This is a genomic window from Marinicellulosiphila megalodicopiae, from assembly GCF_045862395.1.
Lineage (GTDB): Bacteria > Pseudomonadota > Gammaproteobacteria > Pseudomonadales > Natronospirillaceae > Marinicellulosiphila > Marinicellulosiphila megalodicopiae.
In genome coordinates, this window is record NZ_AP023087.1 from 3,460,288 (window position 1) to 3,517,958 (window position 57,671).

Annotated in this window: 43 protein-coding genes and 3 tRNA genes (2 of these 46 only partly in view); 19 read left to right on the top strand and 27 right to left on the bottom strand. The window is 35.4% G+C overall.

What is annotated here, in order from left to right:
• On the bottom strand, positions 1–208 hold the 5' portion of the coding sequence (gene thiI / locus TYM08_RS14760; RefSeq protein WP_422379916.1) for a tRNA uracil 4-sulfurtransferase ThiI. It extends 1,250 nt beyond the left edge of the window; 208 of the gene's 1,458 nt are visible here — the first part of the coding sequence; its start codon is at positions 206–208; its stop codon lies beyond the left edge, outside the window.
• Between the two features lie 167 nt (positions 209–375).
• Between thiI and TYM08_RS14765 the strand changes: the two genes are divergently transcribed.
• The 3 genes from TYM08_RS14765 (at position 376) to TYM08_RS14775 (ending at position 778) form a co-directional block, all read left to right on the top strand.
• Positions 376–452, top strand: a tRNA-Met gene (locus tag TYM08_RS14765).
• Positions 453–528: 76 nt separating this feature from the next.
• Positions 529–605, top strand: a tRNA-Met gene (locus TYM08_RS14770).
• A gap of 96 nt (positions 606–701) precedes the next feature.
• Positions 702–778, top strand: a tRNA-Met gene (locus TYM08_RS14775).
• Positions 779–1,132: 354 nt separating this feature from the next.
• Here TYM08_RS14775 and TYM08_RS14780 read toward each other — a convergent pair.
• The 4 genes from TYM08_RS14780 to TYM08_RS14795 form a co-directional block, all read right to left on the bottom strand.
• Positions 1,133–2,599 carry a sigma-54-dependent transcriptional regulator gene (locus TYM08_RS14780; RefSeq protein ID WP_422379917.1) on the bottom strand — a complete coding sequence of 489 codons (1,467 nt, stop codon included), beginning with the start codon at positions 2,597–2,599 and terminating at the stop codon, positions 1,133–1,135.
• Positions 2,596–3,816, bottom strand: coding sequence for a sensor histidine kinase (locus tag TYM08_RS14785; RefSeq protein ID WP_422379918.1), 1,221 nt, complete (start codon positions 3,814–3,816; stop codon positions 2,596–2,598). The genes TYM08_RS14780 and TYM08_RS14785 overlap by 4 nt, the downstream gene beginning before the upstream one ends.
• 115 nt (positions 3,817–3,931) lie before the next feature.
• Positions 3,932–5,758: an excinuclease ABC subunit UvrC gene (uvrC, locus tag TYM08_RS14790; RefSeq protein WP_422379919.1), complete on the bottom strand. Its 1,827-nt coding sequence runs from the start codon at positions 5,756–5,758 to the stop codon at positions 3,932–3,934.
• A 22-nt stretch (positions 5,759–5,780) separates the two neighbouring features.
• Positions 5,781–6,440 carry a response regulator gene (locus tag TYM08_RS14795; protein WP_422379920.1) on the bottom strand — a complete coding sequence of 220 codons (660 nt, stop codon included), beginning with the start codon at positions 6,438–6,440 and terminating at the stop codon, positions 5,781–5,783.
• A 133-nt stretch (positions 6,441–6,573) separates the two neighbouring features.
• On the opposite strand from TYM08_RS14795, the gene TYM08_RS14800 reads away from it, so the two are divergent.
• From TYM08_RS14800 to TYM08_RS14810, 3 genes are all read left to right on the top strand, one after another.
• Positions 6,574–6,726 (top strand): hypothetical protein, encoded by a 153-nt coding sequence (locus TYM08_RS14800; RefSeq protein WP_422379921.1) that lies wholly within the window; start codon positions 6,574–6,576, stop codon positions 6,724–6,726.
• 220 nt (positions 6,727–6,946) lie between these two features.
• Positions 6,947–8,176 (top strand): glucose-1-phosphate adenylyltransferase, encoded by a 1,230-nt coding sequence (glgC, locus tag TYM08_RS14805; RefSeq protein WP_422379922.1) that lies wholly within the window; start codon positions 6,947–6,949, stop codon positions 8,174–8,176.
• Positions 8,166–9,617: a glycogen synthase gene (locus TYM08_RS14810; RefSeq protein WP_422379923.1), complete on the top strand. Its 1,452-nt coding sequence runs from the start codon at positions 8,166–8,168 to the stop codon at positions 9,615–9,617. The genes glgC and TYM08_RS14810 overlap by 11 nt, the downstream gene beginning before the upstream one ends.
• A 164-nt stretch (positions 9,618–9,781) precedes the next feature.
• Here the strand turns inward: TYM08_RS14810 and TYM08_RS14815 are convergent, their stop codons facing one another.
• Both TYM08_RS14815 and TYM08_RS14820 read right to left on the bottom strand, forming a co-directional pair.
• The gene (locus tag TYM08_RS14815; RefSeq protein ID WP_422379924.1) at positions 9,782–11,878 is read right to left on the bottom strand and encodes a PPC domain-containing protein; all 2,097 of its coding nucleotides are present in this window, start codon (positions 11,876–11,878) and stop codon (positions 9,782–9,784) included.
• A gap of 220 nt (positions 11,879–12,098) precedes the next feature.
• Positions 12,099–12,959, bottom strand: a complete 861-nt coding sequence (locus TYM08_RS14820) for a 23S rRNA (adenine(2030)-N(6))-methyltransferase RlmJ (protein ID WP_422379925.1) — start codon at positions 12,957–12,959, stop codon at positions 12,099–12,101.
• A gap of 214 nt (positions 12,960–13,173) precedes the next feature.
• Between TYM08_RS14820 and typA the strand changes: the two genes are divergently transcribed.
• From typA to TYM08_RS14850, 6 genes are all read left to right on the top strand, one after another.
• On the top strand, positions 13,174–14,994 hold the full coding sequence (gene typA / locus TYM08_RS14825) for a translational GTPase TypA (protein WP_422379926.1): 1,821 nt from the start codon (positions 13,174–13,176) through the stop codon (positions 14,992–14,994).
• A 148-nt stretch (positions 14,995–15,142) separates the two neighbouring features.
• On the top strand, positions 15,143–16,348 hold the full coding sequence (gene cgtA / locus TYM08_RS14830; RefSeq protein WP_422379927.1) for an Obg family GTPase CgtA: 1,206 nt from the start codon (positions 15,143–15,145) through the stop codon (positions 16,346–16,348).
• A gap of 27 nt (positions 16,349–16,375) precedes the next feature.
• The gene (proB, locus tag TYM08_RS14835) at positions 16,376–17,473 is read left to right on the top strand and encodes a glutamate 5-kinase (RefSeq protein ID WP_422379928.1); all 1,098 of its coding nucleotides are present in this window, start codon (positions 16,376–16,378) and stop codon (positions 17,471–17,473) included.
• A 159-nt stretch (positions 17,474–17,632) separates the two neighbouring features.
• Entirely contained in the window at positions 17,633–18,226 is a 594-nt protein-coding gene (locus TYM08_RS14840) for an NUDIX domain-containing protein (protein WP_422379929.1), read from the top strand.
• A gap of 44 nt (positions 18,227–18,270) precedes the next feature.
• A complete protein-coding gene (locus TYM08_RS14845; protein ID WP_422379930.1) occupies positions 18,271–19,113 on the top strand; it encodes a hypothetical protein in 843 nt (280 codons plus the stop codon).
• Positions 19,110–20,234, top strand: a complete 1,125-nt coding sequence (locus TYM08_RS14850; RefSeq protein WP_422379931.1) for a hypothetical protein — start codon at positions 19,110–19,112, stop codon at positions 20,232–20,234. Before TYM08_RS14845 ends, TYM08_RS14850 begins: the two co-directional genes overlap by 4 nt.
• Positions 20,235–20,755: 521 nt before the next feature.
• On the opposite strand, the gene ilvC is transcribed toward TYM08_RS14850, so the two are convergent.
• From ilvC to TYM08_RS14865, 3 genes are all read right to left on the bottom strand, one after another.
• Positions 20,756–22,231 (bottom strand): ketol-acid reductoisomerase, encoded by a 1,476-nt coding sequence (gene ilvC, locus TYM08_RS14855; RefSeq protein WP_422379932.1) that lies wholly within the window; start codon positions 22,229–22,231, stop codon positions 20,756–20,758.
• A gap of 148 nt (positions 22,232–22,379) precedes the next feature.
• The gene (locus TYM08_RS14860) at positions 22,380–24,221 is read right to left on the bottom strand and encodes a response regulator (RefSeq protein ID WP_422379933.1); all 1,842 of its coding nucleotides are present in this window, start codon (positions 24,219–24,221) and stop codon (positions 22,380–22,382) included.
• A gap of 42 nt (positions 24,222–24,263) precedes the next feature.
• Positions 24,264–26,702 (bottom strand): aminotransferase class I/II-fold pyridoxal phosphate-dependent enzyme, encoded by a 2,439-nt coding sequence (locus tag TYM08_RS14865; RefSeq protein ID WP_422379934.1) that lies wholly within the window; start codon positions 26,700–26,702, stop codon positions 24,264–24,266.
• A 145-nt stretch (positions 26,703–26,847) separates the two neighbouring features.
• On the opposite strand from TYM08_RS14865, the gene TYM08_RS14870 reads away from it, so the two are divergent.
• From TYM08_RS14870 to ilvY, 3 genes are all read left to right on the top strand, one after another.
• Positions 26,848–27,804 carry an IS5 family transposase gene (locus TYM08_RS14870; RefSeq protein WP_422379935.1) on the top strand — a complete coding sequence of 319 codons (957 nt, stop codon included), beginning with the start codon at positions 26,848–26,850 and terminating at the stop codon, positions 27,802–27,804.
• A gap of 293 nt (positions 27,805–28,097) precedes the next feature.
• Entirely contained in the window at positions 28,098–29,147 is a 1,050-nt protein-coding gene (locus TYM08_RS14875) for a BamA/TamA family outer membrane protein (protein ID WP_422379936.1), read from the top strand.
• A gap of 8 nt (positions 29,148–29,155) precedes the next feature.
• Complete coding sequence (gene ilvY / locus TYM08_RS14880; protein WP_422379937.1) at positions 29,156–30,034, top strand: HTH-type transcriptional activator IlvY; 879 nt, start codon at positions 29,156–29,158, stop codon at positions 30,032–30,034.
• Between the two features lie 9 nt (positions 30,035–30,043).
• Here ilvY and TYM08_RS14885 read toward each other — a convergent pair whose 3' ends face one another.
• From TYM08_RS14885 to ccoS, 3 genes are read right to left on the bottom strand one after another with little or no spacing between them, the layout of a single operon-like run.
• Positions 30,044–31,288 (bottom strand): GGDEF domain-containing response regulator, encoded by a 1,245-nt coding sequence (locus tag TYM08_RS14885; RefSeq protein ID WP_422379938.1) that lies wholly within the window; start codon positions 31,286–31,288, stop codon positions 30,044–30,046.
• A 38-nt stretch (positions 31,289–31,326) separates the two neighbouring features.
• The gene (locus tag TYM08_RS14890; protein ID WP_422379939.1) at positions 31,327–31,983 is read right to left on the bottom strand and encodes a sulfite exporter TauE/SafE family protein; all 657 of its coding nucleotides are present in this window, start codon (positions 31,981–31,983) and stop codon (positions 31,327–31,329) included.
• Positions 31,973–32,191 (bottom strand): cbb3-type cytochrome oxidase assembly protein CcoS, encoded by a 219-nt coding sequence (ccoS, locus tag TYM08_RS14895; RefSeq protein WP_422379940.1) that lies wholly within the window; start codon positions 32,189–32,191, stop codon positions 31,973–31,975. Before ccoS ends, TYM08_RS14890 begins: the two co-directional genes overlap by 11 nt.
• Before the next feature lie 242 nt (positions 32,192–32,433).
• Between ccoS and TYM08_RS14900 the strand changes: the two genes are divergently transcribed.
• Entirely contained in the window at positions 32,434–32,937 is a 504-nt protein-coding gene (locus tag TYM08_RS14900) for a hypothetical protein (RefSeq protein WP_422379941.1), read from the top strand.
• 42 nt (positions 32,938–32,979) lie between these two features.
• Here the strand turns inward: TYM08_RS14900 and TYM08_RS14905 are convergent, their stop codons facing one another.
• Together TYM08_RS14905 and TYM08_RS14910 are read right to left on the bottom strand one after the other, a co-directional pair.
• Positions 32,980–34,794, bottom strand: a complete 1,815-nt coding sequence (locus tag TYM08_RS14905; protein WP_422379942.1) for a hypothetical protein — start codon at positions 34,792–34,794, stop codon at positions 32,980–32,982.
• A 275-nt stretch (positions 34,795–35,069) separates the two neighbouring features.
• The gene (locus TYM08_RS14910; protein ID WP_422379943.1) at positions 35,070–36,479 is read right to left on the bottom strand and encodes an adenylate/guanylate cyclase domain-containing protein; all 1,410 of its coding nucleotides are present in this window, start codon (positions 36,477–36,479) and stop codon (positions 35,070–35,072) included.
• Positions 36,480–36,563: 84 nt separating this feature from the next.
• Between TYM08_RS14910 and TYM08_RS14915 the strand changes: the two genes are divergently transcribed.
• The 3 genes from TYM08_RS14915 to TYM08_RS14925 all read left to right on the top strand — a co-directional run bounded on the left by TYM08_RS14915 (position 36,564) and on the right by TYM08_RS14925 (position 39,642).
• The gene (locus tag TYM08_RS14915) at positions 36,564–37,127 is read left to right on the top strand and encodes a nitroreductase family protein (protein WP_422379944.1); all 564 of its coding nucleotides are present in this window, start codon (positions 36,564–36,566) and stop codon (positions 37,125–37,127) included.
• 1 nt (position 37,128) lies between these two features.
• Complete coding sequence (locus tag TYM08_RS14920; protein WP_422379945.1) at positions 37,129–37,827, top strand: hypothetical protein; 699 nt, start codon at positions 37,129–37,131, stop codon at positions 37,825–37,827.
• Positions 37,828–38,178: 351 nt separating this feature from the next.
• The gene (locus TYM08_RS14925) at positions 38,179–39,642 is read left to right on the top strand and encodes a formylglycine-generating enzyme family protein (RefSeq protein ID WP_422379946.1); all 1,464 of its coding nucleotides are present in this window, start codon (positions 38,179–38,181) and stop codon (positions 39,640–39,642) included.
• Between the two features lie 457 nt (positions 39,643–40,099).
• On the opposite strand, the gene TYM08_RS14930 is transcribed toward TYM08_RS14925, so the two are convergent.
• From TYM08_RS14930 to TYM08_RS14985, 12 genes are all read right to left on the bottom strand, one after another.
• Positions 40,100–40,360, bottom strand: a complete 261-nt coding sequence (locus TYM08_RS14930) for a DUF3467 domain-containing protein (RefSeq protein ID WP_422379947.1) — start codon at positions 40,358–40,360, stop codon at positions 40,100–40,102.
• A 34-nt stretch (positions 40,361–40,394) separates the two neighbouring features.
• Positions 40,395–40,805: a DUF4150 domain-containing protein gene (locus TYM08_RS14935; protein WP_422379948.1), complete on the bottom strand. Its 411-nt coding sequence runs from the start codon at positions 40,803–40,805 to the stop codon at positions 40,395–40,397.
• A gap of 9 nt (positions 40,806–40,814) precedes the next feature.
• A complete protein-coding gene (locus TYM08_RS14940) occupies positions 40,815–41,468 on the bottom strand; it encodes a DUF3540 domain-containing protein (RefSeq protein WP_422379949.1) in 654 nt (217 codons plus the stop codon).
• 37 nt (positions 41,469–41,505) lie between these two features.
• Entirely contained in the window at positions 41,506–42,567 is a 1,062-nt protein-coding gene (locus TYM08_RS14945) for a pentapeptide repeat-containing protein (protein ID WP_422379950.1), read from the bottom strand.
• Complete coding sequence (locus TYM08_RS14950) at positions 42,564–45,383, bottom strand: DUF2169 domain-containing protein (RefSeq protein WP_422379951.1); 2,820 nt, start codon at positions 45,381–45,383, stop codon at positions 42,564–42,566. The genes TYM08_RS14945 and TYM08_RS14950 overlap by 4 nt, the downstream gene beginning before the upstream one ends.
• Positions 45,384–45,475: 92 nt before the next feature.
• Positions 45,476–48,562 (bottom strand): type VI secretion system Vgr family protein, encoded by a 3,087-nt coding sequence (locus tag TYM08_RS14955; protein ID WP_422379952.1) that lies wholly within the window; start codon positions 48,560–48,562, stop codon positions 45,476–45,478.
• 104 nt (positions 48,563–48,666) lie between these two features.
• Entirely contained in the window at positions 48,667–49,695 is a 1,029-nt protein-coding gene (tssG, locus tag TYM08_RS14960; RefSeq protein WP_422379953.1) for a type VI secretion system baseplate subunit TssG, read from the bottom strand.
• Positions 49,659–51,395, bottom strand: coding sequence for a type VI secretion system baseplate subunit TssF (gene tssF / locus TYM08_RS14965; protein ID WP_422379954.1), 1,737 nt, complete (start codon positions 51,393–51,395; stop codon positions 49,659–49,661). The genes tssG and tssF overlap by 37 nt, the downstream gene beginning before the upstream one ends.
• Positions 51,396–51,577: 182 nt before the next feature.
• On the bottom strand, positions 51,578–52,003 hold the full coding sequence (gene tssE, locus TYM08_RS14970; protein ID WP_422379955.1) for a type VI secretion system baseplate subunit TssE: 426 nt from the start codon (positions 52,001–52,003) through the stop codon (positions 51,578–51,580).
• A gap of 37 nt (positions 52,004–52,040) precedes the next feature.
• The gene (locus tag TYM08_RS14975) at positions 52,041–52,526 is read right to left on the bottom strand and encodes an Hcp family type VI secretion system effector (RefSeq protein ID WP_422379956.1); all 486 of its coding nucleotides are present in this window, start codon (positions 52,524–52,526) and stop codon (positions 52,041–52,043) included.
• Positions 52,527–52,608: 82 nt separating this feature from the next.
• On the bottom strand, positions 52,609–54,387 hold the full coding sequence (tssC, locus tag TYM08_RS14980) for a type VI secretion system contractile sheath large subunit (RefSeq protein WP_422379957.1): 1,779 nt from the start codon (positions 54,385–54,387) through the stop codon (positions 52,609–52,611).
• Between the two features lie 80 nt (positions 54,388–54,467).
• Positions 54,468–57,671 carry the 3' portion of a type VI secretion protein IcmF/TssM N-terminal domain-containing protein gene (locus tag TYM08_RS14985; RefSeq protein WP_422379958.1) on the bottom strand. 324 nt of this gene lie beyond the right edge of the window, so only the last 3,204 of its 3,528 coding nucleotides appear in the window; its start codon lies off the right edge, out of view; the stop codon is at positions 54,468–54,470.

A 57,671-nucleotide genomic window follows, 5' to 3' on the forward strand; every position in this document is an offset into this window, starting at 1 on the left:
ATGCATTTTTCATTATCTTTACATTAGATTCCGTTTCTTCCAGCGAACTTAAAATCTGTAAGTTATCCCAAGTGGTTTGAATTTGAATATTTTCATCCAATCGCGTTAGTATTTTTTTAACATTTTTAGCTAATTGCTTAACCATTTGTTTGCGTACGGGTTTACTTTTGATATTAATTTCAGGAAAAAAACGAACGATAAATTTCATAAGAAGAGTTTCAGTAAGGAAAAAAACGATAGGAATTATATCAGCATAAAAGCGATCAATGAAAAAAAATCTACATTTTTCAACAACTTAATTGACAAGCGTCAATAAAATCCCTATATTACGCCTCCTCTTGAGAGCACAGCCTCTTAAAGAGTGCATATCGATGATGCGGGGTGGAGCAGCCTGGTAGCTCGTCGGGCTCATAACCCGAAGGTCGTAAGTTCAAATCTTGCCCCCGCTACCAACTTTAAAATTAATCTTTTAAAGATGTAAAATGATTACTAACGTAATATTTTAACAAAATCGATATATTTAGATGATGCGGGGTGGAGCAGCCTGGTAGCTCGTCGGGCTCATAACCCGAAGGTCGTAAGTTCAAATCTTGCCCCCGCTACCAACTTCTAATTTCTTTAGAAGTTTCCAAGTTAGACAGTGAGTAAGTGATCGGTTGAGACATTTTTTATTTAAGATGATCAAGACAATATATAGATGATGCGGGGTGGAGCAGCCTGGTAGCTCGTCGGGCTCATAACCCGAAGGTCGTAAGTTCAAATCTTGCCCCCGCTACCAACTTCTAATTTCTTTAGGAGTTTTCCAGATACACATTCTTTTTGACAAAATACCAAAACACAAATCAAGACCATCATAATTTTTAACTGAATTAGTTTTTTTATCAGCTTAAATTAACAGTCGGGCTCGACTCTTTATTACCTTCTGAAGATCATAAGTTAAACGACAGGACGTCGCGAATGCAGAAAATGCAGGAGCAACTTTTCTGCCAAATCTTGCCCCCGCTACCAACTTCTAATTTCTTTAGAAGTTTCAGATACAAAATCTTTTTAATCTCAAAAAACCTATTCAAAAAACAAACGAAAAAAAAGCCCATCAATTAAAATCAATGAGCTTCAACGTTTTTATTATTTTTTAATGTAGGGCAGATATCCGTTCGTCAACCTTCATACCTAAATCTCGCATTTTTGCTAATTTATAACGTAATGTCCTTGATGAAATCCCCAATCGATCTGCCGCTTTTCCCTTACTGCCTCCCTCACTTTTTATTGCATCCAATATCAATTCGAATTCTTTATGCTTTAAATCCACACTTAAATTTTCTTCGCTATTAACCTGCTCTTGCACTGGTTCAAACGCCGCTGCTTCAAATTTATTTTCAAAATAAGGTTCATGGCTTGAATGAATTTCACCTCGAGCTGAGTGATCAACATTTTGCTGATCTTGAGCTTGGAATGCATTATAAGCTTGGTGCTGATTTAAACTTAACACCTCATCTTGCAATCCTAAATCATCAGCGGTAATTGATTGTCCACTTTGTAAAATCATCGCTCGTTGAATCGCATTATCTAACTCACGAATATTTCCAGGCCATTGATATGTGGTTAATAAACGTTGCGCACTATTATCAAAACTCACCATCGCTTTATGCATTTTTGCACAGATTTTTTTCAATATAAAATTCGCAATGGGAATGATATCTTCTTGGCGCTCACGCAATGGTGCCCACTTCAATGGAAACACATTTAAACGATAATATAAATCTTCACGAAACTTATGTTCCGCCACATATTCTTTTAAATCTCGGTTAGTAGTTGCCAACACTCTTACATCTAATTCAATGGTTTTTCTGCCACCAATTCTTTCTACTTCACGCTCTTGCAACACACGCAATAATTTTGCCTGCAATCCAATTTCCATTTCTGAAATTTCATCAAGTAAAATCGTGCCGCCATTTGCTTGTTCAAACTTGCCGGGCATGGATTGATGCGCTCCGGTAAATGCGCCTTTTTCATGACCAAACAAAGTCGCCTCCAACATATTTTCTGGAATGGCTGCACAGTTAATCGCAATAAACGGTTTATTTTTTCGATCAGAATACTGATGAATGTAACGCGCCAATACTTCTTTACCCGTACCCGACTCACCGCTAATTAAAATAGTAGAATCGGTTTTGGCTACTTTTTTAGCCATCATTAAACAACGCTGACTGCTTTGACTATAAGCAATGGGATCATCAAAATCCCCACTTGGCTGTCCTTGATATTTATTAATTAATGAAATCAGTTGATCAGATTTAAACGGTTTAATTAAATAATCTACCGCACCTTCATGCATCGCTTGCACCGCTTTACTGACATCACCAAATGCTGTGGCTAACACAACCGGAATATCAGGACGTTTTTGTCGAATAAATTGTAATAACTCATGCCCGTCAATGCCGGGCATATTGACATCCGTTACAACAAAGCTGGCTTGGTCTAATTTTACAATGGCTTCTTCACCACAAGACGCTTCTATACAATCAATGTTTGCAATGCTTAATGTATCCACTAATGCTTCGCGTAAATTATGATCGTCTTCCACTATTAATACTTTCATGCAGATTCTCCTACCATGGGTAATGTAATGATAAATTCACAACCAACTTCATGATTACAAACTTGAATATCGCCTTTATGAGCAGTGATAATTGCTTTTACCACTGCCAATCCTAATCCTGTTCCCTGTGACTTAGTTGTAAAAAACGGTTCAAATATTTTACTGATTTTTTCTTTTTTAATACCTTCGCCGTTATCTTTTACATGCACTTCTAATTCATTATTTTTTGCAATAAAATCCACATCAATAATACAGTCAGACATTTTTGCCTCACATGCATTATTAAGTAAATTGCTAATAGCGCTTACTAGCGATTCTTGATTGCATTGCAAATAACAATTATTCATATTATGCGTCACACGAATTTTACAATCGTGATTTAGTTTTATATCTCCTGCTGACTGCTCAATTAAATAACCTAAATATCCACTAGAAACTTCATCCACTAATTGAATTTCGCCACGCACAAAAATAAGCATGTCTTGAATTTGTTGTTCGATATGAGATAAACGATTTTGAATTTTTCCCGCGAATTTCTGGGTTAATTCTTTTGATAAGGATTCTTGACTTAAATTGCCTGCGTATAACATCGCAGCAGAAAGCGGGGTACGAATTTGATGCGCTAATGACGCCACCATTTGCCCCATTTCACTTAAGCGTTTATGATGATTAACTTTTTCTTGTAAGGCGCGAGTTTCTGTTTGATCCGTAATTAATATTAATTGTCCGTCTTCGCCTAATGAGCAGGTTGCCACTGAAACTAATTTGCCATCTCTTAAAGAAATTTCATGACCATCATTTTTTTGTGGTTGAAAGCATTGCAAGATTACTTTTGACCAGGGCAGATTAACTAATTGAGTTTGTGGTTCATCCAACAAACCTGCAATCAGTTTATCGGCAGCCAAATTACTTCGCATGATTCGACCCATTTTATCAATCACAACAACGGCGGCGGGTAAAATTTGCAACAAACTTTCAAGCTGTTCTGCCAGCATTTCTTTTTCTGACAACTCTTGCATTCGTTGCTCAGAAACCGTTGCCAGCTCACCTGAAAGTTCGATCACTTTAGATTCTAAAACTTGATAAGAATTAGAAAGCTGGGCACTCATTTTATTGAAGGTCTCAAATGCATCATGTAGCTGATCTACATTGTTATGAGATTTTGTTGTTTCTATCGCAAAAGCCGTTGCCATATTACCATCCAATTTGTTTGACAAAATTTTGAACCTTGTCGGTCTGGTTGAGGTAAAAGCAATGGCAGTGCCAAGTAAAATTGGAAGTTTGAATTACATTAATTTACAAAGAAGGGATTTCTAGACTAACCTGCCAAAACTAAGCACTGTGCAGGTGATCATAAATGGTTTGAGCGAGTTTTTTGGACACACCATCAACACTTGATAAATCATTTAAGCTGACGGTTTTCATATTTGGCACACTGCCAAAACGACGTAAAAGCGCTTTTTTTCTGGCAGCTCCGATTCCTGGAATATCATCAAGCGCAGAAGTGACTCTTTGTTTGTCCCGTTGTTTACGATGTTTTGTGATGGCAAATCGATGGGATTCATCACGAATATGCTGAATTAAATGCAAGGCTGGATTGTGAGTTTCGATCTGAATAATATGGTCGGTATCTTGCCAAAATAATGTTTCAAATCCGGGTTTTCGAGTGACTCCTTTTGCCACAGCCAAAATAGCCATTGTTGAAATACCCAAATCTTCGAGCACCTCATTGGCCATATTCATTTGCCCTTTACCACCATCCACCAACAAAATATCTGGCAACGGCTTGTCTTCTTTTAATAAACGCGTGTAACGTCTTGTGATGGCTTGTCGCATCGCGCCAACATCATCACCTTTAGTTACGCCTTCAATATTAAAACTTCTGTAATGTTTTTTAGCTGGACCTTGAGAATCAAAAACCACACAACTGGCAACGGTTGCCTCACCATGGGAATGAGAAATATCAAAACATTCCATATGTTGCGGCGCTTGATTTAAACCTAATGACACTCTTAAGGATTCAAATCGATCAAAGATGGTTTGTTTTTGACTGATCTTAAATGAAAGCTGTTCTTTTGCATTGGTGGTCGCTAAATCAATCCACTTTTGATTTAAGCCTCGCGCCTGACTTTGTATTTTGCATTTTGCTAAACGCTTTTCAGTAAGCGCTGCACTTAAACTTTGCGCATCATCGATTGGATGATTTAACAAAATTAAACCGGGCACTTCATGAGTGGTATTTAACAAATAAAATTGCGCCAAAAAATGCAACATTACAGAAGCAGCATCGCTTTCAATTCCTAATTTTGGAAAAAACGACTTACTGCCCAACATGCGACCCTGTCTGACACTCATAAAATGAATGCAGCTGCCTTTGTCATTTAACTCAATAGCGAAGATATCCACATTACCTTCTTTACCCGCCACAAATTGCTGGTCATGCACCTTTTGCACAACCATCATTTGATCGCGAATTTGAGCAGCTTGCTCAAAGTTCAAATCCATTGCGGCTTGTTCCATCTCACCATTTAGTTGAGTAATAATTAAATCACTTTTACCAGACAAAAAGTCTTTGGTCATTTCAACGTCTTTTGCGTATTCCTCTTTAGAAATATAATCCACACAAGGCGCTTTGCATCGTTTAATTTGATATTGCAAACAAGGCCTGGCTCGATGGGCAAATACACTGTCTTCGCATTGACGTAATTTAAACGTTCGCTGCATTAACGACAAACTTTCTCGAACCGCTAATGCGCTTGGAAACGGACCAAAAAAATCGCCTTTTTTCTTTTTTGCCCCACGATGAATAAATAAACCAGGAGATTCGTGCTTTGTGGATAAGAAAATATAAGGATAGGATTTATCGTCCACCAATAAAATATTATAGGGCGGACGATGGGTATTGATTAATGTGTGTTCAAGTAATAACGCTTCGGTTTCACTATGAGTGAGCGTCACTTCAATACTTTGAATTTTATTAACCAGCGCCACGGTTTTATTATTTAATCCGCTCGCCCGAAAATAACTCGACACTCTGTTTTTTAAATTTTTGGCTTTACCCACATACAATAATTTCCCTTCATCATCAAACATACGATAAACACCAGGTTTATGAGTAAGATGCGTTAAAAAGGATTTATGATCGAAGGCTTTAGTCATTGAGTGTCTTTATTTTTTGCATTTAATCGATACAAAGATTTTTAACATCAATAACATTATGACGTACGGCTAATAACGTCAGCTCAACATCACTATCTATATCAAGTTTTTCAAACATTCTGTAACGATAAGAATTAACGGTTTTTGGACTTAAACAAAGTTTATCGGCAATTTCAGCGCATTTTTTACATTGAAAAATCAACATTGCGATTTGCAATTCTCTCTCCGACAATTGATCAAATGGGTTCGCTTCAACACTGTGTTCAGTCAACGACGAAATTGCAATTTTTTGTGCAATTTCAGGACTAATATAAGTACCATTATTTACAACTTCTCTAATGGCACGCACCATTTCTTCGACAGAAGCACCTTTTGAAAGGTATCCACTTGCGCCAGATTTAAGCATCGAGATTGCCAATGGATCATCATTCAGGCCCGAAATTACAATAATTTTAGCATCGACATTAAGCTCATCAATCATTCTTGTGGCTTCAATACCACCTAATCCTGGCATTTGAATATCCATTAAAAATACATCAACCGCTAATGTTTTTGCTAATTCAACGGCTTGCTCACCATTACAACATTCACCGACCACTTCAAGTTCTGCTACGTCTTCCAATAAACGCCGTATACCAAAACGAACGACATCATGATCATCTACTATGACAACTTTTATCATTTGAACTGCCTTATTTAATACATCACTAGCTTATCTAATTTTGGCCTCTAACGGTAGATTTCACGTCAAATTAAATTTATTGACTATACTAAATGTAACTCTTTAATAGCATATGACAAAAAGGCACCCGATTATGAAATTAAAATTTCTACTATTTATATTGATTATTGCTGGTATTGTTGCCGCGATGCTTTATTTTGAGGGTAAACGAGAACCCGTTAAATTCTCTGAGGTGTTTTTTTCTCAAACAAACTCTCCTAAATCAGCATCACCCTCCAACAGTTAAGTGCCCTGCCTAGCCATTATTTATATATTTTGAGTACTAATTAAATAATCTCACCTATTTTCTTTAAATCGTTTCACTTCTCTAGTTACTTTTGGTTACACTAACCTCCAATCTTTCAACTTTATTCAATAAAGCTGGCAAACATCATAATTGTATTTTAAGTGCGCCAGAAATACAGAAAAATAATTATTAGACTTAATCAGTCATTTAGGGGAAATATATGTCAGGCATTTTATCCATGATTCTTGCGGGCGGTGAAGGCTCTCGTCTTAGCCCACTTACCTCAATCCGAGCTAAACCAGCCGTGCCTTTTGGTGGTAATTATCGAATCATCGACTTTGTATTAAATAATTTTGTAAACTCAGATTTACTACAAATTTACGTTCTGACTCAATATAAATCCCATTCATTAATGAAACATCTTTCTAAGGCTTGGCGAGTAACAGGCTTAACTAATCGATTTATTGATGCGATTCCAGCTTCAATGCAAACAGGTAAACATTGGTACCAAGGTACTGCTGATGCAATTTATCAAAACATTCATTTAATTGAATCCGTTGACCCTGAAGTGGTTTGTGTATTTGGTGGTGACCATATCTATAAAATGGACATTCGCCAGATGGTTCGTTTCCATAATAAAACCAAAGCGAAATTAACCGTTGCAGCAATCCCAGTACATATTAGCCAAGCGCATCATTACGGCATTATTGAAGTAGATGAAAACTGGAAAATGATCGGATTTATTGAAAAACCCACAACCAACCCAAAAACGATTCCAGGTTCTGACGACATGGTTTTAGCCTCAATGGGCAACTATGTGTTTGATGCACCAACGCTGGTTACTTCTTTAAAAGAAGACGCCGCAGAAAATGATTCACTTCATGATTTTGGCCACAACATCATTCCAAAGTTATACGAAAAAGGTGAAGTGTTTGTTTATGACTTCTCTCAAAATACCATTCGTGGCGAAAGCGAAACGTCAAAAGGTTACTGGAGAGACGTAGGTACAATCGAAAGTTACTACGAAGCAAACATGGATTTAATCAGTACAGCCCCACCGTTTGATTTATACAACCGTTACTGGCCTCTACGCTCGTACCACCCATCTTTGCCACCTGCTAAGTTTGTACACGATGAAAAAAATCGTACAGGCCAAGCCATTTCCTCAATGGTTGCATCGGGCTCAATTATTTCTGGCGCCATCGTACATAAATCCGTAATTGGTTATAACGTTCATGTTCACTCACACTCTTATGTAGATCAGTCTGTGATTATGGGTAACAACGATATTGGTCAAGGTTGTCGTATTCGTCGTGCCATTATTGATAAAAACGTCACCATTGCGCCAAATACAATTATTGGCGAAGATCCGGTACAAGATCGTGAACGCTTCCACGTTTCTGAAGACGGGATTGTAGTTATCCCTAAAGGAGCGCGCATTGGATTCTAAGCCTTTAAATATATTATTTCTCGCATCGGAAATTGAAGGCTTTGTCAAAACAGGGGGGCTGGCTGATGTCGGTCGCGCCCTTCCAGAAGAATTAGCAAAACTCGGGCACAACCTTTGTACCTGTCTTCCATATTATTCAAAAGTAGATCAACAATATAAAAATCAGACACCGATTACGTTTGATTTTTTATTAAATCATTACGACCGATATTTTGTTAAAGCTTATTTAGTTAATAAAAATGGCGTTAATTTTTATTTACTCGAACATGATTTTTTTGATCGCGATGGAATTTATGACGACGGCTACCAAGCTTACGAAGATAACATGCTACGTTTTGCTTTCTTTTCAAAAGCCTGTTTAGAATTAGCTAAAAAAATTAATTTTCAACCAGAAATAGTTCACGCAAATGATTGGCAAACTGCATTAGCGCCCTTTTATTTAAAAGAGCATTATCAATTTGATGCGTTTTTTACTCATAGTAAAAGTGTATTAACCATTCACAATGGCGCTTATCAAGGCAAAGCACATGCTCGTTGGTTACATGCAACCGGCATTAATAGTATATTTTTTGAACCTAATGTATTTGAAGATTACGGCGATTTAAATATGTTAAAAGGTGGCATTCACTTCGCTGATAAAGTGAATAGTGTAAGTATTGGGTATACTCAAGAACTAAGACAACCAGAAACGGGCCATGGATTGCATGAATATTTTGTAAAAAAAGGCACGGATTTATCCGGCATTACAAACGGTTGTGATTATGGCACTTGGGATCCATCAACGGACCCTTCTTTAATTGCAAATTTTGATTTAGGAAACATCACGGGTAAACATAAATGCAAAGCGCATTTACAAACAAGCCTTGGTCTACCTGTCATCAAAAATATTCCTCTATTTGTGAATATTTCACGCTTAACGGATCAAAAAGGACATCATTTTTTAATCCCTGCCTTGCGCGAATTTTTAAACAACCCCGTACAAATTGCCGTTTTAGGATCAGGCGATCCTGCGTTATGCGCACAACTTGTGCAATTGCAAAACGACTTCCCTGATAAATTCCATTTTACCAATGGTTACAGCGAAGCCTTATCCCATCAAATGGAAGCGGCGGGTGATTATTTCATTATGCCAAGTGTGTTTGAGCCTTGTGGTTTGAACCAAATCTATTCGATGCGTTACGGCACACTACCTATCGTACGATCAACAGGTGGCCTAAAAGATACTGTTATTGCACTTGATGACAGTAACGACAAAATAGCCACTGGCCTTGCCTTCGAAAATTGCGAAGTCAGTGAGTGTCTAGATGCACTTAACCGAGCCAATCAATTATATTACGACACACCGGTTGTATATAAACGATTACAACGTTCTGGATTTAAGAAACGTTTTACTTGGGAAGACGCATGTAAAGAATACGAAGCATTGTATGAACAAGCCTAAAATAAAAAAACCGCTTAATCGCGGTTTTTTTATTAAAAGATTATGCATCTATTCAGCACAATCCGTAACTGTTCAGATTGCGATTGGCAATATACTCCTGCATTGCTCTAATAAACTACTTGTATCGATCAATTTTTTTAGGGGGAGCATAAGTTACAAAATTATTAATTCAGACTTTGTACGCTTAAAGTAAACTCACCAGACTCATCAGAGCTTAAAGTAGCAGCTTCAATATAATATGTACCCGCTAAAAGTGTTTGAGATATCTGACTATTTAAACCTGATCCACCATCATCACTCTCAATCAAAGCAAACTCAGAATCAAGTAACATTAAATAAGTGTCATTATTCAAAGCAGTCAAATCTATCACTATATTAGTTGTCTGTGCTAAATCTAATCGGTAAACCTGATTACCCGTCGAATTCACAATCGAGCCACCAGAAGATACCCAATAACCCAAAGCTGATTCATTAACTTCAATCACATTAATTTCAGTCTTAGAGATTTCAACTTCAACAGTTTCAAAAACAGATAAATTAAAATCAGCAGAAACACCTGAAGATAAAGTAGTCGCCTCAATATAATACACTCCTGGCGCCAACACCCTTTCAATACGACTATCCAAACCTTGATAATCATCATTAGAATCAATTAAATTAAACTCATCATCAAGTAACATTAAAAAAGCATCGTCATTAGTAGACAAATCAATAGTTACACCAGTAGATTCAGTAAGCGTTAATCGATATTGGGCGTTACCTATAGTGTTTGGCTGAGTCCCGCCCGTTCTAAACCAAGTCCCTGAAACTGTATCACCAATTGAAATAGGCAGAATTTCTAAAGGTTCAGGCAATGGAATCTCTTGATAAAAATTAAAACTAACTTCGTTTTGAGGCACTTCAAGATCCACCATCACCGCAAAATTACCAGCGTAACCATAGTTAAAAGGAGATACTTCAATATAATAAGTACCGGCATCTAACAAGTAATTCATTTCAGTTGAATAAATATAATTCAATTCATTAAATTCAGAGTCATATAAAACCATAAACCCATCATTGACACCCAATAATGAAATCGTAGCATTTGAAGATTCTTCAATTGTTAATTCAAACTGAACATTACCTGGAGCACCTATAGAATCACCACCTGAAAATTCCCATGCACTTTCTGCCAACAAAGCTGGCGATACTTCTTCAACAAACTCAACAACCGCATTTTCCAAATTAAGCTCAAGATAAACAGCATTATCCAACTCTTTAAAACCAGAATTCTGAATTTCAATAAAATATTCACCGGCAAATAAAGAGCCTTCTATTCTATGAATATTATTTGAATAATTATACGCTCTTAAATAATCTGAACGAATATTCAACTTTGTTTCTTCATGTTTAGTAGAGACAGAACCATTTATATAAGCATATTCACCATTATCTGGCACAGTGACTTTATAAATCAACGTTGAGTATTCTTGTGTCCAACTAGACCAGATGCCATCTGTAGCACTGGCTACAGGCGCACAATAATCGTCTTCCCCAATAATAGTTTCATCAACCACTCTTGAGTTGACTACGTAAACATCTTTATCTTGTAGGATACAAGGGCGTAATTCATAATTTTCAGTTACACGCTTTAATTCGAAGCTGGAATTATTTGCACCATAAATGACAGTTGATCCTTCGTCAAAATCAATGCGAATCAACACACTACCTAAATCTTCGTATGTCACATAATATTCAACGACATTATCAGAAGACGCAAATACTAAATGATTGGTACTTCCGACTAAATCCATATAAGTGATCGAACCGCTTAGATTATTAGCCACAATCTCAACATCTATAGATATATCTCCAAGAGCAATAACACAATCGCTAGTTATTGCACGACCAACCCCTGTATTTAGGTTTTCAGTAACAACAAAAGTACCTGAAACTTCACATGCATAGGTTTCAACTTCAGTATTTGAATCAGGATTTGTTGTTGAGATTAAAACAATTGCATCATCCAAAGACTCTAAAATTTCTGTCACATCCGCTTCATCACCCGTTAAATCAACATAATTATTGGGTGTAATTTCAAAGGTATAATCATTTTGTGTAACTGGTTCATCTAAAACAGTACTGCTAGATTCAGGCGCTATTACAGGCACTGTTATTGATGACCCTGACCCAGAATTAGTTTCAGGTTTGACTTCTGGAGTATCGTTACATGCTAGTAGCATGCTAGTCATAACAAGACCAATTATGTATTTATTCATCATTTTTCCTTCATGTTTAAAAATAGTTAAAAGTTTATAAAAGTTTATAAAAGAACGCTTCATAAGGTCCTTAAAATTTCGGGATAATTTTAATCAGTTTCCAATACATTAACAATTAAAGATCAGCGTAAAAAAGCACATCCAACAATACAAAAACAATCCAACTAACTAAGTGAACATGCCTAACTTACACAAACCATGCTAACGTTCAAAACAGATATTACTCTGCAGCCCACACATCACACTTAAATCCACCTTTGCCATTTTGACCAACGGCATCGGCCAGTTTAGGCAACAACAATTGCATTTTCTTAAACAACGTCCAAGGCGGATTCACGACAATCATACCCGACGCATTCATGCCATCTTGCGTGTCATCAATATTCACAGCCAATTCAAATCGCTGAATATTTTTCACGCCGCCAGATTTTAAACGTCGCTCCATTCTTAAAATGCGTTCACGTTCAACAACCGGATACCAAATCACATAAGTGCCTGCATTGAATTTTTTATACGCATCTACTACTGAACTTACTACTTGGTCATACTCTGTTTTCACTTCATAAGACGGATCAATCAACACAAAACAACGCTTCGATTGCACAGGAATTAACTGTTTTAAACCGTCGTAACCATTAATATCTTGCACGCGATTTTTCTTGGAGGGCGACACATTTTTACATAAAAACTTATAGTCTTCTGGGTGCAATTCAAACAGCCATGAACGATCTATCGGACGCAAAAATTGTTTGGCAATCCAAGGAGAGCCTGGATAAAAATCTAAATTTTTTAGATTCAAATTAGAATAAAATCCAGTTTTTTGTGCTTTTTGAATCACTTCAAAATAGTTGTTCAATTCTGGAAATTCAGATGGCTTAATTAATCCAATACCACCTGCATATTCTTTTAATTTTTGTGCTTGATCGGAATTAATCGAATACATACCCGCACCACTGTGAGTATCAATGTACTCAAAAGGCTTCTCTTTTTTTAAAAAATGTTCAAATATTTCAACACAAATAAGGTGCTTTAGTACATCCGCATAATTGCCAGCATGGAAGGAATGACGATAACTTAACAAGGCAAATTTCCTAGTGATTGGGAGAGGCGCGCATTGTGCAATAGCCCAAATCAAAGGGCAATAACTGTCTAAATTTAAATTTTGTCAACATCAATTTACACTAAACACATTAAAATACAGATTTTCCAAAACATAACAGGTATAATGCGCGCCAAATTTTAACCCTTTCAATGTTTGTGCTTTGGTACAGTATTGAGTTATTTGAGAAGAACTAATGAGCACAGATATACAGTCTATCCGTAACGTTGCAATTATTGCCCACGTCGATCACGGTAAAACAACACTTGTTGATAAACTTTTAAGCCAATCCGGTACTTTGGATCGTCGTGATGACGGCGCTGAACGTATCATGGATTCAAACGATCAAGAAAAAGAGCGTGGCATCACGATCTTGGCAAAAAATACAGCGATCAGCTACAACGGTACGCGTATTAACATCGTAGACACACCAGGTCACGCCGATTTCGGTGGTGAGGTTGAACGTGTATTATCGATGGTTGATTCGGTTTTACTATTGGTTGATGCCGTTGATGGTCCTATGCCACAAACGCGTTTCGTAACACAAAAAGCGTTCGAGCAAGGCTTGAAGCCAATTGTTGTTATCAACAAAATTGACCGTCCAGGCGCACGTCCTGACTGGGTTGTAGATGAAATTTTCGACTTATTTGATCGTTTAGGCGCAACCGATGAGCAACTTGATTTCCCAATCATGTACGCATCAGCATTAAACGGCATTGCTGGTTACGAACCTGATCAAATGGCTGATGATATGACGCCATTATTCGAAACTATTTTAGATAAAGTACCGGCTCCTGAAGTGGATGTTGACGGTCCTTTCCAAATGCAAATCTCTGCACTTGATTACAACAGCTATGTGGGTGTAATTGGTGTTGGCCGTGTTACTCGCGGTACTGCAAAAATCAACGAGCCATTGATCATTGTTGACGCGAAAGGCGTTGAGCGTAAAGGCCGTATCCAAAAAATCATGGGTTACTTAGGTTTAGAACGTATTGAAGTTAATGAAGCCGTTGCCGGTGAAATCGTTTGTGTAACGGGTATTGACCCATTAAGCATTTCAGATACGATTTGTCATCCAAGTAAAGTTGAAGCAATGAAAGCGCTTAGCGTTGACGAGCCAACTGTAAGCATGACATTCCAAGTAAACGATTCACCGTTTGCTGGTAAAGAAGGTAAGTTTGTTACTACTCGTAACATCGCAGACCGTCTAGAAAAAGAATTAATCCACAACGTTGCATTACGTGTTGAACCAGGCGAAACACCTGATAAGTTCAAAGTATCTGGCCGTGGTGAGCTACATTTATCTGTATTAATTGAATCTATGCGTCGTGAAGGTTTCGAATTAGCCTTATCTCGTGCACAGGTTGTTCAAAAAGAAGTAGACGGTAAATTAGTTGAACCATACGAAAACGTAATCATTGATGTTGAAGATGAACATCAAGGTGCGGTAATGGAAGAAATGGGTATTCGTAAAGCTGACTTAACCAACATGGTTTTAGATGGTAAAGGTCGTACGCGTTTAGAATTCATGATGCCTGCACGTGGCTTGATTGGTTTCCGTTCACAGTTCATGACGATGACGTCAGGTTCTGGTATTTTGACTTCTATCTTTGATCACTTCGGTGAAGTTAAAGGTGGTGATATTGGTCAGCGTCAAAACGGCGTATTGATTTCAATGGCAACAGGTAAAGTATTAGGCTTCTCATTGTTCACATTACAAGAACGTGGTCGTTTATTCTTAGGTCCAAACGTTGAAGTTTATGAAGGCCAAGTATTAGGTATTCATAGCCGTAGCAACGATTTAGCCGTTAACCCGACTAAAGGTAAGCAGTTAACCAACGTTCGTGCATCAGGTACGGATGAAGCAATTAACTTAACACCACCTATCAAAATGACGCTAGAGCAAGCTTTAGAGTTTATTGATGATGATGAGTTAGTAGAAGTAACACCTGAGTCAATTCGTATCCGTAAAAAATACTTAACAGACAACGAACGTAAGCGTTCAGGTCGTAAGTAAATACTACTAATATAGAATCCTTTCAGCCTTCGGGTATTAAATGTGTTTAACACAGTTAATAGTCGCAAGGCTGTTTCTCTATCTTAAGCAGTAAAAAAGTTTAAATTGTAAAACCCATTCGTAGTAATAGTTAATTAGAGAGTAGATCATGAAGTTTGTCGATGAAGCCAGTGTAAGTGTTGAAGCCGGAAAAGGTGGCGATGGCTGCATGAGTTTTTTGCGTGAAAAATATAAAGCGAAAGGCGGTCCAAATGGTGGGGACGGCGGAGACGGCGGCCACATATTCGTAAAGGCCGACGAAAACGTGAACACTCTAGTTGATTATCGTTACGTACGTCAGTATCACGCACAATCTGGTGAGCCAGGTCGCGGTCGTGAAATGACAGGTCACAAAGGTGAAGATGAAGTTCTCATATTACCTGTTGGCACCACTATTATTGATGAAGACACAGAAGAAGTATTAGCGGATTTAACCTTCCACGGTCACGAAGTGAAAATATGCCAAGGCGGTTTTCACGGCTTAGGTAACACCCGTTTTAAATCCAGTGTTAACCGTGCACCGCGCCAATTTTCAAAAGGCTCTTTAGGTGAATCACGCAACATCAAATTAGAATTAAAAGTGATGGCAGATGTTGGATTGTTAGGTTTACCTAACGCGGGTAAATCAACATTCATTCGTCAAGTCAGCTCTGCAAAACCAAAAGTAGCCGATTACCCGTTTACAACCTTAGTGCCAAACCTAGGTGTAGTTCGTGCAGGCCCATATAAAAGTTTCGTATTAGCGGATATTCCAGGTCTTATTGAAGGCGCATCAGAAGGCGCTGGTCTTGGTATTCGTTTCTTAAAACATCTTGTTCGTACTCGTATTTTATTACACCTTGTTGATATGGCACCGTTTGATGAGTCTGATCCTGGTGAACATGCGAAAACAATCGTACGTGAATTAAAACGTTTCAGCCCAGAATTGGCAAAACGCGAAAGATGGTTAGTACTCAACAAAACCGATTTAATTCCTGAAGACGAATTAAAAGCACGCTGCCAGCATGTTGTAGACGCACTAGGTCACACTGGGCCGGTATTCCACATCAGTGCCATTAAAGGCAACGGCTGTGAAGGCCTTGTGATGCAGTTAATGGAATTCATCGAACAATACAAAGAACAAATGGACAACAACGAAGATTACGCTCAAGCACAAAACGAGCATCGTGAAATTGTTGAACAAGAAGCGCGCGAACGTATTGAAACCCTTGCATTGGCAAGACGCGCAAAACGCAAAGCATTGCAAGAGCAAGGCATCGAAGACGATGAAGATTATGACGACGACGATTTTGATGTCGACGTACAATACGTTTAATTCCCTTTCTGATTAGAAATTAGATACATGAAAAAACAACGTTGGATCATAAAAATAGGCAGCGCACTGTTAACACAAAACGGTGCCGGTCTAGACGAAGTGCGCATTAAAGATTGGTGCGCACAAATGGCAAATTTACGCAGCAATGATATTGAAGTCATTTTAGTATCCTCTGGTGCCGTTGCCGTTGGCATGAGCCATTTAGACTGGAAAACACGCCCAGAACAAATGGCTAAATTGCAAGCCGCCGCCGCCATTGGTCAAACCAAACTCGTTCAATTTTACGAACAATGCTTTAACGCACACCAAATGCACAGCGCTCAAATTCTGCTTACCCATGATGATTTAGCCAACCGCACCCGTTATTTAAACGCAAAAGCCGCACTAGAAGCCCTTCTAGAACTAGGCATCATCCCAATTATTAACGAAAACGACACCGTGGTTACCGACGAAATTCGCTTTGGTGACAACGACACATTAGGCGCACTGGTTGCCAACTTAATGGTTGCCGATCGTTTAATTATTTTGACCGATCAATTGGGATTATTTAACAAAGATCCACGCAGCAACCCAGACGCCACATTAATAGAACAAGCCAACGCCAGCGATTCCGACATTGCATTAATGGCAACCGGCGGTGGTGCATTAGGTCGTGGCGGTATGATCACAAAAATCCGCGCAGCAAAATTAGCCGCAAGATCCGGTGCCAATACCAATATTGCATCAGGCATGGAAAAAGACGTCATCGTGCGTTTATTTAAAGGCGAAAAACTCGGTACATTATTACTAGCGGACCAAGAACCCATTAATGCACGCAAACAATGGATTGCAGGACACCTACAAACCAAAGGCACATTAATGGTAGATAGCGGCGCACACCAAGCCATTAAAAATCATAAAAGCGTATTACCCGTTGGGATTATTTCATCAAGCGGATCGTTTTTACGCGGCGAAGTCGTCAGCCTTGCAGACGAATCAGGTAAAATATTTGGCCGTGGCTTAAGTAATTACAGCGCCACTGATCTACAACAAATTATTGGCCAACCCACCGCACAAATCAGTAAAACACTAGGTTACGCATGTGATAACGAAATAATTCACTGCGACAATTTAGTTTACCTTTAAACACACAATTAAATTCAAATCAGAATAACATTAACTAAGTCACTAGATTGACAAGGCCAGTAGTATTAGAATGACAGTAAATCTAATACTAAATTTACCTCCTCATATCTATCATTAAATACTTTAATTTATCTGAATAATAAAATTGCGAGACGTATTATGAGTAAACACCAAGAACACATCGTATGCATTAAATCCGAGAAAGTTAAACACCGCGAATATGGATTTGTTGATTATGAACTTAAAAACAGTGACCTTATGCTTGGGCAAAGAGCTGCTTTAGAAAACGATGATGAATTTCGTCAACTTCTACCCGTTTCAATTTTCACACATAAAGGCAAAGTATGGGCATACGAACGCACATCTAAAGGAGGAGAAAGCCGGCTCCACAATAAAATTGCTGTAGCTGTTGGTGGGCACTGGGATTTAGCAGATCTTGTTATCAAAGATAGCGTAATTGACCTAAAAACATCACTTACTCAAACGATGGCACGTGAACTTGAAGAAGAAATAAACTTAACTTCTAAAATAGTAAATACTATTGAACTAGAGAAAAAAGTTTGCTCTGATGAGACTGAAGTCGATAGACATCATATTGCAGTAGTATATGTACATGAACTTGATGGAAAAGGTATTGAATCATCCGAAGACCAGTTAAAAACTGTTGGTTTTGTATCTCCTGAAGAATTACTTTCAGGGAATTATAACATTGAACCATGGGCGAAGATTATTTGCGAAATTCTTGTCAAATAATATCATTACATAAGACCAAAATATAAACAGATAGGGAGTTTCATATGTCAATATTCACTTTTTTTAATAAAGAAAAGACTAGCACTTCAGCTTTACCTGAAAAAATATATATTGCCGATCAGCTAACTTATAGAAAAGACACATTGAAATTGCTATTAGTAAATTATGGCGATTTCATTGGTTCACGTAATCTATGGCAACTTTACCTATCATTAACAATAACTTTCCTAATAACTTTTCTAACTGGTGACCAAAAGATCATTGGTGATCTAACACCTCAAAATCTATTCATAAACTTCGGGTTTATAACCTCAACTGGGTTTTTCATTTACACATTCTATAGATTCATTTCTAAAGAAGACCCTGTAAAACTACTAGAGAGCGAACTATATACAAATTACATTAATAAACCCGACAAGAACTCTTTATTTATTATTAAGCGCCAAATTAACAATGTGGATCAAATTTTAGTATTCAAATCAAACAAATGGAATTGTTTTTTTCTACCTTACGTTAAAATCTCATCAAATGATCACCACTCCGATTCAAAGAAAAAAATTGCTGGTTACTTAAATTACTCGCAAGAAGAGATTATTATTGAAATGTTAATGGACAAACATGAAACAAGTGTCAAATATCACCCTCAAGATAATGTTGTCAAAGAATTCCACAATTATTATTATCATTTGACACATACTGGCTCAAATATAGAAAATGACATTTCAAAAAAAGATTCATTTAAAGTTGGCGACAGAAATTATGAATGGAAAACATTAGATGAGTTAGAAGAGCATGAGCTTACCAAAGAAAAAAATAAAGATGTTTTATTAATATTAAGGGACAACATAATTGACTTTATTTCACATTCGAACACTTTCACAAAATGAAGTCTATACTAGATATTATTTGGAACATAACCCTTATTTGCCCTTGGGATTGTGAATTCTGTTGCACTGATGCTGTACATGTTTCGCAAGAAAAAAATTCAATCATTGCTCGTGAGCATTCGCTTAAAAAAACTTCTATAATTACAAATGACTTATCCGAAAAATTTAAAGCCCTATACCCCAATATTGAGCCATCCATTTTTGATTTGACATTAATTGATCGCCAAGAGAAAGGGATCGAATTAGCTTTAGAAGAAAAAATAAATATACTCAAAAACATAGAAGGGTATGATGTGAAGATTGATTTCGCTGGAGGTGACCCACTGTCATGTTATGAGAACTTTTTGTTGATTCAAGAAGCATCCAAAAGATTTGGAAAAGAGAATATCTCGATAACATCAACCGGATACTTTATAAAAAAGTACGGAATTGAAAAACTAGCTAATATAATTGGCGAGTATGAATTCACTTATGATGAAGTACATAAAACCCAACCATGCACTAGACCAAAAGGTTACAACAGCTCTAACATTAAGATTGCCAGTCAATTTTCAAAATTCGGAGTCAAAACGAAAGCACAACTCCCTCTCCACGAAGGGAATCTCGACAATAACTCAATTCAAAAAATTTATAATACTTTAAAGCAATATAACATTGATGAATTATTAATTATGAGAACATTTCCAGTTGGCAGAGGCATTAATTATTTAAGTAATAACAAAATAGATAAAAAAACTATAAAATCTGCAATAACAAACTTCAAAAAATTAGAAGACAAAAAAAACACGAGAATTAGATTGCAATGTGCTCTCAAGCATTTAATCGAACCTACTCCCGACAATCCTTGCGATATGCTTAGAGAATCTTTCGGCATCAATTTCAGAGGAGACTTATTGTTAAGTGCTTGGGCAAACAATGAACATGGATTACCATTGCACGACTCTTTCATATTAGGAAGAATTCATAAAGAAAGTTTTTTAGATATTTCAATCACCCCAAACTTTATTGAACTAGCAAAACGAATGAATGAAAATCATGGTCACTGTAAAATATTCAGTTTCATGAATGGAGAAAAAAACAGAAATTCACTATTTTCTAAAACAGACCCACTATATTCATAAGCTATACTTGTTTGAATTTTTCAAAAAGGTGCAACTAAAAAGGTGCAACTAAGACATACTTCATTTAGCACTAACAAAACTTTTATTATTGTTAAGCAGGCACACTATTCTAGAAACACACTTCAATCACAATCATATTATTTCTTGTTCAGTGTATCTTAAAATACTACCCCAACTCCCTCCAATTAAAATCTAAAAACCCCATATGACACCCTAAAGGGATGACCTACGAATTTCATCCACGCAAAAAAAAGCCCACAAAAAATGCTGGCTCAATAATGATTCAGATTGCGTTTAAATTTGTGCAGTTCGATGGGGGAAAAGGGAGCCTATACCTAAAACATATCAGTAAGTGACCTTTTCCCAACGACGTAATGCGCGAATTTAAGCGTGAGGCACAAAAAAGCCCACATGGAAGTGGGCTTAGCGACTTCAATCTCAAGGAAGGTTTCCTTCCGCCAGAGATTTAATCAAGCGTTTAATTCTTTCATGGATGAAAGAATTAAACTTAAAAAGCAGTCTTATTCTACGATTGCTTTCATGTCAGTCATGTACCCACGTAATTCTTGACCAACCCATTCTACTGGGTGGTTACGTAAATCATGGTTGATTTCTACTAACAATTTGTTATCAACAGAGTTTGAACCTGCTGGTAAACCTTTACCGATATAAGCAGAATCTAAGTTGTTAACCCAATCTTTTAACATTGGAACAGCAGCGTGTGCGAATAAGTAACAACCGTATTCAGCAGTATCTGAGATCACTACGTTCATTTCGTATAATTTCTTACGAGCGATTGTGTTAGCGATTAATGGAGTTTCATGTAAAGACTCGTAGTATGCAGACTCTTCAACAATACCCACTTCAACCATTGCTTCAAACGCCATTTCAACGCCAGCTTTAACCATTGCTACGAACATGATGTTGTTATCGAAGTATTCTTGCTCATCGATAGCAGCATCAGTTGCTGTTGATTTTTCAAATGCTGTTTCAGCAGTTTCTGAACGCCATTTTAATAGGTTTGCATCATCATTTGCCCAATCTTCCATCATTGTGCGAGAGAATTCGCCAGTGATGATGTCATCCATGTGCTTGCGGAATAAAGGACGCATAGTCTCAGTTAATTCTTCAGCTAATTTGAACGCTTCGATTTTAGCTGGGTTAGATAAACGATCCATCATGCCAGAAACACCGCCGTACTTAAGTGCTTCAGTGATCGTTTCCCAACCGTACTGGATCAATTTAGATGCGTAACCAGCTTCTAAACCATCAGCGATCATTTTTTCGTAACCTAAGATTGCGCCAGTTTGCAACATACCACAAAGGATAGTTTGCTCGCCCATAAGGTCAGACTTAACTTCAGCGATGAAAGAAGATTCTAAACAACCCGCGCGATCGCCACCTGTTGCAGATGCGTATGCTTTCGCCCAATCCCAACCGTGGTTTTGTGGATCGTTTTCAGGGTGAACTGCGATAAGAGTTGGAACACCAAATCCACGTTTGTATTCTTCACGTACTTCAGAACCAGGACACTTAGGAGCAACCATGATTACTGTTAAATCTTTACGTACTTGCATACCTTCTTCAACGATGTTGAAACCGTGAGAGTAAGCTAATGTCGCGCCTTCTTTCATTAAAGGCATGATCGCGTTAACCACTGAAGTGTGCTGCTTGTCAGGTGTTAAGTTACATACTAAATCAGCTTGTGGGATCAAATCTTCGTAAGTACCCACAACAAAACCGTTTTCAGATGCGTTTAAGAAAGACTGACGTTTTTCTGCAATTGCTGCACCGCGTAATGCGTAAGAGATATCTAAACCAGAATCGCGCATGTTTAAGCCTTGGTTTAAACCTTGAGCGCCACAACCTACGATGACTACTTTTTTGCCTTTAAGGGCATTACAACCGTCAGCGAATTCGCTACGGTCCATGAAACGACAACGACCTAATTGGTCAAGCTTCTCAGCCATTGATAATGTGTTGAAATAATTAGCCATGATATGGATTCCTGTTAATCAATCTTTAGAAAATACCGAATTTTCGGATTGGCGCTATCATAAGCCAGAAACTGTATTGCGCATAATGAATTGATTGCAATCTATATTGCATAATATGCAACACATTCAACATTTGAATAAACTGAATTTACAAGATTTGAAATTGACGCAAAGCCTGTACTAATCGTTCCTTTCGAAGGGGTTTGGACAACGTATCATTCATTCCAATGTCCTTATAATGTTCAATATTAGAAGTTGATGCGCTAGCAGTAAGGGCTATTATCGGCAATTGCATGCAATCAAACTGCTTTCGGATTAACGTTGTTGCTTCTATTCCATCCATAACAGGCATATTGATGTCCATTAATATTAAATCGTATTGGTTATTTTTACTTGCCTCAACAGCCTCTAATCCATTTACCACGCAATTTACATGATGCCCTTCAGTAGTCAGAAACTTTCGTGCGATTAATTGATTAACATCATTATCTTCGACCAAAAGTATATTTAATTTTTTCCATACTTTATGAGTTTCAGGTGTGTTACTGACAGTCACCTCATTATTTCTAATGTGCTCAATAGGCAACGTGATAACAATTAATGTGCCTTTATTCACTTCACTATCAATTTGAATATGCCCATCCATTAGTTCAAGTAAATTATGCACAATAGATAAACCTAGTCCCACTCCATCTTTATCAGGGTTTACCTGTTTAAACGGCTCAAATATTATTTTTTGATCTTCTTCACTGATTCCTACACCACTGTCTTTAATATTAAATACAAGCTGTCCATGGGTATAAGCAATATTAAAATAAACTAATCCTTGAGTGGTATATTTAAACGCGTTGGACAACAAGTTATTTAAAACTTGATTAATTCTGGCAAAATCACCAATAAAAACAAAATCATTTATATAATCATTAACTATATACGTTTCAAACTCTAAATTTTGACTTTTAGCTCGTAAATTAAAAATTGATTCTATAGGTTTGAGTAATTGTTGAAGTGTAAATTCAGTTTGATTTAATTTCACTTCACCGGCTTCAATTTGGCCTAAATCAAGCAAATCATTCAATAATACTAATAATGTTTCACTAGATGCATCAATGGTTTTGCAATATTCCGATTGTACGTCATTCAAACCACTTTCAAGCAAAATTTGATTCATGCCCAAAATGCCATTTAACGGAGTACGCAACTCATGGGAAACTTTTGCAACAAATCGAGACTTAGCTTTGGAAGCATTTAATGCCTCTACATTGCTGATTGCTAATCTTCGCTGTGTTTCTACTAACTTTCGGTTATCTTCAATGAGTTTTTCATTTTTTAAATACAATTCATTATGGGCATTTTGTAATTCGGTTGTGGTTTGAGTCATGATAAAGGGCGCCATAATAAATCGTCTTATACGACTGAATAGTCCTCCAACATTAGGAACCTGGCAACGATAAGTCGCATGCGTATCATCTATAGTCATTTCTATATTTAATGCCTTCACACCATAAATCAAAGGAATGGCTTCCATTAAGCCTAAACTAGACCAATAGAATGCATCGCAATTTTTATAACCTTTCTCTAATGTAAAATTTACTGTGAAATTATTATTAGAATCAAAACTGCAACTGATATCCACGCAACTAAAAAGATACGTCACCATTTTATTGCTTTTATCGCCATGTAACCAATAAAACATTTCAGGTAATGTATACAAACCGCGAGCAACGGCAAAAAAAGGTTTCATAAATGGTGCGTTTATTGAATTTTTACCAATTTGACGAATATCTTGATAATCATAATTTAATCGGTTACATAAATTATCTAAAAGAAGAACAAAGCAGTCCCAACTGATTCGGTTATTTTTATTTTTTAAATAATCCAAATCATGTTCGCAATCCGTTAAAAATAAACTAACATCAAGTTTTTTAGTTTCGATCTCTCGTAAATAATTATTTAAAACTTTACAAGACACCTCACTGAATGTATTCATTTAAATGTTCCAACTGTATTTCAAAACAGTAAATCAAGCCCACTAATGTTTGTCAGATGACATTTCGTTCATTGCTTCAAAAGAAAAATGTTGAAACTGCTGAACATATAAAAAGTTATTGAAAGCCTTAGCGCCTATACGCTTTTTCTCTAAAGACGCACCAAAGCCTAAATGAATTTGGTTGCTATTTAATTCCCTAGCTCGATCGACAATTGCCACAAGCATTTGCCGATAAACAGCTCGCTCTATAAAAGCATAGTCTATTGCAGCAACAACGCCATAATAGTCAGCCCCCTGTTTTAAACAAAGAACCATTGCCTGTGGCTTTGTGCTCAATTTAGCCTCTGAGTCTATGTACACTTCTAGAATCTCACTATTTTCTAATTGAATTAAATGGTCAAATAGCGCTTTAGGCAATGCATAAGTATTGATTTCTCTGGCTTTTCTTTGCACATTTAAATACAACTGATAAAAGTGCTCCAATTGCTGGGAATCATAATTTTCACAAACATTCACTGTGTTTTTTTGATAATGAGGCAGCACATAAGCACGTTGAAAGTAACGATATTTCGGCTTTAATTGCATTTGCCAAGCATCAATATCGCTACTGATCATACCAGCATCTAATTTATGATTATCTAAACCTTGAGTTTTAATAAACCCCTGCTCCATAAATACGGATTCAACTTGCTCATTAATTTCAATAAAATCTCTCAGTATTAATCCAGATACTTCCTTTGAATGGCTTTTCATCCATTCTATTAGTTGTAAAACCGCATGTTTAAACTCTGCATGATTTGTATCAACAAACAAATGTGAGCCTTCTGTAATTAATGTTCCCATCATTAATACATATGAACTAAATGCCTGAGAAGTTTGCTGCCTAACGGCCTCTACTTTTTCACTGAGCATTTTCTCTAAAAGCATATCATCTTTCATAAAACATCGAGTAAACATAGTAGCTAATATAAGTTGATTATTTTGATCAAATATACTCACATAATAAAACTGCCAAGTATTATCTTTCTCTAATTGTTTTTGATTGGGATAATTTTGTGAAAATGTTTTTTCCAAGGCATCTAAATAGTTAACGTGCAAAAAACTATCATCACCAAAACATTTAGACCAAGCGACTTGATCTACTTTATGAATACTATCTTGTATTTCTATTTTTAACTTTTTAGTTTTTACCTCTTGCTGATAACGTTTTTTAAAGGAAGTAGATTGATCTGTATTAAGATTAAAAGCATCAATCACTTGGTTAACATTCGCTCCTTTTGAATATAATGATTCACTGTAAGCATTTGCTAAATCCAAACATAAATCTCTTACATCCTGTTCATGTAAATGTGTATTTAAAGTAAACCGCACCCCCGTATTTGCAATGGGTACAGCTGGGTATAATCCAATATTGACGTATTTCCCTTTTTGCATCATTTTATTGACTAGCTCAAACCCGCTATCTAAAAGTGATGTAGCTATATAAAAAATAGGAGTGCTTGGATTAGATATATCTGGTAATGAAAGTTGTTTAAATTGATCGGAACAAATTTTAGTAAGAATTGCTAATTTTTTTTGTCTTTTTCCAACTTCACCATTTAAATGTAATTTCGCACTATTTATAGCAGCGCCTAACATGGGAGGTTGAATTGGGCCTGAAAAAATCAACGTGCCGCCGCAGGTTCTAACTTTTCTTTTTTGTTCTTCATTTGCAAAAAACAAAACCCCGCCACTTGCTGCAAATGCTTTATTTAATGATGCTGCAACCACAATTCTTTCATTAAGGGCTAATTGACTTAAAACGTACCCTTTACCAAATTCTCCCGTCCAACTAAATCCATGAGCGTCATCTATATATAAATTTAATTGCGAATACTTTTGTTGCAGTAAAACCAATTCTGTTAAAGGTGCGAAGTCTCCATACATACTGTAAACACCGTCTAAGCAATACCAAATTTTTTCTTTATGATGGCGAAATTGATTCAGTTTCTGTTCTAACTCTTCTAAGTTACTATGCTCAATCATAGTAGTTTGGATGCCTGTTGCGCGTAATTGCCTGACAGCTGATTGAACCGAAGCATGCACTTGATGATCTAAAATAACCAAATCATTTTGACTAACTAAGGTCGGTAATGAACTAAAATGCCCTAGCGTGGTTGAAGGCGTAACTAAACTTGGGTAGCCACTTAATTTTTGCAAAAGTTGTTCAAGTTCGTCATATAAAGGACAAGATACGTAGGCTCTTGAACTTGAAAACTGGCTGCCAAATTGTTTGGCAGCCTGTACAATTCCATCAATAATGAATTCATTTTTTTCTAATGCTAAATAAGAGCAAGAACCAAAATTTACTAATGGCTTAGAATCAATGGTGATTATTCGACCATTTAAGAATTCGTCATCGGGTGATAAATGAAAAATGCCTGCTTTTTTTGCTCGAGTAAAAATATCATCAACAGTATCAATAAACGTTTGTTTAGACATAAGCATCCAGAAATTATTTTGTGACTATAATTTTAGTTCAAAAATATTTTTTTGCATATTATTGTTAAGTTTTGTTAAGGAAACTCTGTTTAAATAATGCTAAAATATGAGTGTCCATTAATTTTAAATGAAACCTATATATCACATGAAACAACTCAGCTTTACAGACGCAGAATCCCATTTAAAACGAAAACAAACTCGAAAAGAAAAATTCCTTAATCAAATGGAAGGACTTGTTCCTTGGGGCGTTTTTCTGCCTATCATCGAGCCATTTTATCCAAAAATGCATAAAAAAGGTCGTCAGCCTTACCCGCTTGAAACGATGCTTCGTGTTCATTTAATGCAAAACTGGTATACGATGAGTGATCCATCAATGGAGGATGCACTTTATGAAATTGCATCCATGCGACAATTTGCTCGATTAGAATTAACACATAAAATTCCTGATGAAACGACCATCTTAAAATTTAGGCATTTGCTTGAGAAGCATAAATTACAAGAAAAAATGCAACAAGCCATGAACCAAATTATGGTTGATCAAGGTGTATTATTAAAAGAAGGGACACTGATGGACGCCACAATTATTCACGCATCACCTTCAACCAAAAACAAATCGAAAGCACGCGATCCAGAAATGCATTCCTGCAAAAAAGCGAATCAATATTATTTTGGAATGAAAGCGCACGTGGGTGTCGACATGTACACAGGCGTGGCGCACAGCATGACATTTACATCGGCTAATCATCATGATGTGACCGAAGCGCATAATTTATTGCACGGTGAAGAAAAATTAATCGGTGGTGATAGCGGATATTTAGGTGCGGATCAGCGTGAAGAAAATAAAGATGTTTCAGCCCAATGGCTGATCGCAGAGCGACCAAGTTCATTAGTAAAAAAACACGGGACGGGCACAATTTACAATGACAAAAAAGCCACGGAAAAAATAAAGGCGCAATTAAGAGCGAAGGTGGAGCATATTTTTAGAATCGTAAAGTGTCAGTTTGGATTTCGAAAAGTGAAATACAAAGGGCTAGCAAAAAATGCGGCACAGCTGACGATGTTATTTACGTTAGCCAATATTTATATGATGAGGAATTTATAAATGAACTAGGCGAGTTACGCCTAGAATTTGGCAAACCAGCCAAATTCTAGGAAGTATGCGAGTTTTTTCGCAATTTCAGGGTGTTTTTTAGAAAAAAAATTGTAAGATTTTTTTTATTGAGTCTTTAGGATTCTAAATCAGAGATTCCTTAACTAAAACTCGTTATATGTTTCACATTTAGTTAAATTCCATTTCAACATTGCATCTTCTGCAACATTAAATCAAAATATAGTAAATTTTGTAGCTCAGAAGTATACAATCCACCATTTCCTTAAGAACTAAGACTTTTAACTATGATTAAACTATTTCATTATCTAATGTTAATAATTGCCTCTACATTTATTAGTTCGGCAATCGCAGCATCTGAACAATCCAAGACGACCACTCAATCTTTAGAGACAAAAGCGTCAAATCAGTCATATGTTCCCATTATTGCTTATGAAGGCACTTATGGATGGATTTTAGGTGTGGCATATTTTCGTTACCCTAATAAATTAGCTGACAACCCAAGCGACCAAGAATTTGATGTTTTATTATATGCTGCTGACGGCCCTGTCATTTCTTTAGAAACTCGCTGGAAAAAATACACAATAGCAGAAAATTTGGACTTAGAAATTTTCGGTGATGTGTCTAATTTCTATGTTAAAGATTATCCAAATGCTCAATTAGAAGGAATTTTAATTGATCGGCAAACAAGTAAAATCAACCCAAAATTCACACAAAATATTAAAGACACTCATAATATAGTTTATGAGTTCACATTAGACTACAAAGATTACGCAGAGGATGCTCCTGCTCAATACAAAAATGGGATGTCAGTGAATACCGGTGTTGGTTATTTAATTGATGAGCGAGATAATGGCACAAACTCAAAAAAAGGTTACATGCTTGAATCCTCCTTTAACTTAAAACCGCATTTTTTATCCACAACAAAAGGCGGAACTTTTTCAACCAAACTTGAATTGGATGCGCGGTACTATCACAGTATTACTGACAAACAAACGTTTGTTACACGCGGTTTATTTCAATACACCACAGGTAATTTATTAGATGCTCGTTTTGGGGGATCTAAAATTATGCGTGGATTTGATTCCAATCGATTCATTGGTAAACAAGCGTTAACTTTACAAAATGAATATCGTGCACAATTTAATAAGCACCTAGGCGCAGTTGGTTTTTTATCATTAGGTCAAATTGATACTCAAAATGATATTCAAATAAACTACGGGATTGGACTTCGTGTTGGTTTACCACCAGATCAAACACAGCAAATCCGTGTAGACTTTGGATTTGACACGCAAGGTAATAGCACATTTATGTTGCAATTTAACCAAGCGATCTAGAGAACATTATGGATATTAAAACGTTAAAACTCTATTTGAATTTGTGTCAAACTTTACACTTTGGCCGCTCCAGTGAAATAATGCATGTCAGCCCTTCAACGTTAAGCAGAAGCATTTCTAGATTAGAATTAGAGCTTAACGTTAAACTGTTTGAACGTGACAACCGCAGCGTGAAAATTACTTCTGCTGGCGAACAAACCAAAATTGTGATTTTGGAAATGGTAGAACAATGGACCACACTACAACACAAACTAGACAATCAATATTCTAACTTAAAGGGGCAATTAAATATTTACTGTTCGGTGACAGCCTCTTATAGCATTATGCTGGATTTGTTAACTCGCTTTAGAACGTTATATCCTAATATTGAAGTAAATTTACAAACAGGCGATGCCGCATTAGCTTTGGATAAATTAAATGAATCTCAAGCAGATATCGCCGTTGCACCCAAACCAGATAAATTTGATTCTAATTTATCCTTTACGCATATCACCACGACGCCACTTGTTTTTATTCGCCCAACGATGGAATCACAAGTTAGAAAACTTTCTTTACAACAACAAATTGACTGGCAAGAATTACCTTTAATTATGTCTCAAAAAGGGTTGGCAAAAGAACGATTACAAAAATGGTATGAGCATAAAACTATTAAACCGAAAGTTTATGCAAAGGTGGCCGGACATGAAGCAATTGTGAGTATGGTTGGACTTGGCCTAGGGGTGGGAGTCGTGCCTGCTATTGTACTTGAACATTCTCCAATGAAAGAAAAAATTGAAATTTTTAATGCGGAACCAAAATTAAAAGATTACGAAGTGGGATTATGCTGTTTAAAGCGAAAACAATCTGACCCGCTGATTCAGGCGTTTTTAAGCACTTGTGATCCTTAGTTCAAAAATTTAAGATCCACCTCTTACTTGATTTCGACCTTCTTCTATTGCAATATGCATTCGGCTAATCGCAATTTCTAATTGCCCTTCAAACCCTTGTGCGCTATCACTGCTGACTCCCGCGCTAAATTGTACAAACACTTCATGCCCTTCCATTTCAAAAACCACTTCATTCATTTGCTCTAAAAACGTTTCCATTAATGTCATGGCCTGATTGTGATTAATTCCTGCTAATAACAAACCAAAAGTATCATCTGAGATGCGCGTGCAAACAAATTTCTTAAATCGAACCGCCAAACCCTGTGCAAAACTTTTTACAATATGATGATAATTTTCTTCACCAAATCGATCTTCAATATCCAATAAATGGTCAAGCTTTAAATACACCATAGATAAATGAGATTGCTGTTTGTTAGCATGACTAACTAATGATTTTCCTTGCTCAATAAAATAATTTTCATTATATAAATGGGTTAAATGATCATGATAGGCCATTTCTTTTAGTTGTTTCCACATATACATGGATTCTGTATTAGCTAAAATACGGCAATTAAATTCTTCAGGGATAAATGGTTTACCTAAAAAATCATTTGCACCTTGCTTAATAAATTTTGCCGAAATATTTTTTTCTTCAGCACCAGATAAACCAATAATCATTAAATCATTTTTTTCATATTTATTTCGTATTTGTTTAACTAACTCAAATCCATCGACATTTGGCATGTAATAGTCAGTTATCATTAAATTAATATCCGAATTCTTCGCAAGAATATCCAATGCTTGTTGCCCATCTTCAGCTTCAAAAACATTAAATAATAACCGGGATAATAATTTTTGCATATGATGTCTAGCTGGCTTTGAATCGTCAACAACCATCACATTAATGCTTTGATTAAGCTGTAATTGGTTAATTAATTTCAATGCAAACTGATAAGAATATTTTCCATCCTTAACCACATAATCCACCACCCCCATATCAAATAACGCTTTGCGTCGTTCTTCATCTACAGAACCTGTTAAAACGACTACAGGGAGGTGCTTTTCTAAACAATACTGAACGACTTCTCCATTTGGCGCATCAGGTAAATTCAAGTCCACGATGGCTGCAAAATAATCGTCTTTGTTTTCTAATAAAACTTTTGTTTCAGAAAAACTCTGAGCAAAAATATAGGGCAATTGCAGCACTTGCTTTGCTAAGTGACGTATTATTTTAATAATGATTGGGCTGTCTTCAATTATGAGTATTTTTTTCATATTTTTTGAATAAATTTAACTATTTATCCAAGTGTAGACTACCTAAAAAGAATGAACAGGCTATATCCTGCAAAGCATAAAAGTATTATTCCGTTAAACTTCATTAGATATTGATTACTTAACCACGTTCGTAAAACATCTGAGAACATCACACTCATCCATAGAGTTATACAGGTGCCAAAACTAAAACCTGCCATTAATAACAGACTTGCTTTCAAATCCGCTAAATTCACACTATAAGGAATCACAGAATATAGTAAACCACAGGGAATACATCCCCAGACAATACCTGCAAGATACTGCTTAAAACCTTGATTGGCACGTAATAGCATTTGTGCCATTGAAGAAATTCTGCGCCAAAATGGCAACGCTAATTTTTCTAAAGTTTGAGTAAATATTTTTACATTTAAAAAATGCAATCCGAGCATAATTAAAAACAATGCAGCAATGGTGCGAGAAATCACAACAAACTTAGACGTTAAAGGAAAAAATGCAGCGCTCACTAAAAGCGTCAAAATAAAATAAGTAGTCACTCTACCAAATTGATAACGCCACAATTTTCCCCAGTTAATCCCCTGCTTAGTTTGAACATTAAGACCTTGAATTAATCCTCCGCACATACCAATACAATGTCCGGCCGCTGCAAAGGCTAATAAAAATCCGGTAATTATATGAGGCCAATAATTATTGAGCATCCGTTTGCTCTGTTTTAGTTGGTTTGTCTTTTTTGATCCGCACTTCAGGTGGCATCATTTTTTCATCTTCTTCATTATCAAACAAAATTCGATGAGCTTGTGAATCCAAGTCATCATACTGGCCGCTTTTAACAGTCCAATAAAACAGCCCAACTGCTACAGTTAAAAGCCCTAACGTCACAGGAATCAATAAATACAGAATATCCAAAATAACCTCATTTAAAACATACACCAGAAAATTGGCTGCAAGCAGTTTAATGGATAATACATCGAAAAACCAATTTCACGACGGTGAGTTCAAACTAAAAAATCAATATAAATAGCGTAATTGACCTGCGAAGACTTCTCAAAACCTAACAATTTTTAAATATTTTAAAAAATACTGATTGACTACTGGTTAACACTGGTTAAGAATACAGTATATGTACAAATAACAATCAGGGTGAATCTATGATTTCTTTAAATAATGCTCGTAACTTTTCAAATTATGCCTATCAAAAAGCCACTCATGGCTTATGGTCTAAAGAAGCAGAGCAAACTGATGAATTGTCTACAGAACAAGAAAACACCGAGCAGGTTGATGAAATCACCCCAGAACAACTTGCTTTATTGTCCACTCAGGCTCATGCATGGATGGTCATTATTTCAGATAGCAAATTAAGCAAAAAGGCGCTTTTACATTATGGTATTGATATTAACAAAATTATGAATATCACCCGCAAACAGCTTACAGCACAACGCATACAACTATTAAGTAAACAAAATATTTCCTTTGTAATAATGGTGCAAAAAAATACACAGCCCACATTACCAGAACCCTTTTACACTCAATTAACTTATAGATGTGAAGAGCAAAACCTAAGATTATTATCACTGACTCAATCTACAAAACCTAAAGAGTGGGTGCCTGAGCAGTTGGTAATAGGTTTAGAGTTTGAAACTGTTGTAGCTTAATCTTTGATTCAAATAAAAAGATGGAGGGTTTCCCCTCCCCATTTAATTTAAAACTAAATGCCCTAATGAGTACTTCCCATCCCCATCAATCGGTATAATTTCAATAGATTTAACCATCGTATTATGTGGAATCTTGACACTATGATTGACCACACCACCACCATTTACTAAATGTGAAGATACAGGTATAACTTTAATTAGACGACCATTAATATACACTTGATATCTATCATTATTATCTAAAGTCATCTTTAATGTTGAATAAGGTTGAGCAGTTTTAAAGTTCACTTTCAAACTTTTATATATAATAATATGACCCTCTCTATCCCAAGCGGCCCCATTATTTACTCTATTATGATCGATTTCATCATAATCCATTTCTTGTGGGATATTAGAAACCTCCAATTGAATTTCAGGGTTCTTATATTTATTATCGTCAAACACATAGGGCTTAGAAATATTCAGCCTATAAATTGCTTTAAATCTTTCAATAGTAAATAAATCACCAGACACTGCCAAGCTAACATCGTCCAACATAGGTTGTAATTGAGTGTCCTCTATAGGCGTTCCATTAATCAAAAACTCACCATAGTTTGTAGGTATCTTTCTAGCATGATGACCTATTCGCCAATATTTTTCTTGAATTGCTGGCAATCTAGCAAGAAAAGCATCACTTAACGCACATGTATCAATTAAATATACACCAGAATTAACTAATCCTGTATAACCTAAAAACCCACAAATTGATTGATACTCAACAGGTTTTGATTCTGTTTGTAGAACAACTTCAGGCCATTTTTTAAATGGTGAGTCCAAACCGAACATCAAATAATAATATCCTCTTTCATCCGCTACACCTTTAAAAAATGACTTGTCAGAATAGGTTTCATCATTTGTTAATGGCGATATAAAAAATGTAAATACAAAAGTAACTAAGGTTGCAGACAATATGCTATTACTAATTTTAGAGCTAAACATTTTAATACAAATTAAAATATTAAAAACCGAAATAAAAATAAGAATTGAAAAAAAGCGACTTAACATAAAATCGCCTCCTGATTTAAGAATATATAAACAATACAATATAATTCCGATTGCTAACGATCGAGTTATCCCCGAACGATTTAACAAACCTACAATTACTCCTAATGCAATAAAAAACAATGTTATTGGGTCTTTTTTATAAGTTGCCTCAAAATAATTAAAACCACGTTCAATATATTCAGCAGTAGGATAAGCCGCTCCTAATTTTGCATAAAAAGTATTAGGAAGTGGCGCACCAAAATAAATTGTAGAAAAAACAAACCAACTCAAAATTATAAGGATTCCGACAGTTGCTGATTTCAAACTTATTAAAAATCTGTTTTTTATAAAAACTAAATATATCGTGAACGGTAGCAATAACACAGCAAAATCAAATCGATTCAAAAAAGCCAAAGCCAATAAAACAAATATAAACTTTAATCTAGTAGGTGAAGAAGCTTGTTCATCCTTATTAATGAGATAAATAATCAATCCAATTAAGAAAAAAGAGAGCGGGTTTTCTAAACCAGATGTCATATAGTCTGTAAATGACCGACTAAATACTAATGATAAAATGACAATAATAGACGCACTGTATTTTAATTTATTTTCAACCGAGTCACTGGCATAACGCAACAAAATAATGATCGACATCAAAGACAACAAAATCGAAACTACTATATTTGTGTAAAATAGCTCTCGTGTTGCAAATGTAATTAAAGATAAAAGTAAAACCCATGAAGGGTGTGTAAATGCTTGAACGCGTTGATCATAATTATAGGTAAACCCTTCAAAATGAACGACATTCCATATTTGTCGCATGGAAATAAACATATCATCTCCAAGCCATGCAGTATGATATGTGACCCATCCAAATAAAGATAAAACCAATAAACTAATAATGACTACGCTATATTTTAAGATTAATGTGATCAAAAGATCCATATTTCGTTTCGTGAACTGCACTAGTCTCTTCCTATAAAAAGTCGCAATGATACTGATTGCGCTTCGAAATACAAATTAACTTTTAAATATAACTATTTATTCAACACATTTTAGTAATGGTAAAACTCTCTAAGGGTTAAGGGTTAAGGGTTAAGGGTTAAGGGTTATATTTTACGTTCAATGATCGACTGTGCACTTTTTAATGCATTGAGTAATTTAACTTTTTCCTGTTTGTCTAAATTATTAGCATCAACTTGCAATGAAAATCCATTATATTCAAATTCTGAGAAACTATTGGCGGCCCCTACTTCATGTCGATAATCCACCACTTTATAAACGTTTATTGGGTTAGAAAATCCTTTAATTTGTATTGCCCCAACATCCTCACATAAAACTGTATTCTTGATTAAAGCATAGGTTTCATGAGCGATATAAATTTCCCCAGATCCTGCTAAGGACTCTAACCTGCTGGCTAAATTCACTTGCTTACCCACAATGGTGTAATCCATACGGGAATCGGTACCAAAATTACCGACCGTGCAAAATCCGGTATTAATCCCCATTCTAATTTCAAGCGGGGTTTCAATCCCTTGTGCACGCCAACGGTTTCGCAACACTTTCATGTGTTTACGCATTTCAATTGCCATCCAAACTGCGGCACTTGCATCATTAGTCACGCCATTTGATTCTGGATCACCAAAAAATATCATGACAGCATCACCAATGAATTTATCAATAGTACCGCCATATTTTTGCGCGATTTGCGCCATGTCACTTAAATAATTATTTAATAACGCGGTTAATTCTTCGGACTCTAATCGATCTGAGATATCTGTAAACCCTTTAATGTCCGAGAAGAAAATAGTCAGTTTTTTTCGCTGTGTTTCTAATTTAGCTTCTGATCCATCAAAAATATTTTGCCAAACTTGAGTGGGTAAATACTTAGCAAGTCGATTAGAAACGTCTTTATATTTATCTTTTTGGATATGCATTTCTTTGCGGGTTTGCTCTAAAGAAACACTGGTGCGCTGATTAATAAATGTTAAGATCGTGACATAAATCCCCACTCCTAACGCACACACAACATTGACAAAATCCGGTGCATGCTCAATATACGTCATATCAAAGCTACCATGAATGAGCATCACACCTAACACCAAAAAAAATAAACTCGCCAAATAATGCACAATACTACCAAGCAAAACAAAGCAGGCATTTGCCATTATAAATAACAGCAAAGTAATCATTGGAGTAGCTTGTAATAAGATTACCGTACAGCCAATAACAAAGGCATCAATCCAAACTAGCCCTACGGATACTTTATGTTTCCATTGTGCTTTAGCAAGCCATGCCACGCCATTTGCAAACAATGGGTAACTCACAGCAAACACAATAGTCCAAGCAAAATGCTTATCAAGCATATTTGTATAAACAGCAGATAATATCGTGGCGCACAGCGTCAAATAAATAAAAGCACGAGTTCTATCTTGACTCGTATGAGGCATGAACAACGAATCTTGATTAAACAGCTGAGTACTTTCTGAATGTAATAATTGAGATTTTTTTTGCCGCACAGTCAACCTTATAGTGAGATAGAGTCCTCAAATTGGAAACTAATATGATATAATACGCCCATTTTAAATTTGAGTGTTTAAATAATGTCTATTAAGCAAGCTAATTTTGCTGCAGAGCGAATTTCCAACCCATTTTTACAATCGCCTGCCCCAAGTCATACTGATATTGAATACCTGATGCAAGCAGCCATCCGCGCACCTGACCATGGTAATTTAACCCCGTTTCGCTTCATTGTTGTATCGCAACATCAGCTTGATCAATTAGGTCAAATGTTTCTAGTATCCAGTCAAGCACAGGGTGATATCCCTGAAATACAAGCAGACAAATTATTAAAAATGCCCCACCGTGCTCCTATGGTAATTATCAGTATTGCAACCTTGGTTGAGCATCCAAAAGTACCAAAAAACGAACAACTTATTACAGCAGGGCTTGCAGTTCATCAACTATGTTCAGCCGCAAAAGAAATCGGCTTTGATAGTATGTGGCGCACTGGAAACCTAGCTACTAATAAAAAACTTTGTTCATTATTAAACTTAGCTCAAAACGAAGAAATTACAGGCTTTATTTACATTGGCACCGCATATAAAACCAAACCAAACCCAACAAAACAAACCGTTTCCCACATTTTTAAACATTTTGGAGAGTAATATGATTAACAAAATCTTCCCTTTTAGTATTCTTTTAGCTTTATTGACAAGCTCTTATGCCCAAGCAGAATCCACAGCAGCACAATCAGCAAAACCCCTTACACCTGATAACATGAACCACTTATTTTATACCCCCACCACCCGTGTAAATGATAAAGATGAAATCACCATTTCATTTCATGAAGCAGCTTATGGCTTAGGTAATAAAGTCCAAGTACAATTTTCATTATTTGATAATGTGGGTCGTTCAAACTTTGGCATTAAATACCAACTTGCCGACTCATTTGTATTAGGTGCAGGACTAGGTGCCACCTTTGCCTCGCTTCCAAACGGAAATCACGGATTACACTCAAATGATAAACGCATCGCCTTATACTTAACCAAACAAGTAGCAAACACAAAAAGTACTGACGTTTATTTTACAGGACACACACAAATTGGTGACGTCGCTTCATTTGGATTAGATTTAGGAATTAATATCAAACAAGCACCTAATTTTAATATCATATTAGAGGCAGGCACATCTTATGATACTAACAGCGAAAACCTATACATGAATGCGGATGGCGGATTACGTATTTTCCCTGAAACCATTCCTAACACATATTTTGATTTTGGCTTAGATTATAGCGATTTCAACTTCACGCTGAATGGCGAAAAGAATATTAAAATTTATTTAGATGCGGGTTATCATTTTTAAGTTTTAGTGACTTGCATAAAAAAACCGCCTTTAGTTTGTTCTATTGGCGGTTTTTTTATTTCATTATTTTATTTTTTATTTTGCATTTGAGCCTGCATGTCAAATGAAAAGCTGCACCCTCGATATCTTAAATGGGTCATCCAGAGAACCAATTAAATATCAAACCAAAAAAATACTAAATCATAAAACGTCAAATGATCTAAAATCAGAACAGGCATCTTCAATGAATTCGACAACACTTCTAGAATTATGCGGCCTGTCCTATCTTTAATTAAATGATGACTTTCTATTTCAATAATTTTTTCATACTATGAAAGCTAGAAATACAACATTAATATATGGTCAATCAATATGCATACTCAAAAAAGCCTAAATATAATAAAAAATCATCATGAACCGGATATTATTGCTCCTGGACTTCTACATATTTCAAAAAATGTTATTACAATGGATAACTTAATTGCGGATATCGAAAAACATCTAGATGATAACTTTCGTTTTACAAATAAATACAACCAACAAAAAATTCATTTCCATACTCAAGAAAAAACATTAGATTACACAAACATCAAAAACCCTCACTTTTATATTATTCAATCTATTAAAGCTTTAGTAGAAAAAGAATTTTCATTTTTCTTATTCAAACCACTATTAAATGACAATATTTTTGCATTATTGATTATAGCTAACCAAGAATTTGAGACGTTCATTCAGTCTAATGGATTATGGTTTGATAAGCATTTTAGTCGATTACAAGATGATTTTGATGGATTTTCTGAATTAAATAACAATATAAAAACGGAAAATTCTTCAGAAAAATTAATACAACAATCTAGAGAAGAATATGTTCGACAAACCCAGAGAGCTGATCGAATTACAAACACTTCGTACTTTATGATGGCAGTCTTAATTGTTGCATTAAGCATCGGCACTTATATTATTTATTTGAATATTACAGGTAAATGGGAAATTAAATCCAAACAATTTACGCATTACCTTACTCAATTTTCTAATAAAGAAAAAAACCCTTACGATCAATTAAATCAATACGTAGGTAATTTAGTGCCAATACCTACAGGGTCTTTTATGATGGGTCATGAAGATAAAGATTTTTTAGACAATTCATCCCCTAAACACAACGTGACACTCAATTCCTTTTTAATGATGGAAACTGAATTGACGTTTGCACACTGGGATCTTTGTGTTAAAGACAATGTTTGTTCAGAGCCAGATGATAACAGCTGGGGAAGAGGCCAAAAGCCAGTAATCAATATCAGTTATAATCAAATAACACAGCAATATATTCCATGGTTGTATTCCAAAACGGGGTATAGATTTACGTTACCCAGCGAGTCTCAATGGGAATATGCAGCACGTGGCGGTACTCAAACAAAATATTCATTTGGCGATGACATTAATTGTAATCAAGCTCATTTTGGGTTTAATGGCAACCATAGAACATTTGATTCTAGTAATGATTGCCTAAAAGAATCAGGACAATCAAGTTCAGTAAAACAGTATCCTCCCAATGAGTATGGGTTATATGACATGCATGGAAATGTTGCTGAATTAGTAGCAGACCAATTTATGCAAAATTATGAAGGGGCGCCTACTGATGGCTCTATTTGGTACAACTTAGCGATAGGTGAAATGTATAAAGATAATATCCGCCCCGTCATGGCAGTAACACGAGGTGGCTATTTTGGAAGCTCTAAAAATACTTTACATGTCGCTAGAAGAGATCAACGAACTCCCAGCAATGGAATGAGACATACCGGTTTTCGTTTAGCACTTAATGAAGAAATAGAAGATTAATAATCCCTTCCTTGAAATATTTATTAATTCAAAAGAGTGAAGTTAAGCTAGGACGGCAACTTAACTTAATCGATCATTAGTTTAATTAAGATGGTTTAAAGCAATTTCTTTCGATTTTGTTTAACGCTTTCCGCTTCAGGTTTAACAAACACTCATAAATTAAATTAATGTGTTTAAATAAAGATAGGCAACTTTAATTCGGGCTGTTTGCGCTAGAAAATGAACATAATCAGAATCATCACCAATTTCTAAACATCACTTTAATCTTCTCACCTACTAGTGGGTTAAATACATCTCTTTTATATTTAGCAGGTAAAAATAGGTGATACATCAGAAGCGCTACATTGTGTCATTTGTCGATATATTCGCTCATGCAAATACTTTACAAGATTACGTCGCAAGCATCGAGGTACTAAATCCAGAGGGAATAAGCTAAATAAAAAAATTTAAACATAAATCACTTTAAACTTTGAGCTAATTTCTCTTGAGCTTGTGCAAGTGCATTAGCTAATGATTGCTGCAATTCATAGGCATTAGCAATTGAAATAACAATACGGTTTGACACCGTAGCATGCCCAGGCATTGAACGATGCACATTCCCAAACTCCATTACCACCTCGCCTTGGCCTACGAAAACATTGGCGATATCTCTGTATACGTATTCAAGGTCAGGAGCTATATGGGCTTGAATTTTTTGTTTTTGATCTGATTCATTCATATTAAATTATCTTATTTAATTAATTAATTATTGATTAACTCATTACCATAACTTTAACCTGACTTGGCGCCATAGAAGCTCCAAATGCACCAGGGGACATGCCATTTTGACCTGTAGGGTTTAACATTCTAGTAACTGGTAATCCACCAAACATTGTTTTAACACTACCCATTAAATGTTTTGAAGGTCCCATCATCATTCCAGACATTGGATTCATCATAACACCTGCATTATCACCATTACTCATAGGCGTGATTGTCATTAAGTTATGTGCAGGCATGGCCATAACTAAAACTTTAAACTGTGAAGGTATTGCAGTCATTGGTAATGCAATATTTGGATATGGTATTGGAGTAGGTATCGGACCAGCTGGTGATGGCACTGGCGTTAAACAGACATCAGGCATTGCGAAATTCAACCCTGCCATTTGAGTATTTACAAACATGTTATTCTCCTATCCCATGTGAATGCGTTCGCCATCGATGCGCATATCTTGTTTAGCTGTAATTACAGCTTGATCTGAATGAGATGTATAATTTTTACGTATTTTTTGTATAAGGTTACCAATATTTAAAGTCTCTACATTTTCAACCCAACGTACTAATACATCTGTTTTTTGACTAATATGCTTAGCGATAACATTCAAAGAATTCGTAGATAAAGTTGTATTTTGTGTATATGCATCTATGTCTTTTGCATTAGCTTTGAGCTTACCTGTATTAATATCTATATTAGAAGACGTCATATTTACACTACCCGAAAATACTTGAGTTTTTTCAGCTGTCATCAAATTAATATCTTTACTTGCTAACAAATCAAACTGACCTTTAGGTAATTGCATTTTCAAATCACTTGGAAATGATAAAGTCATTTCTTGACTTAAAGGCCTTTCCAAAATCGCAAGTACATAATATTCAACGCCTACTACATTGACTAATACAATATCATTTATTTGAGGATCGACAATACAACTAAATGCTTTGCTTGAATTAATGACACCTTCACCTGTATCAATAAGAATACAATTATCTGAAACACTTTTTACTTGTGCCTTTAAAGAACTGCAATGATCTTGATTGCCATGTAAAGGCGTTATTTTAGTATTCATAATTCACCATTTTCAATTATATAAATTTTCATTTTTTTTAAGCTATAAACTTTTCAGCTTTCGCTTTTTTTTCATCTGTTGCTAATGCTTCAATTTTATTAGAATCTTGCCAATTTGTTTTGTAATCACTGATTTCATGAAGATTAGCTCTATATAATTTGGCGTTATCAATTAAAGCTTCGTCCAAATTTGCATGTGAGAAATCAACATAAGTTAAATCTGCCTTTGTAAACAAAGCCCCATTACAATTTGAGCTTGTAAACTGAGCTTGTTCCATTTTTGTATTACGAAAGTCACAAAATGAAACATTAGATTCATTAAATAAAGCCTGCTTTGCCTCTGCTTTAAAAAAAATACCACCTTTTATATTAGCTTCAATAAATAAACAATTATTCACAATCGATTCAGTAAAATCTGCTCCTGTAAGTTCCGCATTAGTAAATCCACATTGAGATATATCTAATTTAGAAAACTTGGCATTAACTAATTTAGTCTCATTAAATTGGCACATTTTTAAAGTAAGGTTTGAGAAATCATAATTGCTTAAATCCGCCTTCATAAAAAAGACCATATCCAGAACTGCCCCCATGAATTTTATATCTTTTAATTCAGGTTCAAGAAAATTTGATCGAAATTGTTTAGATTGACTAAAATCAGCGTTATTCAGTTTCGCATTTAAAAAATTGCTATTTTCAGTTTCAATACCCACCATACAAACATCAGTCATATTTGGATTTATAAAACTGGTATTCTTTAAATTACTACCACTAAAATCTGCTCCTACAAAGGAAGCATCAACAAAATTAGAATAACCAAAGATTGAATTAACTAATAACGACCGATCAAAAACAGGATTAATAAAGGATGCCAAAGAAAAATCTGCCTGACTTAAATTGGCCTGCGTAAAATCACAATCAACAAAACTGCACTCTTTTAAATTACAACCTGAAAAATTTGAAGAAGTAAAATTTACTTTATTAAACATACCGCCAGACAAGTCTGATCCTTGATAGTCATTATTAGACAAATCAAGTTCAGAAATAATTGGAAGTTCAGAACCTCCTTTAATAGCATTTACTAATTGAATTTTATCCATCATGCTGGCCGCCAGTCTTTTAATATAGTCTGTTCTAAGTCTGCATCAGTAAAATCAGTTTGTCCAATTGTACAATCTAAAAAATTCACACTATACAGATTTGCTTCATTAAATTTAACACCAGATATTTTTGCTTTATAAAGAGAACCTTCCATTAAATTTATTTTAATCATATTACTATTTGTTAAATCAGTTTTATTGAATTGAGTTTGTACAGCAATAGCTTTTTCAAAATTCGAATCTTTAAGATTAGCCCCACCAAAATCTGTTTTATTTAATTTAGCTTGATTAAAATTTGCCTTATATAATTCACAATCCCGAAAATTTGACTCAGCAACTTCCGCTAAAAAAAAGGATGTATTTAACAATGAACAGCCACCAACAAATCGAACATTTTTCATTAAAGATTGATCGAAGCAAGAACCATCAGCTGTTGCTTTAACAAAATTAACCCCACTCAAATTTGAGTTTTTGAAATTACTATTTTTCATAATTGGATTTACAAAATTCGAACCACTTAGATCTGTACCAGAAAAGTCGCATCTACTAACATCCAAATCAATAAATACATTTTTCCGCATATCTGAGTTTATAAAGCTTACTTGTTCAAAAGATGTTTCTAAAAACACATCTTGTTTTTCAGCCATTTTACAATTATTAAACTGTGTATTTTTTATATTCGACTTACTTAATGTGGCTCCTGTCAAATCACAATTAATAAATTGTACATTTTCAAATTTAATTGATCCTAAATTAGCATCTTTAAAATTGACGTTTTCAAATTTAGTCTGCTTAACTATGGCATTACATAATATTGTATTGCTAAGATTTACATTACACAAATTAGTACCAGTTAAATTTGTATATTCAAGATAAGAACCCTCTAAATCAACTTCTTCTAAATTCAATTCAGACAAATCCACAAACGCATAATCACCATGGGTAAGTTCACCACCAGAATTAAGCGTATTAATAAACATACCTCGGATACTACTCTCTCTACCTTCATGTGGAGATCGCGCATTTTCAATATAATGCGCCCCTAGACGATAACTATCTTTAGCTATATTCAGCCCAGCTAGAGTTTGCTTTTCAAGTTCAGAATTTTCATTTGCTTTTTGAATTCGTATCAACTGATCTTGAGATAACCCCATAGATTGCATCATTAATAATTGTTTTTGTAATTCGGATTTTTGCTCTTTTATTTGCAACAAAATACCTTCAACGTTTACTCTAGGTAATATCGGTGGCAATTCCATTTCAATCAAAACTTTTTCAAGTTGTTGAACCTGCTCTAAAGTACCCCCATCCATCTGTTTGAGCTTAACAATTTGTGAGTTAAGCTGTTGCTTAGCTTCAGATTTTTTATCAATTTGTAACTGATCCATGTGTTCTCTTAAATCATCCATAGCTTTAAGATTAAGTTTCGTTAGATCTGGTTTATTTGGATCATTAGGCATACTTGGCAGTATTTTGTCAGATAATTCTTTTATTTTCTTAATATCAGGATCGATCTCAGCAGGACCAGATTTACTTATTTTTAATTGATTTTGTATGTCTTCAATTTTTTGTCTTTCTAGACTCCCTTCCTCCATCGTCTGTTTCAACTGTTCAAATTGTTCCGATGCTTGCTTTTCAGCCTCATTTTTCTTTGTTTCCCCATAGGTTTCAAGATTGGATTTCGCTAATAACTCTAATGGAAAATCTGAATTCTCACTCATATTTTCAAAACCACAAGTTGTTCCCAAAGGAATCAATGGTGATGTATGCATTAAATATTTAATGGATTCCTCTGGATTGAGACGTAAATCTAATTCATTTTGATAATGCTCTCTAGAGCGTAATTCATCAGATCTACTCTCATTTGCTATTAGAATTTGCTTTATATCTGTAGCATCGTCTTCATTTATTCTTATAGTACCTCGATGAATTAGAATACCCAATTCAGATTCAGGAAAGAACCAAACAGTATCAAGGTTTGTAGGAATTTCTTTAAAGACTATTTTATTATCGATCTCATGGTTTACAAAAACACGTGCGAACACATCGGGTAATTGACCAATAATTACAGATTTTTCAGGGTGCATATTTTTAATTTCAAAATTTTCACCACCTTTTAAATACTCTGCAAATTGTTGATCATTCGGGGTGTCATTGAAAAATTGATAATCAAAATCTTCAGGTAACCCTGGCATTCTGGTTTCAATATATTTTTGATCATAGGTGCCCCCATACTTCATCCGTTGTTCACACATCAAATCAATACGATTAAAGCTGGCTGGACTTGGCTTATCTGAAGGTGAACCAATTAATTGATTAGGATATTCTAAATTAGGCAAATATTGTAAACACCCTAAATTTCCATCAATATCATCAACGCCTTTTCCCAAAGGATTACTTGATATGTTTTTTCCTCCGAATGCATTCTTATAACTTACAGGCATTTCTGAAAATAATTCGGGCTCAGAGAGCGCCCATACCCCTAATCCTTTTATCCAATGACGATCACCATAAACATTCAATTTTTTAGTTAACGATCCTAATGTAACACTCACATTATGAGCGTTTGTCTTTTCTCCTTTCGGAGTAAAACAGCTACCATGAACTAAAAATTCAGCATTTTTTTTAGGCATGCCTGTATCAAATAGTTCATTTTTACCTAGTAGATTTCCAATTGTTTGCCAAATATCCTGTTCGAGTTTTGCAGAATTAGTATTTAAATCAAATCCCCACAAAACAGAAACAGTTAAGAAATGGTTATTTTTCTCACTAAAACATCGATATAACAAACTCGAATGTAGACTTTTTATAATATTCACAGTTTTCGGCTCAATGACTAGTATATTTTAAATTAATTTAGAACTTTAAAAATTGTGAATATTCTCACAATTATCAAAGCAGAATATTCGATTCACATTATCATGTAAATTAATGCACTAACTAGAGCAGCTGTCGCTGCGGTTTCAATATTAGTTGCAACAGTTTTAATGGCTGTAACTGCTTGAGAATTAACTGTTAAGTCTGTATCCATTTTAACTGATGTAAACTTAGCAGCCAAAGGGCCAATATTTGTTTTAATTTCAGCATTTTCAATGCTAATGATACCACCAAGAGCAAACTCCATACCCAAGATAGCACCGACTGAATTTTCCATTGAAATTTTTCCTCCCACATAATTTTCATTATTTATGTGAAGACCTAAAAAAGTTTCTGTATTAATTAATAGCCCACTATTTACAGTCATAGAAACTGTATTTGAATAATCAAATTCAAATTTAGCCATTCCCATTCCAGTGCCTTGCTCTAAAGCATGGTGGTATAAACCTCCTGTATTACAGTCATATTTTTTTTCATCTGACGAGGTAAAAGTATTCGTTTGATTAGTTGTCAGGTCATAAATTTTAGTACCCTGAGCATTCCATTGTTTTTCATAACAATTACCGTTACCCGGTGAGCCTTTAGTCCATTTTGCAATTTTCCCTGAACTATCTAACTCAATAGCTACCTGTAGTGGCGTTTGAATAATATCTAGGGTTTGTCCAATTTGGAAATTAATGGCGTCTCCGACATGAAACTCATAATCATGGCCCCATTTTTTTTGAACCCACACTTTACTACCGTTTGTACTATCTTGATTAGCGGACCAATGTGTTCCTTCAAGTTGTGTGTCAGTAGTTGAAAGTTTACCTCCAGCTGTTGGCCAATTTACGCTATCCCAAGTTGGGCCACCTATATTCAGTAGGTCTTCTGCTTGTTTAACATTTAATACAGCGCTTTGATTAGTATGATCTTCAGCATAACTGTTACCTAAATTATAATTCCAGTAACCTCCGAAATCATAGATATTGCCTTCCTGAGTATTAACAGTATCTAATGTACTTAGTTGAACTCTAGCATTTGATATCACGTTATCAATTTCAACAGAGCTAGATCCAGTAACTGCAGCATTAGTTGAATAATTCAATAATCCAGTCGGTTTATATTTACCACTTGAACCGCCAAAATAATTTCTTAAGGTTTGTAAATCACTTGGCATGGAAGAGGCTAAAGGGGTACCTTGTGAATATTCTCCATATTTACCACGGGCTTGTATCCACACATCACCAGCAGATTGAATTCTTATGCCGTCACTAACGGTGCCATATAAATCATTAGATCCAACAACAACTTTACGAAAGGCTGTATCAGCCGTGTTGTTTTCATTTATATATTTTAAATAAAATACACCTGGAGATGAAGTATCCACACTGGTGACGATCGAACCTGCCTCGTTTCTTATTTCAACAGCATTAAATGCAGAAGAGGCTGTAGGATTCTCAGAATCAGTTGTTGAATCTAGTGCAGTTGCCTGTGGATCAACATATGTCTCTCCAACTTTTAAATATTGTGGTGAATCACCATTTAATGTAATAGGATCGTTTGTCGAGCCAATTCGTAACCATGAATTAGATGCTGGTGACTCAATCATCACTCGCTCAGAACCAAACTTATCTTCCATGCGAATTTTATTACCAGAGCCAGTTTGAATCACAGACTCCGACTGATTATTTGCATTCACAGGACCAGGTGTCTCAAAATTATTAACTGCCCCTGCTATCAATGGACGATCTGGGTGTCCATCTGTAAATGTCAGCATGACTTCGGTTCCTTTTGTTAAAGGAAACTGCATGCCTTTGTTTTCACCAGCATAGGGTTGCATCATTCTAATAAATGTTGATGCGCGTCCTGATAAATTTTGATCATTCACATCAAAAGGTAAACGCACTTTGTAACGACCGTGGTCGTCCATTTCTGCGTATTCACCTTCGCCTTCTGCATCAATTTTTGCGTGTAAGGTGCCCGAAATTCTAGGACGCTCTGTTATTTTTTCTGGTCGAAATTGTGTGATTGCAGGTATGGCTGTAAACGTATTTTGGTAGGCTACTTGATCATCAATACTAAATGCACTTTTATCTAAACCTCCAATGACCGATGGATTTAAACAACCGGCTTGTGAGCCTTTATGATTAATTTCGGTGATTAAGTATTCTTGATTATAATGCTCGCTAAAATGCTTGGTTAAATTAAATGTATACCCTGGGCTCATATAGGGCACAGTGGATTCGCCATAGAATTTTTGTTTTTCACTTAGCATTTGCTGTGCAAAAATATTCGCTAGTCGATCACCTTCTTCTGGCGTTTTAAAATAATGGCCATAAATATGTGACACGCCGCGACCATTTGGATCAACTACTGCAATGCCGCTTACATCTAACGAAGGGCGCTCATAATCATAATCTTTTAAAATGACTTCTCGTGGGAGTTGTTTTTGTCTGCATGTTAAAGAATAAATCGTTTCGGCTAAATGCGAAGACTCTAAACCGGTTGCAGGTTGGTACACTAAATCGCCTGAAATTTTCAATTTACTGTGTGTCGAACAATCATCATTAAAAACAACCACTTCGCCATCTTCATTTTGTTCAAAATGATAATAAATGCCTTCTCGCTCTAACCAACGCGAGACAAATTGAAAATGACTTTCACTGTATTGGCAAACGTATGGATTTTGTTCATAGGTATTAATGAGGTTTGAGAATTCGTAATCTTGGGATTCTAAATCGGCATCTTGTAAGGCTAACTCTACTAAATCAGTGACGGATTGTTTTAAAAAAACTTGATTGTGTGTCGTTAAATTCGACCACCATAATTTAGGAACTAATTTCGCTCGATAATATATGTGGTCATTAAATTCATGTAGTTGTTCAAAATCTTGTAGGATGCCATTAAACAACACGTCATCTTCATCACCACGGTGAATTTTAAATACTACAGGGTTTTGAATCACATCATCTAATTGAATATTTTTTTCTTTAGATACAAGTAAAATATCAAATTGATAGGTTTTGGATAATGCTTCGAATCCTTCAAAATTAATGACTGCAAAACTGTTTTTATTAACACCTGAGGATAAAGATTCAAAAGAGAAACGTTTTTGATCTAAATCGGAAAAGTAACTCATATTGTTGCCCTACATATTATTTTTATCGATAGAAACAGCCAATCTTGTTGGCTGTTTATTTTTGATTTTTTGAAACATTATTATAAACGACTATTTATAAACGGTTATTTATAAATAGTCACACGCTGTGTCTCATCATTTTGATATTGAGCACTTTGCATCCAACTATCCACACCTAAACCAGACCAATTGGATTGTCCTAATGAAACACCTGATACTTCGTTTGGATTTAAGACAAGCACAATTTCAATATCCAAAGGCTGTGACAGGTAGAAATCACATAATGAACGAATAAAATCAATGTATTCTTCATCATTCAAACATTTTTGTAAATGCTCACCAGTAACGGAGCTAATTTCGATCACAGCTTTACCCATTCTATCTTGAATGGTGCTACCAATCGTACAGTCTACGCCCAAACAATTCTGTGCGCTACCTACGATTGAATACTGATTTTCTGGGATATTTACGGTTCTTTCTACGCATGGAATGACTCTTACGTCATCAGTATTCAAAACATCTTTTAAAATAGTAGAAAAACCAACTAACGATTTTTGGCGCTGAGAAATTAATCCTAAGTAAGGTAATAACTGCTGCGAATACTTATTGCATTGTCTAAATTCAGGATCCGCTAATCCAATAAATGAATACAACACATCCCAATAACGCTCTTGATGTTGCTCAACCGTTTGATGAGCAAATCGATATTTTTGCCATGCACTGTAAAGCATAGGGTATAAATGTTGGTGAATAATATCTAAAAATTCACGTGGTGCTTCATCAGCATCCCACTGATCATCTAATAATTCTTCAGTGTAATAAGCAGGTAAAGGTGACGAAATACCATACAAACCCATGAAGTTAGTAGTCAGTTCAATATTACCTTCATCATCTACAATGACGTCATTAATATCACTGTCGACGTAATCCAGAGATAAATCAGGTCTGATTTTTAATTTCGCAGCTTTTGTGGCAACCCTACGTCTTCTTGTACGAGTAGTGGGTTCAACTGATTTTTTCTGTTCTTGGTAGCGATTTAATAATTTTACCGCTTGGAAAAAATCATACTCTTCTGCATTTTCCTGAAGGTCTTCAATTATATTAATGGTCGATCCCCCAATCTTGCAGGCCAACTGTAACTTTCACCTGTATTGCTTTCTTTCATAGTCACTTGAGTAAAACAATTAAACGTCGCATAACTGTTAAATAAACTTTCCAACATCGTTGCAAATAAAATCATATCGCCTCTTGATGAATATGCATCGCGATCTAATTCAATCAGGATTTCTTGTCCTCTAAGTAAATTGCCATTTACCATTCTATCTGCACTTTTAATATCAACTGTTGAAATGCCGGCAATCTTTTTACGATTGATGGTTTCTTCTTTTTTAGCTGTAGATCCTGGAAAAATATACAATGATAATAACGCTTGTAAATTTTCTTTATTTGCTAGTGACAAAAAGTTTAATGATAAATGAGACAACAAGCGCCAAATTAAAGATCCGCCAACAGGTACTTTTAAAGAATCCGTTGGTGGTAAAATATTACTAAATTCAACTAATTCTGATGTTGTACTCGTAGCACGATTAATATCACCTGGACGAAGTTGTGAAGGTAGATCTGCATTTGAGCAGGTCATTTTTATGGATAATGTTTCGTTGGTTTTGATTTCCATTTGAGCAGGATAATGCAAAGTTAAATAGGTATCGCCTGCCTCGCCTTTTTCGCCAGAATGTACCGAAGTTTGATAAACGGGAGTCGATGACCCTCCAGAATAAAATCCACTAATAGAGTTATACACCGTACGGCTATTCGCTCGACGATTATTGCCTTCAACACTTTGAATGCTGTGAATATCAAAATGTTCTTTAACAGAACGACCTCGACCTTTTTTAGGAATAATGCGAATTTCACTTTGACGACCTGTTAATTTAATTGGCTCTGCATCATGTTCAAATAAATTAATACTGGGTGAAGCATGCAATGTAAAACGCTGTTTGTTTATAACAGGCATTTTAAAATTAACTTTATCTAAATTAAATTTAATTGTTAATTGTGAAGCTTTTGCAATTGCCTCTAATCCTTTTAATCGAACGAATAAAAATTTCTCTTTAAACAAGAAAAATTCTTGTAGGGTTCTAAATGCAGGAAACCCGTTTTTTGGGAAAGGAATCAGTTTTTGTTCTTCATCAAACCCTAACGCTTCAAGTTTATCGGCACTTAATTGAATCACTTTATTAGAATTATCAACAACGATATCAATGCTTGTTAAATAATGTTGTAACAATAAAAACACATCCGATGCGCCAACATAATCACCGCCAATATAAAAATCTATGCCGTCTTTCGCCCAGGTTTGCATATCCATTGAATTTAAATTGATATCTAACTCAATGATACGTTTACCCACACCTTTTTCTTCAACATTAACATCCGTAATGTTTACTGGGGCTATATTGATATCTTGGCAGGTTTGAAAACGACAGGATGTGCCTTCGACTTCAACTGAATCTACAAATGTTCCTTTAGGAATCACTAAAGAAGATTTCAAAATAGATTTAGGCGTAAATTCAATTATTGTACTTGAAGGCAGCGGTTGTAAATAATGCGGAAAAATCATTTGCATTAATGATTGAGCAAATTCAGGAAAGTCATCATCTAGTTTTTGACGAATATTACCTGTTAAAAAAGCAACACCCTCTAAAATTCGCTCAACATCAGGATCAGGACTAGGTCCCGATAATTGAGGTGCGAGGGCTGGATGTTTTTCAGAAAACTCAACAGCCAACTCTCTTAAATTATTTAATTCTTTTTGATAACTTTCAGTATTCATTTTTAACTCTAATCAATTCATTTTGATCTATATTTATTTTAACAATACAAACTACGCTTATTGCATCTGCCATCGAAAAATCACTCATTTATTTTTATAAAATCATGTTTTTTCGTCTTAGCCCACCCAAATTTGATCGCAATCTAGGCTGTTAAAGTTTGGCTGCATTGTTACTATTTATATTATTCTGATAATTCAATCGCGACACTTCCATCGCCGACAAGCAAAATATAAAACTTCACGTTGGTTAAACTATCTTGAAAAAGAACTTTTCCAGTTGCGACAAAACGAATCACACCCATATCTTGTTCTCTAAATTCATATTTGATAACTGCGTTTTTTAATCTTGTTTCGTATTGAGCCGTTAATTGCATAAATGACTGGCTCAACTTTTCAATTTCAGGTGGCGACATCGAGCTCATCAAGCTTGTAAAATCATCAATACCAAATTGATTATCTAACAAAACCGTGCCTTTTCGAGTGTTATACACTTGACTTAAATCAGCAAACAAAGAACTCATATATGTAGCAAAATCAACATTAGACAAAGTACGCCCATCGTGTAATGACCACTTTCTAATGCGTTTTAACAATCTTTCTTTAGGCATGTTTAAAAACCATTTTAATACTTTTTGTCATCCAGAATTACTCTGAAGCCTCACCCCAAACATCTTCGTACTCAACGCCATCCAAAGTCCACGTCCAGCAAATCTTTTCGTAAATAAATGAAATATCTTCCATATGACGAAAACCCGTTTTGCTAGCATCCATGGTGTTTGGCATCCACGGTTTTACTTTTGAAACTAACGCATTTGATAACATTACTGTGTAATACAATTCTTCAGCGCCCACTTCATCAATACGGTAATACTCCAAACACACTTCACTGAGTCGCTCACCAGTACACAAAGCCTGTAATATCATTGGCGATGCTTTATCTATTTCTTTTGTGACAGTTAATGGTCTGTGCAATCTTCTACCTGAAGATACACCACGATTATCTGTTGGAAGTTCAACACAATGATCCACAGAGTGAATTAACATCGTGCCTTCTCGACTTGGTATTTCACAAGCGCCTTCTATTTCACCTTGCTGTTCACCAATAATTCTTAACCCACATGGAATTGCCATATCATTGTCCTGTCTTCATTAATTTAATTTGTCACTGTCTATTATTGATATTAAACGATGACTGGTTTATTAAAACATCACTTTAATTCTTATCAAGTTTACCTGTTTCATTCAAAGTAAATTGTGAACCCATATACTTTAAATGCGGCGTGACCGTCAAAGAAATCATATACCAATCTGATTTTCCATCCACGTCACTAACCGTTACTTTTGCCTGTCTTAGTGGTCGCCTAATTCGAACCGCTTCGGTAGGATTATCCATATCAGTGACATAGTTTCGAATCCAGCCATTTAATTCTTTTTCTATATCTGGGCCTTTATTCCATGAGCCTATATGTTCCCGTTGCATCATTTTAATATAATGCGATAAACGGCTAACAATAAATAAATACGGAAGCTGAGCACCTAATTGATGATTAAGTTCTGCATTACGCCCAACATCTGTATTAGCAAATTCTTTTAAAGCTTGAACCGATCCAGCACCATAAAAAGCGGCATTATCATCCCCTTTATGAATTGATAACGGAATAAACCCCCAGTTAATTAATTCGGAAATTTTGCGATCAGAAATTAATATTTCCGTTGGTATGTTTTTCTCTCTTGTGGCAACGTTTTGGCTGTCTAGCATATTTAGACCTTCAACTTTACCGTGTTGTGCACCTGAAACATCAATACACCATCTAGTATTTGCAAAACTGGCCATTAATCGTGTTGCAAAAGCAAATGCGGCATTGCCCCATAAACCCTTTTCTTTTTTACGAATTTTTTCTTTATACTTAAAAATTTTAATTGGGTTTGAATCACTGTAACTTGGACGCAATTTAAACCCTGGCAATGCTAGGCCCACATATCGCGCATCTTCAGATTTTCTAAAATTATTCCACTTCACAAATCTAGGTTGCTCAAAGTTAGCTGCCAAATCTCGCAAACGAGCAAAATCTGAAAAACTTGAAATGTCAAATAATTCAGAAGAAGGCGCGGATAAAAATGGTGCGTGACTCATTGCCGCGACCGATGCAATTTGAGATAACAACCAAACACTTTCTGCATCTGGTCCAAATTCATAAGCACCAACAAATGCACTATATGGCTTACCACCAAACTGACCGAATTCTTTTGTATAAACAATATTATATAACTGAGACTGTGTAATTTCTGGTGCATCTTCTAAGTCTTCAATTAACTCATCTCTTGACACATCCAGAATTTCAATTACACAATTTTCAGAAAATTTTGTACGCTCAATTAAGAAATACAAACTTCTCCATATCGCTTCAATTTCTTGGAAGTCAGGATGATGTAAAATTTCATCAAGCTGCTCACCTAGGCGATCATCCAACTCAGTGATGCATAAATCCAGCAAACCCGTGTTTAGACTTTCACCATCATTTAACATTGAATCTAAAAATTGTTTTGAGATACTTTCAGTTAACGTTTCGCAAAAATCATCCAACGATTGCTCTGGGTCAACACTTTCTAAAATATCATGCAATTGCTGTCTTAAATCAACTAACTGCGAAAGCACTTCACTTTGCTTAACAAAATACTGAGGGCTAAAATCGTCTATTGAAGTAAAACTAAATGAAAATTTTAATTTTTCAGCATCTTCAATTTCAGTTAATTTATCATCTACTTTAAGGTCAATGGATGGCTCTAATGACTCCATCACCTTTGAGAAGTTATCTAACGTAATATTGATGGTTTTCTTTTCAATAAACTCAACAACATCTTTTTTATTTGACGAAAAGTTTCCAAGTACTAATAGACGAAATGGTAATTCAACATCTTTATCACCATCTGGCCCACTAGAACGATAAACCAGATTAATTCTCTCTGATGAAGCTTGAGATTCGACTGACAATTTAACTCTCCACTTTAAAAATATCAAAGTCAGCACTACTGACTTTGATAATAATATTTAAACTATTTTAAATTCATTTATTAAGATTCAGATTCTGAATCTGTTGGCCAACATTGCGTCACACGCTGCGGTGGAGTAAGTGGCACATCATCTAATACTCGAAGCACTGGCTGATGATTTTCAAATTGATACTTAACATCAATCGCCGTTACCGATTCTTTTCTTAGCAAGGATTCTTGGGCTGGGAAATCAGCAGCACCAAATGTATGTCGACCATCTTTAAAGTCTTGTAAGAATAAACTGAACCCGCCATCTTCTTCTTTGTATAATTTTCTTAAACTGATATGACCAATATCAATTTGCAAAGTAGTGTCTCCACAGTTTTCTAATGACCAAGTAAATTCAGCAGCTGTCGTATAGTTATAGTTAGCTAGTGATTGCTGAGTATCACCACAATGTAACTCTAAGAAAGTTGCATAAGGTGCGATCGCAGCTGATTGGTTAACCCCTGTTGGAATTGTGCTAATTTTCACTTTGAACTCATTACCTACTAACGTTTTACCTGCTGAGGCATCATTCACATATCCTAAGAATTCTTTATCCCAAGGCACTTGTCTATCAGTATTCACTTGAGTTGGAATATACCCTTTGTCTTTTTTCTTTTGTAAATAAGGTGCAGCTGTTCCATTAATAAAATCCCAAAGCAAACCCGTTTCACCAATTAAAAAGACACCCAGTTTTTTCTCTTCCACATCTTCAATTTGAGCTAAAACTTCAGTATTCCATTGCTCTTGTAAATAACAATTATTTTCTTCTTCCATATAATCGTATATTACTCCAAGTGGACCTTTATATAGCTCCCAGAATAAACGATCATTCGCCCCTGGCTTTCCGATTAATTTTTGGAAATTCACAATTGAATTGTAAGCAGTCGCCATAGAGTTATCACCAGAACCAGGGTTATCAGGTGTGGTAAACAATGTCGAAATAGTACTATAAGATTGAGACTTTGATTCTGCATTAAAAGAAGTATCGTAAAGTGCTTTATTATAAGCCTCTAACTCGACCACTGATGCGTCAATGATTTTATCAGTATCAATTGACTTTCCACCCTTAGTTGCTTTAGAAACTTTTTTACCTACTTTGATGGCTTTTTTACACGCTTTACAAACTTTACCTACTAGCTTAGTTCCCAGCTTGGTTAAGGCTTTATTATCTGCCGCTTCTGTCGCTTCTAAACCTGAAGCGTCTACCACTTCTTGGAAGAAAGAAAAGTGAGATTGCCCATCATATCCAATTGATTCTGAAATGTGCGCCATTTGAGTATTCATGGTTTTAATAAATTTAAAATACGGATTGTCTTTAGTTGATAATGATCCAATTACAGAAATCCATTCTTTTTTATCACGAATTTGACCTTTACCTTCATCAAAACGCTCACCAAATGTTACCCAAGCTTTTGAATATTTAATATTATAAAAATCATTAAAGTCAGACTTAATATCAGTAAAGTCCATATCTTGATCATCGGATTCACTTAACTCGTTTAAAAACTCATCAATAAATGCCTTACCTTCCAACGTGTAAGCTGCTTCAATAATAGGTGGGTTTTCAACTTTAACGGTTCCGCTCCAAAAGTTATTTAATGCAAACTTTTCATAACCCTGTTGGTTCGCCCAATCGATGATCCAATCATAGTTTCCTAAATTACGATCAACTAACAATCTAAATGCACTTTGCAATGTTCTGCGTTGATCTTCTAAATCTAAAGTTAAAGTATTCCACTGTAAGTAAGATAAATACAATTCGTTAAATAATTCAGAATTACCATAATCAACTTCATCATAAGCAGTTGAAATAAAGTTACTTGCGATGCCAGGTTTTTCATCCAGATCAACATTATGTTGTTTTGTTTTATTACCAATTTCAGCAGATAACAAATTAATCCTTCTTATGATTCCGCCTGCAACTTTTGATGTTTTATCGCCTAATGATGCTCTAATTAGCGCATCAATATTGGTATCTACTGCATCAATCACTTCTTCTTTAAAAGTTTGATTGTACATCGCAATTAAATCATCCGTGTTTTTACTGTTAGTTAAATTGATCGTATCCCAAGGAATGATCCAGTCTTTTTGCGCATTTTGAAGATCTAAAATCAAAGAACGCAAAGAATACAATGCAACAATTTTTTGATTGATATCTTTTTCTGTTTTAATTGTATTACCGCTGCTATTTTTTTGCTTAGCATGAGTTAATTCAATTAACTGATAACGAGATTTAATTTCACTAAGTGCGCTCATATCTTTAATGTATAAGCCTGAAATTAAAACTAATGCTATGGCGCCAACGCCCCCCATAACACTTATCCAGTAACGTTTTGTAGTACGCCATGTTCTTACTGCACTTGGCAAACTATCTAATAAACCGCGATCAGTTGGTAATACTTTTGTAAAAAATTCGTGCAAGAACAAACTTCTGTTTGTTAATTTACCCGATTTATCTTCTACTTTTTGACTTGAACTAAAGAATAATCCACGGAAATTTGGAGTATCTTGATATGGATTTTCTTTTAAAGCCGAACCAATAAAATGATGTAAACCTTCTCTAATTTTTTCAATCTTATTTGGTAAAATTAATAATTCATTACCTTTAAGCTCGCTTCTTTCAATCATAATTAAGCGCAGCTCTTTTACACGATCGAGAACTTTACTTAATACATTATCAATAACAGAGTCTAAATTAATTGAACTGCCTTCATGCAAATAACCCATTGCTTGATTTTTAGATTCTGTAGGTAAATGTTCGCTCCAAACATCAAACCCTTCAATTAAATCACACTTAGTTATCATTAAGTAAACAGGCACTTTAACTTCAAGCTGTTCCATCAGTTCGTTAATACTTGCACGAACTTGACGCCCCTCTTCCATTAATTGATCTTCAGTATTATTTAATAAACGGTCAGCAGCAATAACTAACACCACACCATTAATCGGCTCTTTTTGTTTGTGTCTAGATAACATTCCTAAAAGTGCAGACCATTCTTTTTTATCACGCTTAGAATTATCAGGAACGGCATAACGGCCCGCGGTATCTAGTACAATTGCTTGTTCATATAACCACCAATCTAAATTTAAAGTAGAACCATCTTCTTGTTTTGGAAGGTCGATATCAGGCATTAATAATTTTGCATTTTTTAAAGCGGTTGATTTGCCAGAGCGAGGTTTACCAATCACCATATACCAAGGCAAAACATAAACCGCATCACCTTCAAGTTTTAAGTT

Coding starts and splice junctions, on each gene's coding strand:
- TYM08_RS14780 (WP_422379917.1), bottom strand. CDS start 2,599: ATGAAAGTATTAATAGTGGAAGACGATCATAATTTACGCGAAGCATTA.
- uvrC (WP_422379919.1), bottom strand. CDS start 5,758: ATGACTAAAGCCTTCGATCATAAATCCTTTTTAACGCATCTTACTCAT.
- TYM08_RS14795 (WP_422379920.1), bottom strand. CDS start 6,440: ATGATAAAAGTTGTCATAGTAGATGATCATGATGTCGTTCGTTTTGGT.
- TYM08_RS14800 (WP_422379921.1), top strand. CDS start 6,574: ATGAAATTAAAATTTCTACTATTTATATTGATTATTGCTGGTATTGTT.
- glgC (WP_422379922.1), top strand. CDS start 6,947: ATGTCAGGCATTTTATCCATGATTCTTGCGGGCGGTGAAGGCTCTCGT.
- TYM08_RS14815 (WP_422379924.1), bottom strand. CDS start 11,878: ATGAATAAATACATAATTGGTCTTGTTATGACTAGCATGCTACTAGCA.
- typA (WP_422379926.1), top strand. CDS start 13,174: ATGAGCACAGATATACAGTCTATCCGTAACGTTGCAATTATTGCCCAC.
- cgtA (WP_422379927.1), top strand. CDS start 15,143: ATGAAGTTTGTCGATGAAGCCAGTGTAAGTGTTGAAGCCGGAAAAGGT.
- proB (WP_422379928.1), top strand. CDS start 16,376: ATGAAAAAACAACGTTGGATCATAAAAATAGGCAGCGCACTGTTAACA.
- TYM08_RS14840 (WP_422379929.1), top strand. CDS start 17,633: ATGAGTAAACACCAAGAACACATCGTATGCATTAAATCCGAGAAAGTT.
- TYM08_RS14845 (WP_422379930.1), top strand. CDS start 18,271: ATGTCAATATTCACTTTTTTTAATAAAGAAAAGACTAGCACTTCAGCT.
- TYM08_RS14850 (WP_422379931.1), top strand. CDS start 19,110: ATGAAGTCTATACTAGATATTATTTGGAACATAACCCTTATTTGCCCT.
- ilvC (WP_422379932.1), bottom strand. CDS start 22,231: ATGGCTAATTATTTCAACACATTATCAATGGCTGAGAAGCTTGACCAA.
- TYM08_RS14860 (WP_422379933.1), bottom strand. CDS start 24,221: ATGAATACATTCAGTGAGGTGTCTTGTAAAGTTTTAAATAATTATTTA.
- TYM08_RS14865 (WP_422379934.1), bottom strand. CDS start 26,702: ATGTCTAAACAAACGTTTATTGATACTGTTGATGATATTTTTACTCGA.
- TYM08_RS14870 (WP_422379935.1), top strand. CDS start 26,848: ATGAAACAACTCAGCTTTACAGACGCAGAATCCCATTTAAAACGAAAA.
- TYM08_RS14875 (WP_422379936.1), top strand. CDS start 28,098: ATGATTAAACTATTTCATTATCTAATGTTAATAATTGCCTCTACATTT.
- ilvY (WP_422379937.1), top strand. CDS start 29,156: ATGGATATTAAAACGTTAAAACTCTATTTGAATTTGTGTCAAACTTTA.
- TYM08_RS14885 (WP_422379938.1), bottom strand. CDS start 31,288: ATGAAAAAAATACTCATAATTGAAGACAGCCCAATCATTATTAAAATA.
- TYM08_RS14890 (WP_422379939.1), bottom strand. CDS start 31,983: ATGCTCAATAATTATTGGCCTCATATAATTACCGGATTTTTATTAGCC.
- TYM08_RS14900 (WP_422379941.1), top strand. CDS start 32,434: ATGATTTCTTTAAATAATGCTCGTAACTTTTCAAATTATGCCTATCAA.
- TYM08_RS14905 (WP_422379942.1), bottom strand. CDS start 34,794: ATGTTTATTTCCATGCGACAAATATGGAATGTCGTTCATTTTGAAGGG.
- TYM08_RS14915 (WP_422379944.1), top strand. CDS start 36,564: ATGTCTATTAAGCAAGCTAATTTTGCTGCAGAGCGAATTTCCAACCCA.
- TYM08_RS14920 (WP_422379945.1), top strand. CDS start 37,129: ATGATTAACAAAATCTTCCCTTTTAGTATTCTTTTAGCTTTATTGACA.
- TYM08_RS14925 (WP_422379946.1), top strand. CDS start 38,179: ATGCATACTCAAAAAAGCCTAAATATAATAAAAAATCATCATGAACCG.
- TYM08_RS14930 (WP_422379947.1), bottom strand. CDS start 40,360: ATGAATGAATCAGATCAAAAACAAAAAATTCAAGCCCATATAGCTCCT.
- TYM08_RS14935 (WP_422379948.1), bottom strand. CDS start 40,805: ATGTTTGTAAATACTCAAATGGCAGGGTTGAATTTCGCAATGCCTGAT.
- TYM08_RS14940 (WP_422379949.1), bottom strand. CDS start 41,468: ATGAATACTAAAATAACGCCTTTACATGGCAATCAAGATCATTGCAGT.
- TYM08_RS14945 (WP_422379950.1), bottom strand. CDS start 42,567: ATGATGGATAAAATTCAATTAGTAAATGCTATTAAAGGAGGTTCTGAA.
- TYM08_RS14955 (WP_422379952.1), bottom strand. CDS start 48,562: ATGAGTTACTTTTCCGATTTAGATCAAAAACGTTTCTCTTTTGAATCT.
- tssF (WP_422379954.1), bottom strand. CDS start 51,395: ATGAATACTGAAAGTTATCAAAAAGAATTAAATAATTTAAGAGAGTTG.
- tssE (WP_422379955.1), bottom strand. CDS start 52,003: ATGCCTAAAGAAAGATTGTTAAAACGCATTAGAAAGTGGTCATTACAC.
- TYM08_RS14975 (WP_422379956.1), bottom strand. CDS start 52,526: ATGGCAATTCCATGTGGGTTAAGAATTATTGGTGAACAGCAAGGTGAA.